General features: G+C 67.0%; 41 protein-coding genes, 1 tRNA gene and 20 pseudogenes (1 of these 62 cut by a window edge). 29 read left to right on the top strand and 33 right to left on the bottom strand.

The features are described 5' to 3' along the window. From SKC42_RS23580 to SKC42_RS23570, 3 genes and pseudogenes are all read right to left on the bottom strand, one after another. On the bottom strand, positions 1–725 hold the 5' end (the start) of the coding sequence (locus tag SKC42_RS23580; protein ID WP_330966653.1) for a solute symporter family protein. 907 nt of this gene lie to the left of the window's left edge; only the first 725 of its 1,632 coding nucleotides appear in the window; its start codon is at positions 723–725; its stop codon lies beyond the left edge, outside the window. Further along, complete coding sequence (locus SKC42_RS23575) at positions 722–1,090, bottom strand: DUF485 domain-containing protein (protein WP_442932234.1); 369 nt, start codon at positions 1,088–1,090, stop codon at positions 722–724. The genes SKC42_RS23580 and SKC42_RS23575 overlap by 4 nt, the downstream gene beginning before the upstream one ends. A 170-nt stretch (positions 1,091–1,260) precedes the next feature. After that, a pseudogene (locus tag SKC42_RS23570) lies at positions 1,261–1,637 on the bottom strand (CoA transferase); the annotation flags it as partial. A 397-nt stretch (positions 1,638–2,034) separates the two neighbouring features. Between SKC42_RS23570 and SKC42_RS23565 the strand changes: the two are divergent. Beyond that, positions 2,035–2,346 (top strand): annotated as a pseudogene (locus tag SKC42_RS23565) (alpha/beta hydrolase); the annotation flags it as partial. A gap of 110 nt (positions 2,347–2,456) precedes the next feature. Here the strand turns inward: SKC42_RS23565 and SKC42_RS23560 are convergent. Beyond that, positions 2,457–3,953: an acyl-CoA carboxylase subunit beta gene (locus SKC42_RS23560; RefSeq protein ID WP_330966652.1), complete on the bottom strand. Its 1,497-nt coding sequence runs from the start codon at positions 3,951–3,953 to the stop codon at positions 2,457–2,459. Positions 3,954–4,097: 144 nt separating this feature from the next. Between SKC42_RS23560 and SKC42_RS23555 the strand changes: the two are divergent. The 6 genes and pseudogenes from SKC42_RS23555 to SKC42_RS23530 all read left to right on the top strand — a co-directional run. After that, a pseudogene (locus SKC42_RS23555) lies at positions 4,098–4,226 on the top strand (LLM class F420-dependent oxidoreductase); the annotation flags it as partial. Positions 4,227–4,237: 11 nt separating this feature from the next. Further along, on the top strand, positions 4,238–5,455 hold the full coding sequence (locus SKC42_RS23550) for a cytochrome P450 (RefSeq protein WP_330966676.1): 1,218 nt from the start codon (positions 4,238–4,240) through the stop codon (positions 5,453–5,455). 92 nt (positions 5,456–5,547) lie between these two features. Next, on the top strand, positions 5,548–6,138 hold the full coding sequence (locus SKC42_RS23545) for an SDR family NAD(P)-dependent oxidoreductase (RefSeq protein ID WP_330966651.1): 591 nt from the start codon (positions 5,548–5,550) through the stop codon (positions 6,136–6,138). Positions 6,139–6,220: 82 nt separating this feature from the next. Then, positions 6,221–6,508: a dsRBD fold-containing protein gene (locus SKC42_RS23540; RefSeq protein WP_330966650.1), complete on the top strand. Its 288-nt coding sequence runs from the start codon at positions 6,221–6,223 to the stop codon at positions 6,506–6,508. 59 nt (positions 6,509–6,567) lie between these two features. Further along, complete coding sequence (locus tag SKC42_RS23535; RefSeq protein WP_330966649.1) at positions 6,568–7,008, top strand: VOC family protein; 441 nt, start codon at positions 6,568–6,570, stop codon at positions 7,006–7,008. Beyond that, a complete protein-coding gene (locus tag SKC42_RS23530) occupies positions 7,005–7,796 on the top strand; it encodes an SDR family NAD(P)-dependent oxidoreductase (RefSeq protein ID WP_330966648.1) in 792 nt (263 codons plus the stop codon). The genes SKC42_RS23535 and SKC42_RS23530 overlap by 4 nt, the downstream gene beginning before the upstream one ends. 53 nt (positions 7,797–7,849) lie before the next feature. Here the strand turns inward: SKC42_RS23530 and SKC42_RS23525 are convergent. Then, positions 7,850–8,609 (bottom strand): annotated as a pseudogene (locus tag SKC42_RS23525) (alcohol dehydrogenase catalytic domain-containing protein); the annotation flags it as partial. Then, positions 8,606–9,832, bottom strand: a complete 1,227-nt coding sequence (locus tag SKC42_RS23520; protein ID WP_330966647.1) for a cytochrome P450 — start codon at positions 9,830–9,832, stop codon at positions 8,606–8,608. The pseudogene SKC42_RS23525 and the gene SKC42_RS23520, both read right to left, overlap by 4 nt. Before the next feature lie 104 nt (positions 9,833–9,936). Here SKC42_RS23520 and SKC42_RS23515 point away from each other — a divergent pair, with 104 nt between their 5' ends. Further along, entirely contained in the window at positions 9,937–10,116 is a 180-nt protein-coding gene (locus tag SKC42_RS23515; protein WP_330966680.1) for a hypothetical protein, read from the top strand. Then, a pseudogene (locus SKC42_RS23510) lies at positions 10,098–10,412 on the top strand (alpha/beta hydrolase fold domain-containing protein); the annotation flags it as partial. The gene SKC42_RS23515 and the pseudogene SKC42_RS23510, both read left to right, overlap by 19 nt. 9 nt (positions 10,413–10,421) lie before the next feature. On the opposite strand, the gene SKC42_RS23505 reads toward SKC42_RS23510, so the two are convergent. Both SKC42_RS23505 and SKC42_RS23500 read right to left on the bottom strand, forming a co-directional pair. Then, positions 10,422–11,006 carry a hypothetical protein gene (locus tag SKC42_RS23505; protein WP_442932235.1) on the bottom strand — a complete coding sequence of 195 codons (585 nt, stop codon included), beginning with the start codon at positions 11,004–11,006 and terminating at the stop codon, positions 10,422–10,424. Positions 11,007–11,044: 38 nt separating this feature from the next. Continuing rightward, a complete protein-coding gene (locus SKC42_RS23500) occupies positions 11,045–11,902 on the bottom strand; it encodes a hypothetical protein (RefSeq protein ID WP_330966646.1) in 858 nt (285 codons plus the stop codon). Positions 11,903–12,095: 193 nt separating this feature from the next. Between SKC42_RS23500 and SKC42_RS27860 the strand changes: the two genes are divergently transcribed. The 3 genes and pseudogenes from SKC42_RS27860 to SKC42_RS23490 all read left to right on the top strand — a co-directional run bounded on the left by SKC42_RS27860 (position 12,096) and on the right by SKC42_RS23490 (position 14,067). After that, on the top strand, positions 12,096–12,380 hold the full coding sequence (locus SKC42_RS27860) for an acyl-CoA dehydrogenase family protein (RefSeq protein ID WP_442932233.1): 285 nt from the start codon (positions 12,096–12,098) through the stop codon (positions 12,378–12,380). Beyond that, positions 12,311–12,843: pseudogene (locus tag SKC42_RS23495) on the top strand (acyl-CoA dehydrogenase family protein). Before SKC42_RS27860 ends, SKC42_RS23495 begins: the two are co-directional and overlap by 70 nt. Then, a pseudogene (locus SKC42_RS23490) lies at positions 12,840–14,067 on the top strand (acyl-CoA dehydrogenase family protein). The pseudogenes SKC42_RS23495 and SKC42_RS23490 overlap by 4 nt, the downstream one beginning before the upstream one ends. Here the strand turns inward: SKC42_RS23490 and SKC42_RS23485 are convergent. From SKC42_RS23485 to SKC42_RS23455, 7 genes and pseudogenes are all read right to left on the bottom strand, one after another. Next, on the bottom strand, positions 14,055–16,046 hold the full coding sequence (locus tag SKC42_RS23485) for a SpoIIE family protein phosphatase (RefSeq protein WP_330966645.1): 1,992 nt from the start codon (positions 16,044–16,046) through the stop codon (positions 14,055–14,057). The pseudogene SKC42_RS23490 and the gene SKC42_RS23485 sit on opposite strands and share 13 nt — an antisense overlap. A gap of 209 nt (positions 16,047–16,255) precedes the next feature. Then, positions 16,256–16,549, bottom strand: a pseudogene (locus tag SKC42_RS23480) (amidohydrolase family protein); the annotation flags it as partial. Further along, positions 16,550–17,246: pseudogene (locus SKC42_RS23475) on the bottom strand (TetR/AcrR family transcriptional regulator); the annotation flags it as partial. It abuts the pseudogene before it with no gap. A 64-nt stretch (positions 17,247–17,310) separates the two neighbouring features. Continuing rightward, positions 17,311–18,036: a DUF4396 domain-containing protein gene (locus SKC42_RS23470; RefSeq protein ID WP_330966644.1), complete on the bottom strand. Its 726-nt coding sequence runs from the start codon at positions 18,034–18,036 to the stop codon at positions 17,311–17,313. 133 nt (positions 18,037–18,169) lie between these two features. After that, the gene (locus tag SKC42_RS23465; RefSeq protein WP_330966643.1) at positions 18,170–19,285 is read right to left on the bottom strand and encodes an FAD-dependent oxidoreductase; all 1,116 of its coding nucleotides are present in this window, start codon (positions 19,283–19,285) and stop codon (positions 18,170–18,172) included. 178 nt (positions 19,286–19,463) lie between these two features. After that, positions 19,464–19,895, bottom strand: coding sequence for a hypothetical protein (locus SKC42_RS23460; protein ID WP_330966642.1), 432 nt, complete (start codon positions 19,893–19,895; stop codon positions 19,464–19,466). 258 nt (positions 19,896–20,153) lie between these two features. Continuing rightward, positions 20,154–20,342, bottom strand: a pseudogene (locus SKC42_RS23455) (acyl-CoA dehydrogenase family protein); the annotation flags it as partial. A 41-nt stretch (positions 20,343–20,383) separates the two neighbouring features. Between SKC42_RS23455 and SKC42_RS23450 the strand changes: the two are divergent. After that, a pseudogene (locus tag SKC42_RS23450) lies at positions 20,384–21,314 on the top strand (LLM class flavin-dependent oxidoreductase). Here the strand turns inward: SKC42_RS23450 and SKC42_RS23445 are convergent. Further along, a pseudogene (locus SKC42_RS23445) lies at positions 21,235–21,473 on the bottom strand (SDR family oxidoreductase); the annotation flags it as partial. The pseudogenes SKC42_RS23450 and SKC42_RS23445 sit on opposite strands and share 80 nt — an antisense overlap. A gap of 98 nt (positions 21,474–21,571) precedes the next feature. Next, positions 21,572–22,393 carry a FadR/GntR family transcriptional regulator gene (locus tag SKC42_RS23440; RefSeq protein ID WP_330966640.1) on the bottom strand — a complete coding sequence of 274 codons (822 nt, stop codon included), beginning with the start codon at positions 22,391–22,393 and terminating at the stop codon, positions 21,572–21,574. Positions 22,394–22,452: 59 nt separating this feature from the next. Here SKC42_RS23440 and SKC42_RS23435 point away from each other — a divergent pair. Both SKC42_RS23435 and SKC42_RS23430 read left to right on the top strand, forming a co-directional pair. Beyond that, positions 22,453–22,634: pseudogene (locus SKC42_RS23435) on the top strand (CoA transferase); the annotation flags it as partial. Between the two features lie 55 nt (positions 22,635–22,689). Continuing rightward, positions 22,690–22,884, top strand: coding sequence for a ferredoxin (locus SKC42_RS23430; protein ID WP_330966639.1), 195 nt, complete (start codon positions 22,690–22,692; stop codon positions 22,882–22,884). A 54-nt stretch (positions 22,885–22,938) separates the two neighbouring features. Here SKC42_RS23430 and SKC42_RS23425 read toward each other — a convergent pair whose 3' ends face one another. Further along, positions 22,939–24,147, bottom strand: a complete 1,209-nt coding sequence (locus SKC42_RS23425) for an IS110 family transposase (protein ID WP_330966638.1) — start codon at positions 24,145–24,147, stop codon at positions 22,939–22,941. Positions 24,148–24,393: 246 nt separating this feature from the next. On the opposite strand from SKC42_RS23425, the gene SKC42_RS23420 reads away from it, so the two are divergent. From SKC42_RS23420 to SKC42_RS23405, 4 genes and pseudogenes are all read left to right on the top strand, one after another. Beyond that, on the top strand, positions 24,394–24,846 hold the full coding sequence (locus SKC42_RS23420; RefSeq protein ID WP_330966637.1) for a nuclear transport factor 2 family protein: 453 nt from the start codon (positions 24,394–24,396) through the stop codon (positions 24,844–24,846). 171 nt (positions 24,847–25,017) lie between these two features. Further along, a pseudogene (locus tag SKC42_RS23415) lies at positions 25,018–25,418 on the top strand (Rieske 2Fe-2S domain-containing protein); the annotation flags it as partial. 4 nt (positions 25,419–25,422) lie between these two features. Then, positions 25,423–25,644: pseudogene (locus tag SKC42_RS23410) on the top strand (AMP-binding protein); the annotation flags it as partial. Positions 25,645–25,836: 192 nt separating this feature from the next. After that, positions 25,837–26,262, top strand: coding sequence for a nuclear transport factor 2 family protein (locus SKC42_RS23405; protein ID WP_330966636.1), 426 nt, complete (start codon positions 25,837–25,839; stop codon positions 26,260–26,262). A gap of 129 nt (positions 26,263–26,391) precedes the next feature. On the opposite strand, the pseudogene SKC42_RS23400 reads toward SKC42_RS23405, so the two are convergent. Next, positions 26,392–27,378: pseudogene (locus SKC42_RS23400) on the bottom strand (aldehyde dehydrogenase family protein); the annotation flags it as partial. On the opposite strand from SKC42_RS23400, the pseudogene SKC42_RS23395 reads away from it, so the two are divergent. The 5 genes and pseudogenes from SKC42_RS23395 to SKC42_RS23375 all read left to right on the top strand — a co-directional run. Then, positions 27,368–28,567 (top strand): annotated as a pseudogene (locus tag SKC42_RS23395) (secreted hydrolase); the annotation flags it as partial. The pseudogenes SKC42_RS23400 and SKC42_RS23395 overlap by 11 nt on opposite strands. A 226-nt stretch (positions 28,568–28,793) precedes the next feature. Further along, positions 28,794–29,516, top strand: coding sequence for a glycoside hydrolase domain-containing protein (locus SKC42_RS23390; protein WP_442932232.1), 723 nt, complete (start codon positions 28,794–28,796; stop codon positions 29,514–29,516). 652 nt (positions 29,517–30,168) lie between these two features. After that, the gene (locus SKC42_RS23385) at positions 30,169–39,396 is read left to right on the top strand and encodes a fatty acid synthase subunit beta domain-containing protein (protein ID WP_330966635.1); all 9,228 of its coding nucleotides are present in this window, start codon (positions 30,169–30,171) and stop codon (positions 39,394–39,396) included. 28 nt (positions 39,397–39,424) lie between these two features. Next, entirely contained in the window at positions 39,425–39,817 is a 393-nt protein-coding gene (acpS, locus tag SKC42_RS23380; protein WP_085254851.1) for a holo-ACP synthase AcpS, read from the top strand. A 211-nt stretch (positions 39,818–40,028) separates the two neighbouring features. Beyond that, positions 40,029–41,363 carry a dipeptidase gene (locus SKC42_RS23375; RefSeq protein ID WP_330966634.1) on the top strand — a complete coding sequence of 445 codons (1,335 nt, stop codon included), beginning with the start codon at positions 40,029–40,031 and terminating at the stop codon, positions 41,361–41,363. Between the two features lie 5 nt (positions 41,364–41,368). Here SKC42_RS23375 and SKC42_RS23370 read toward each other — a convergent pair whose 3' ends face one another. The 3 genes from SKC42_RS23370 to bcp all read right to left on the bottom strand — a co-directional run bounded on the left by SKC42_RS23370 (position 41,369) and on the right by bcp (position 43,022). Further along, positions 41,369–41,866, bottom strand: coding sequence for a DUF3060 domain-containing protein (locus SKC42_RS23370; protein WP_330966633.1), 498 nt, complete (start codon positions 41,864–41,866; stop codon positions 41,369–41,371). A 267-nt stretch (positions 41,867–42,133) separates the two neighbouring features. Further along, the gene (locus SKC42_RS23365) at positions 42,134–42,430 is read right to left on the bottom strand and encodes a hypothetical protein (protein ID WP_330966632.1); all 297 of its coding nucleotides are present in this window, start codon (positions 42,428–42,430) and stop codon (positions 42,134–42,136) included. 115 nt (positions 42,431–42,545) lie between these two features. Further along, positions 42,546–43,022 (bottom strand): thioredoxin-dependent thiol peroxidase, encoded by a 477-nt coding sequence (gene bcp, locus SKC42_RS23360; RefSeq protein WP_330966631.1) that lies wholly within the window; start codon positions 43,020–43,022, stop codon positions 42,546–42,548. Between the two features lie 103 nt (positions 43,023–43,125). Here bcp and SKC42_RS23355 point away from each other — a divergent pair, with 103 nt between their 5' ends. Together SKC42_RS23355 and SKC42_RS23350 are read left to right on the top strand one after the other, a co-directional pair. After that, the gene (locus SKC42_RS23355; protein ID WP_085254855.1) at positions 43,126–43,353 is read left to right on the top strand and encodes a DUF3618 domain-containing protein; all 228 of its coding nucleotides are present in this window, start codon (positions 43,126–43,128) and stop codon (positions 43,351–43,353) included. A 304-nt stretch (positions 43,354–43,657) separates the two neighbouring features. Further along, positions 43,658–43,864: pseudogene (locus SKC42_RS23350) on the top strand (DDE-type integrase/transposase/recombinase); the annotation flags it as partial. A 144-nt stretch (positions 43,865–44,008) separates the two neighbouring features. Here the strand turns inward: SKC42_RS23350 and SKC42_RS23345 are convergent. The 5 genes and pseudogenes from SKC42_RS23345 to SKC42_RS23325 form a co-directional block, all read right to left on the bottom strand. Then, positions 44,009–44,770, bottom strand: a complete 762-nt coding sequence (locus tag SKC42_RS23345) for a nucleotidyltransferase domain-containing protein (protein ID WP_330966630.1) — start codon at positions 44,768–44,770, stop codon at positions 44,009–44,011. 115 nt (positions 44,771–44,885) lie between these two features. Beyond that, positions 44,886–45,536, bottom strand: a pseudogene (locus tag SKC42_RS23340) (aminoglycoside phosphotransferase family protein); the annotation flags it as partial. Further along, positions 45,532–45,980: pseudogene (locus SKC42_RS27855) on the bottom strand (AAA family ATPase); the annotation flags it as partial. The pseudogenes SKC42_RS23340 and SKC42_RS27855, both read right to left, overlap by 5 nt. Before the next feature lie 354 nt (positions 45,981–46,334). Further along, positions 46,335–46,410, bottom strand: a tRNA-Lys gene (locus tag SKC42_RS23330). A gap of 124 nt (positions 46,411–46,534) precedes the next feature. Next, positions 46,535–46,774 carry a hypothetical protein gene (locus tag SKC42_RS23325; RefSeq protein ID WP_330966628.1) on the bottom strand — a complete coding sequence of 80 codons (240 nt, stop codon included), beginning with the start codon at positions 46,772–46,774 and terminating at the stop codon, positions 46,535–46,537. 95 nt (positions 46,775–46,869) lie between these two features. On the opposite strand from SKC42_RS23325, the gene SKC42_RS23320 reads away from it, so the two are divergent. Next, positions 46,870–48,066, top strand: a complete 1,197-nt coding sequence (locus SKC42_RS23320; protein ID WP_330966627.1) for a L,D-transpeptidase — start codon at positions 46,870–46,872, stop codon at positions 48,064–48,066. Positions 48,067–48,074: 8 nt separating this feature from the next. On the opposite strand, the gene SKC42_RS23315 is transcribed toward SKC42_RS23320, so the two are convergent. The 6 genes from SKC42_RS23315 to SKC42_RS23290 form a co-directional block, all read right to left on the bottom strand. Beyond that, positions 48,075–48,338, bottom strand: coding sequence for a hypothetical protein (locus SKC42_RS23315; RefSeq protein WP_330966626.1), 264 nt, complete (start codon positions 48,336–48,338; stop codon positions 48,075–48,077). Then, positions 48,329–49,249, bottom strand: coding sequence for a hypothetical protein (locus SKC42_RS23310; protein ID WP_330966625.1), 921 nt, complete (start codon positions 49,247–49,249; stop codon positions 48,329–48,331). Before SKC42_RS23310 ends, SKC42_RS23315 begins: the two co-directional genes overlap by 10 nt. Beyond that, the gene (locus tag SKC42_RS23305) at positions 49,250–49,546 is read right to left on the bottom strand and encodes a hypothetical protein (RefSeq protein ID WP_442932231.1); all 297 of its coding nucleotides are present in this window, start codon (positions 49,544–49,546) and stop codon (positions 49,250–49,252) included. A 165-nt stretch (positions 49,547–49,711) separates the two neighbouring features. After that, entirely contained in the window at positions 49,712–50,827 is a 1,116-nt protein-coding gene (gene ald / locus SKC42_RS23300; protein ID WP_330966623.1) for an alanine dehydrogenase, read from the bottom strand. Between the two features lie 152 nt (positions 50,828–50,979). Next, a complete protein-coding gene (locus SKC42_RS23295; protein WP_330966622.1) occupies positions 50,980–52,335 on the bottom strand; it encodes an aspartate aminotransferase family protein in 1,356 nt (451 codons plus the stop codon). Continuing rightward, positions 52,332–52,862, bottom strand: coding sequence for an Lrp/AsnC family transcriptional regulator (locus SKC42_RS23290; RefSeq protein WP_330966621.1), 531 nt, complete (start codon positions 52,860–52,862; stop codon positions 52,332–52,334). Before SKC42_RS23290 ends, SKC42_RS23295 begins: the two co-directional genes overlap by 4 nt. A 346-nt stretch (positions 52,863–53,208) precedes the next feature. On the opposite strand from SKC42_RS23290, the gene SKC42_RS23285 reads away from it, so the two are divergent. Both SKC42_RS23285 and SKC42_RS23280 read left to right on the top strand, forming a co-directional pair. After that, complete coding sequence (locus SKC42_RS23285; protein WP_330966620.1) at positions 53,209–54,858, top strand: APC family permease; 1,650 nt, start codon at positions 53,209–53,211, stop codon at positions 54,856–54,858. A gap of 5 nt (positions 54,859–54,863) precedes the next feature. Next, positions 54,864–56,309 carry a gamma-aminobutyraldehyde dehydrogenase gene (locus SKC42_RS23280; RefSeq protein WP_330966673.1) on the top strand — a complete coding sequence of 482 codons (1,446 nt, stop codon included), beginning with the start codon at positions 54,864–54,866 and terminating at the stop codon, positions 56,307–56,309. The last annotated feature ends 539 nt before the right edge of the window (positions 56,310–56,848 follow it).

The following is a 56,848-nucleotide window of genomic DNA, read 5'->3' as shown; positions in this document are numbered from 1 at the left end:
CGGTTGGCGACCCCTTTGGTCGTCGCGTGCGAGACCGCCGACTGCGCCGATCCCAGGATGTCGGAGAAGTTCATGCCGAACTTCGCGAGCACCATCGCCGTCATCGCCGCGGCGCCGAGGATCAACAACACCGCCTTGATGATCTGCACCCAGGTCGTGCCCTTCATGCCGCCGACGAGAACGTAGACGATCATCAGCACCCCGACGACCGCGATCACGATCGATTCGCCAAGGCGTCCCTTGACATTGAGCAGCAAGGCCACGAGGCCCCCGGCGCCGGCCATCTGGGCGAGCAGGTAGAACAGCGAGACGGTCATCGTCGAGACGGCGGCGACCAGCCGAACCGGGTGCTGCCTGAGCCGAAAGCTGAGCACGTCCGCCATCGTGAATTTGCCGGTGTTGCGGATCAATTCCGCCACCAGCAGCAGGGCCACCAGCCACGCGACGAGGAAACCGATGGAATACAGGAAGCCGTCGTAGCCGTAGACCGCGATCGCGCCGGCGATGCCGAGGAAGCTCGCGGCGGACAGGTAATCGCCCGCGATGGCGATGCCGTTCTGTGGTCCCGAGAAGGCACGGCCGGCGGTGAAGAATTCGGTCGCGGTGGCGTTGCGCCGGCTGGCCCGGATCACCACGTAGAGGGTGATCAGCACAAACACAGCGAAAATCGCAATGTTTGCAACAGGATTGCCGATCGTGTCGTGCGCGGCGGCGAGGCGCGTCACGATTCCCGACCTTCCAAATGCGTACGGATGGCAGCCGCCCGCGGGTCGAGTTCCCGGTCGGCGAACCGCACGTAGAGACCTGTGATGAGGAACGTGGTCAGGAATTGCCCCAAACCGATCAACAACCCGACATTGACGTTGCCGAAGACCTTGACGGCCATGAAGTCGTGCGCGAAGGCGCCTAGCAACACGTAAGCGGCGTACCAAGCCAGGAACAATGCCGTCATCGGGAAGACGAAACGCCGCAACCTGCGGCGCAATTCGGCGAACTCGGGGCTGGCGTGGATGCCCGCGAAATCCTCGCCGCCGAATACCGGGGCGTGTCCTGGTGGAAACTCGGTTGTGGCCAACGCAACTCCTGACATCGACGGTAAGCCGGGCTTTCCGCGATAGCCTACGAGTCGGGACGGCGAGACTCGGAGTCTTGTTTTCCGCTGCGGCCGTTATTTAACCCGGGCGTTGCCGCGCATGCACTCGGCGGCTACCCGGCCGACTCCGCGAATGCACTTAACGTGGTTAAGTCGCGCGGGCGGAGTCACGCGATCGCGCCCGACTCCTTCAGCTCGGGGATTCGGTCCCAGTCCATGCCGAGTTCCATTGGGACGAGTTCGGTGTGCTCCGAGGCCTGTGGCGCCCTGAACGTCCCCAGCGGCGCCCACTGTCCCATCATCGTCTTCAGATGCCGGCGCCAGTAGTCGAACGGCCTGGCCGCGAAGGCCTTCGCGATCAGTCCGGCGGCCGCGTCGGCGAAGTGTGGGTCGTCGGCGGCCTCGGGAATGTCGAGGTTGATGGTGCCGCCGTCGGAGGTCAGGTAGTTGCCCATGAACGGATCCACCGATGCGCCGGATCCCGGCATCGCATTGCGCAGGACCTCGCCCGCTCCATGCCCTGCGTCATTCTCGCGCCCGTCGCCTACCAGTGTCCTGAGTCATTGGTTCGGGTGCAGCCTTCGCTCCTGTTTCCGAGCGTGAGCCCTATGGAGGAAAAGTGTTGGTGGTTTGTACTTTTCCCCCACGTTCGACGTGTTCACAGCGGGATGCACGGCCGAACATGCTGGTACACCATTAACGACTCACGGCACCAGGCCGTGCTCAGTAGCGACACATCGACCTCGAGTAGCGTTGCCGAGCCGGCGCAAAATCGCTTCCGGAAGCCCTGTGAGTCCGATTCTGCGTCTGCCTGCGGGGGAAGATACTAAGGTGGTTACAGTATAAATTTCGGCCGGTCGGGCCGGCCCGCGGGCAAGGAGTGAGATGACTGGATCGGCCGACGCGCATCCGGTCGCACTGCCTCGGCCTGGGCGTTGGTCATGTCGAGGGTGATGCGCGGGCTGGGTGTCACCAGGGATGTGGCCCGCGAGGCGGGCCTGCGGGTGCCGCGCACGGTCGCCGGTCTCGGGCAGTCGACCGGCTGGGTTCCGCTCTCGCGGCGGGGCGTGCGGCAATTCGGTGAGGTCATGCTGGACGAGCTTGCCCTGAGTGGCTTTTCGATCCTCGGCGGCAACCCCGGGGCGCTGCGTCCGCTCGGCGGGTGCACGGCCGCGGCGGAAGAACTGGCGACCCTGGGCATCGACGGCGCGCACGCCGAGCCGCCGCCCCCGCTGCGGGTGACGTCACGGCGCGCCGCCGCCTATCGCGCGGCTGGTTAGGCCAGCGAGCGTGCGCAGATGTACGGCCATGACGGCGTGTCGCCGGACAAACACGCACGCTCGCGGATTAGGAGGCGAGGCGCTCAGGGCATGATGACGGTCCGGGCCACCGGCTCCGCGGCGGCCTGGCGGCTGGACAGGCCGCGCTGCAACGCGAAAAGCAGCGCGTCGCGGGTCTCGCGGGGATCGATGAGCTCGTCGCAGCCCATCTGCTCGGCCGATCGATACGACGCCTGCAGTTCGGCGTTGCGCAGCTTGGCCGAGAGATCCTCGTCGGCATGCGACGCGCGGCTCAACGCCCCAGCGCCCATGGCGCCCATGGTCGCGCCCGGATAGGCGAACGTCGCCACTTGCTGGTCGAAGCCGATGAGCGACATCACCATCGAGCCGAAACCGTAGGCCTTGCGCATCGTCAGGTGCAGCTTGAGCGTGGTGGCCGCGGTCTGCGCGGCGAACATCCGTGCGCCGCTGCGCAAGACGCCTGCGCGCTCAGATCGGCTGCCCGGCAGCATGCCGGGGTTGTCGGCGAGGAAGACGATCGGCAGGTGGAAGGAGTCGGCCACCATGATGAAGTGCGCCGCCTTGTCGGCGGCGTCCGCGTCGATGGACCCGGCCAGCACCTGCGGCTGGTTGGCGACGACCGCCACGGGATGGCCGCCGAGGTGTGCCAGCGCGCAGATGATCGCCCGGCCGAAGCGCGGCTGTACCTCGAACCAGTCGGGATCGTCGAACACCACGTCGAGCACCGACCGCATGTCATAGACGCGGCGATTGTCGCGCGAGACGATGTCGAGCAGCTCGGGCGTGGGACGCGGCCCGGTCGCCGCGGACGGCGGCAGTACCGGTGGGTAGGACCACGCGCTCGGCGGGAAATACGACAGGTAGCCGCGGATCATGGCGAGCGCCGCCGGATCGTCGTCGGCGACGTTGTGGATCACGCCGCTGGCCAAGGCCACATCCGGGCCGCCGAGCTCCTCCTTTGAAATATCTTCTCCCGTCGACTCTTTGACCACGGGCGGCCCGGCGGTGAAGATCGCGCCCTGGCGGCTCATGACGGTGAAGTCGCACACCGGCGCGACCAGTGCGCCATGCCCGGCCGAAGGGCCGAGCACCGCGGTCACCGTCGGCACCCGGCCGGAGCACCGGGCCTGGGCGAGTAGATCGGTCGGCGTCCGCCCGGAATGTACTCCAGTGGGGCGAAATCCGGCCCCTTCGAGCAGCATCACGAGCGGAATCCTGTCGCGCAGCGCCAGCTCTGCGATGCGGTAGCGCTTGGAGTTGCTGCCCGGCGCAATGGTCCCCGCCAGCGTGGTGAAGTCCTCGGCGCCCACCATCACGGCCACGCCGTTGATGCGACCCGCGCCCGTCACGATCGCATCGGCGGCCACGTCGCCGCCGACCAGCGTGCCGATCTCCCGGAACGAGCCCGGGTCGAGGAGTCGTTCCACCCGCGCGCGGGCGTCGAGCTTGCCCCGGGCGCGGTGCTTCTCCAGCCGCTCGGGCCCACCCATGGCCCTCGCGCGCTGACGGCGATCGTTGAGGTCGTCGAGTGTCTCCCGCCAATCAGGGGCTTTTGTCATGCTGATGTCGTACCTCATGCGGTGCGAACGCGCGGCCAGAAAGAGCAGGGTCACATACTGGGTTGCTTACTGTAAAGGTGCCCGCATGGGTAGCGCCCCCGCCTCGTGCCGGACGGGGGCATTCCCAATCGTTCGCCGTGGCCGGGCCCGGTCGACGCGGTCGCGGCCGGCCTGCGGGCGCGCTGCGAGGGCTCGGTCGACAGGGTGCTGCCGATCTTCATGACCGCGGCGCGGGCGTGCGTTGACGCCGCGTTGACGGACTTTCGCCGGTGAGCGCGGCGACGATCGACGAGGCCGCCAGGCTGCTGGCGGATCCCCTGGCCTACACCGACGAGCCAACGCCGCACGCGGCGTTGACGCAGCTGCGCGCCGCCGCCCCGGTGTCGTGGGTGGACGTGGCGAACTACCGCCCGCTCTGGGCGATCACCAGGCACGCCGATGTCATGGCCATCGAACGCGACAACGAGCTGCTCACCAATTGGCCGCGCCCGGTACTGACGACCGCCGACGGCGACGAGATGCAGGCCGCCGCGAGTGTGCGAACCCTGATTCACCTCGACGACCCCCAGCATCGGGTGCGTGCCATCGGCCCTGACTGGTTTCGGCCGAAGGCGATGCGGGCGTTGAAGGTTCGCATCGACGACCTGGCGAAGATCTATGTGGACAAGATGATGGCCGCGGGCCCGGAATGTGACTTCGTGCAGGAGGTCGCGGTCAATTATCCGCTGTACGTGATCATGTCGCTGCTGGGGCCGCCGGAGAACGACTTTCCGCGCATGCTCAAGCTGACCCAGGAGTTGTTCGGCAGTGACGACGCCGAATTCAGGCGCGGCAGTACAAATTCCGATCAGCTGCCTGCGCTGCTCGACATGTTTGCTTATTTCAACGGGGTGACCGCGGCCCGCCGCGAACATCCGACCGACCGCCTGGCGTCGGCGATCGCCAATGCCCGCATCGACGGCCGGCCGCTGTTGGATGTCGACACCGCGTCGTACTACCTCATCGTCGCCACCGCGGGACACGACACCACCTGTGCGACGATCTCCGGCGGGCTGCAGGCGCTGATCGAGAATCCCGACCAGCTCCGGCGGCTCCGCGATGACCCCGGGTTGATGCCGTTGGCTACCGAGGAGATGATCCGCTGGGTCACCCCGGTGAAGGAGTTCATGCGGACGGCCGCCTGTGACGCCGCCGTCGGGGGATCCCCCATCGCGGCAGGGGATTCCGTGCTGCTGTCCTACGCGTCGGCCAACCGGGACGAGGACGTGTTCGACGAGCCCTTCCGGTTCGACGTCGGGCGCGACCCGAACCGGCACCTGGCCTTCGGCCACGGCGTGCACTTCTGCATGGGTGCGGCGCTGGCGCGCATGGAGGTCAACAGCTTCTTCTCCGAGTTACTGCCCCGGCTCGACTCGATCGAACTGGCCGGGCATCCGCAACTCGTCGCCACCACCTTCGTCGGTGGGCTCAAACACCTGCCTGTCCGGTATTCACTCAAGTGAGCGATCCGCTTATTTCGTGGGCATTTTGGCCGAGCAAGAGAAGACCGAGAATTCGGCGTTGATCGCTACACTCCCCGGTGGAGCACTACGCAATGACGCATAGGACGATCGTTATCGCGGGTGCCAGTGACGGGATCGGCGCCGCGGCTGCCCGCCGGTTGAGCCGGAGCGGGGAGAACGTGGTGGTGGGCCGGTCCGAGGGCAAGACGAAAGCGGTCGCCGCGGAATTGGGTGCCGACTATTTCGTCGTCGACTTCGCCGATCTGACGCAGGTGCGGGCGGTGGCGGACAAAATCCGGTCGGAGTATCCGCGCATCGACGTTTTGGCCAACAACGCCGGCGGCATGTGTCGAGAAGTCGAGATCACCGCCGATGGCTACTGGGCCCGTGGTCTGTCGGCCGCGACGTTTCCCCCCGGCTACGTCAACTCGAACTTCGGTGACGCCTCCGGCTCGCGGATGCTGCTCTTCATGAAGAACTACGTACCGATAACTGCCCGCTTCACCTCGACCGCGGACGAGGGTGCCGACCAGCTTGTCTGGCTGGCCTCCACCACCCCCGGCGTCGATTGGGCGGCGGGGGAGTACTACTCCAAGGGCAGGGTCGGCAGGGCCAACCGCGCCGCCTACAACGCCGAGCTGGCCCGCGAACTGTGGGATCGAACCTCGGCGAGGCTGGGTTGACAACACTGGCCCAGGTGTCCATTGGCGGGTCTCCGGGGACCAAAGGCCCTAGGAAGCGCCCGGCGCATGCCTAGGCTCGAACGTGACACTGCCCCGCAGCATGATTCGAGAGACGTATCGCATGCACCGCAACATCCGCCCGGCCGATACCCTGCATCCGATGGTCTCCCTGGCGATCGACGAACGCGGCGGACGCACGTGTGTCAAGGCCGAGTTACGTTTGGGCGGAGCGCATTTGGCCGGGGTAGGCGTCGCCTACCGTCATCCCTCGGACTGCCTGACGCGCGAGACCGGCCAGGAGTTGGCGACCGCGCGGGCATTGTCGGACCTGGCCGAACAGGTCAGCGCGCTGCGTCGCGTCAGGGCCTGACAACACCCGGCCCGGCCACCGGGTCAAAGCGCCGAGCCCGGGTATTAGCATTGCAGCTCGTGCTAGGTGTTCATCATTCGGCGATCTGCACGAGCGACGTCGAACGCTCGCTGCGATTCTGGCGCGACGGCCTCGGCCTGAGCCAGTTGTTCGACCATCGCTCCAGCGGTGGCTGGCCGGAGCAATTCGGCGCGCAAACCGAATGGCTGAGGTCGATCTTCCTCGGCGACCCGGGCACGCCGGAGAGCGGAATCGTGGAGCTCGTGGAGTTGCCCGGCGCCGCCGAGGCGCGACCCGGGACCGATGGCCCGCGGCATGGATTCTTCCTGCTCGCACTGCAGCGGGACGTCGACGAGACGCTCTCGGCGCGCGAAACTTTGGGGTTCAACGACGGCGTCCGGCGCATCAGGGTCGCCGCTCCGGGCGGAAAGGCGGTCGCGATGGCGATCATCACCGCGCCTGACGGCGTGCCGGTCGAGCTGATCGGCTCCCCGCAATGACGGCATCGACCGCCTTGGTCACCGGCGGCGCGTCGGGAATCGGGCGTGAAGTCGTCGGTTTGCTTCGCGAGGCGGGGCACCACGTCGTGGTGTGGGATCTCGCCGATGCCGACATCCTCTGCGACATCAGCGATCCCGACGCGGTGGCGGCGGCCATGGAACAAACGGTGCGCGAGCACGGGGTGCCCGCCCGGGTGGTGGCCTCCGCCGCCATCGGCTCGTCGGGCCCGTCGGGTCTGTTGCTGAAGCAATCGCCCGCCGACTGGGAGCGGGTGCTGTCGATCAACCTCACCGGCACCTGGCTTACGCTGCGCGCCGCCGCGCAGGCCATGGTCGACGCCGAGGTGCAGGGCTCGATCGTCGCGGTGTCCAGCATCAGCGGCACCGTGGCCGACCGCGATATGGGCGCGTACTGCGTATCCAAGGCCGGCGTCGACATGCTGGTCAAGGTCGCGGCCGCGGAGTGGGGAACCTACGGCATCCGGGTCAACGCGGTCGGTCCCGGCGTGACGCGGACCCCGATGCTGCCCAATCCGGACGCGTGGCCAGGGTGGGTCGACGGCCTGTCCAGGCGAACGGCGCTCGGTCGACTGGGGGAGGCCGTCGACGTGGCCGGCGCCATCGTGGGTGTCCTCGAACTACCGTGGGTGACTGGACAGTTAGTGCACGCCGACGGCGGGCTCTCGCTGCACAGCCCGATCGACGCGTACGGTCAGCTGGAACGGCTTATGCGGCTCAAGCGGCTGCGGGAGCTCAAGAGCCAGCGGGAGGCGGCGAAAGAGGATTAGCCGCCGAAATCGATTATTCCCCTGACGATTTCACCGTTCAGTAAGTTCGTGTAGGCCTCGTTGACCGTCGCGGAGCTGTGGGTCGCGCCAAACTGCGGCGCCGACTTCTGTTTGAATTCAACCGGATCGACCGCGACGATGTGTGCGGCCCCGTTGATCCGTGCCCCCTGGATCGCGCCGGTCCCGATGCCGCCCACGCCGAGGACGACGACGGTGTCGCCGCCGCGCACGCCGGCACGATTGACCGCCGAACCATAACCGGTCGGGATCGCGCACGACAGCAACGCGCTTGGCGCGAGCGGCAGGTGGGGTCGATCTTCACGAGCGAATTTGTGGACACCACAGTGTGTTCCGCGAACGCGCCGATCTTGGCGATATGCCCCAGATCCCGGCCGTCGGCCGTGTGGTGCCGGGAGGTGCCGTCGGTGGGCATGCCCGGGACCATGGTGCCGATACCGACGTCGCACAGGTATTCCATGCCGGTCGCGCACCAGCGGCACTGTCCGCAGACGGCGACGAACGACATCACCACGTGGTCACCCACGGCGAAACCGGTACGCCGGGACCGATTTCACGCACGACGCCCGACCCCTCGTGGCCGCCGATGGTGGGAGACATGGTCGGCAGCCCCAGCCTTCGCATCACGTCGTTCGGCGCCGCCATGTCTCCCTTGAGGATGTGGTCGTCGGAATGGCACAGTCCGGCGGCCGCCATCTCGACCATAACCTCGCCCGCGCGGGGCGCGTCGAGTTCGTACTCCTCGACCGACCACGAGCCGCCGACGTCATGCAGGATCGCGGCGCGACTTCTCATCGGGCGGGGGAGAAGGTGACCGGGAGCTTGTTGGGCGAGCGGAAGGTGAGCCCGACGATCCGGGACTCCTCGCCCGTGCCATCGTCGGGCAGGTAGGCGAGGTCCTGGAGCCGGTCGAACAGGCTGTTGAGCATGACGCGGGTTTCCAGCCGGGCCAGGTGCATGCCGAGACACATGTGGATGCCGCTCGCGAACGCGGTATGGGCGTGCCGCGGCCGAGTGATGTCGAACGCGTTGGGATCGGGCCAGCGGCTTTCGTCGCGGTTCGCCGAGCCCATGCACAGGTCGATCTGCGCGTCCGCCGGGATCGTCTTGCCCCCTATCTCGACTTCCTCGGTGGTGGTCCGCATGACCATGGTCAGCGGGGTTTCCACCCGCAGCCCCTCCTCGATGGCGGCGGGTATCAGTGACCGGTCCCGGGAGACCATCGCCAGCTGCTCGGGGTGGGTGAGCAACAGGTAGAGCAGGTTGCCCGACGAGCGATACGTGGTCTCCAATCCAGCCGGGAGCAGGAGGCGCAGGAACGCGATGATGGCCTCGTCGCTGAGCTTCTCGCCGTCGATCTCGGCGGCGACCAGGTCGCCGATGATGTCATCGGTGCGTTTGCGGCGCCGCTGCTCAACCTGGTCGAGAAAGTAGCCGTGCAGCTCGGCCGCGGCGTTGAGCCCCGCCATGATGTCGGTCGGGATCGAGATCAGATCGAGGGACAACCGCCGGAACAGGTCCAGGTCCTCGGGCGGCAGTCCGAGCAGCACCGAGATGATCCGCGTCGGGAACTCGAAGGTCAGCGCCTTCACCAGATCGGCCTGACCGTCCTTTTTGATCTCGTCGATCAACTGGTCGCAGACCGGACCGACGACCGAGGGCTCCCAGCGTTCCAGCGCAGTGGCGCGGAAGGCCTTGGCGACCAGGCCGCGGTGGTCGTGGTGCTCCCGGCCGCCCATCGCCAGAATCGTGTGCCCCATGACCAGTCCGATGGTCTTGTCGTAGGCGGCGGACGTGAAGACCCGGTCGTCCCGGAAGGCCTGGAACACCCCGTCGTACCCGAACAGCACCCATTCGTCGTTCGGCCGCAGCTCCTCCGGCATCTGCGCGTTGTCCGTGAGCGACCCGTGCCAGACGGGGTCGGTCCGCCGCATATACTCGAAGAACGGGTAAGGGCTGGTTTCACCGGTGAGATCGAGGGCGACGGGCTGGCCGTCCTGGTCGGTGCTGAGCGTCATCTGCGCTCCTTCTGAGCAGCCGCAGGGCAAGTGGGTACCGTCTGGATTGTCGCTATCATAGTATAGATAGCAACGAAGCTTAGCGGCTTGTGGTGGTTACCGTAATGGGCACAGGATTGGAGCCAAGCGTCGAATGCGGTGATTCTCAGGTACCCCACCACAAGCTGCGCTCCACCCCCGACGTCGAGCAGCAGTGGTACCAGGCCCCCGGTGGGAACGACTGGCTGCTCGACCACTGGCTGGAGCCGGACACGAACAACCGGTTCCGGGGCGGCCCGCCGTGAGCCGCGCATGGGGTCATTATCTCGGCGACGCGAGCGCGACCGGCCAGCACGTTCCGGCCCACCGCGCGAACCTGGAGGGCCTGGCGCCCACGTTCATCAGCTGCTCGGAGATCGACCCGTGCCGCGACGAGGCGATCGACTACGCCATTCGGCTGCTGCACGCCTACGTCCACACCGAGTTGCACGTGATCGCAGCGACATTCAACGGCTTCGATGCCCTGGTCCCCGAATGGGTTGTTGCGCAGGAGAACCGCGCCTTGCATGCGCCGACGCTTCGGCGGGTTTTCGCGATGTAGGGTGCGCCGTTAGACGGGGTTGAACTTCGTGATCAACCACTTGCCGTCGACGCGCGCCATGTGCACCAGCACGCTACTCAGCGCCACCGCGGGCTGGGGGCTGTCCTTGGTGGTGGTCGACTGGTCGACGAAGATCAGCACGACGGCGGAGTCGGGTTGCAGCTCCGTCACCGCGGCCCCCGTCACCTTTGCCGTGGTCTTCAGCGACCTTTGTTTGGCGGCGGGCGCGACGATTTGCTGCGTGAAGTCGTTGTAGTAGTTCAGAAACTCGCCGGCGAGGTGCGACTTGGCGTTGGCGAAGTCCTGGTCGAGTGTGTCCGACGAGTAGGACAGCAGCGCGGTCGTGCCGTCGGATGCGGAACTGGCCACCGCCCGCTTGACGTCGGGGTCGGTCTGCTGGTCGGGGCGGTACTGCTTGAAATAGAGCCACGTGGCCACCCCGCCCGACGTCAGGAACAGCACGGCGACCAGCACGTAGAGAGCCGTCCGCACCCCCGGCGGCACGCGCCGGCGCCTGCGCGGCGCGGGAGGTTCGTCCACCGCCTCGTCGTCCGGTGTCACCGGCTCGGCGGATCCGCCTGTGGCGGGGGCGATTTCGTCGGGATCGGCAGCGGTGTCGCGTACATCGTTGGTCACGGTACGTACTCAACTTTCGACATCTTGTAGCGTCCGCCGTCGTCGGCAACGGTCACCCTGAGCCGCCAGATCTTGGGCGGTTCGTCTTTTCCGGGTGGGGAATTGGTGACCCGGGAGGTAGCCGACACGAGAACCACCGCGGAATTGTCCTCCACGCGCTCCACCGCGGCGGCGTTCACCGTGCCTTCGGTGATCGCCTTGGATTGCTCGACCACGTTGATGAAGTCGTTGGCCCGCTGCTGGAAGTCGACCTTGAATTGGCCCGTGGAGCTGTCGATCACGCGCTGGACGTCGGCCTTGGCCCGGGTGAAGTCGAGCGAGATCATGTTGACGACGCCCTGTTTTGCGCCGGCGACAAACGCCGCATCGCGCTGGTTGCGCTGATTGGCATCGCGATGTTGCAGCACCATGTGGGCGCTCGCCGCGGCGAAGGCGGCGGTGAGGATGAGCGCGGCGGTGACGGCGGCCGCCGGTAGCGATGGCACCCAGCGCCGCCACCCCGTTCGCTTGGCCGCCCGTTTGGGCGGGGTGTCGTCGAGGTATTCCTCGTCGGCAGTCTCTTCGTACTCCTCGCCGTAGGCGTCGTCCTCATCGGCGTATTCCTCGTTGGCGGTCTCGTCGTAGTCGTCGGTGGCCTCCGCGTCGGCGGCCGCCAGGGCCGCGTCGGCGTAGTCCTCGGCGCCCTCCGCCAGGGCCAGCGCCTCGCGCCGGAGGCGGGCGGCCCGGGCGCGGGCGCGGGCAGCGGCCGCCAGCGCCTCCGCCTCCGCGGCCTCCGCCTCGGCCTCGGCGATCAACGCCAGGGCGTCGGCCTTCGAGGTGACCGTCTCCTCCGGGTGGTCGTCTGCCTCAGCCATCGCGATCACCGCTCGTCAGGATCATTATCGACTGCACTCCGGTATCTCTTACCGTATCGCTCGTTGCTAACATCGAAGCCGTCAGCGAACTGCGACGACCAGGACCGATCAGGCGGATGATCACCCACCCCACCCTTCTCCCTTGCGTCTTCCGCGGCGGCGATCGACGGCCGAAAACGATCCCGCCGGCATCATGACCGCTGTCGACTCTCCCGAAAAGATACTCTTCACCTCCACCACCCAAGCCTTTCTCCACAAAGAAGCGCCGGTGCGCCGTGTCCGGGAACTGCATGCCGCCGGCCAGTCGTTCGACCGGGCCTGGTGGCGGCGCGCCGCGGAGTTGGGCTGGACGGGCCTGCTGGTACCGGAGGAATTGGGCGGCGGCAGCGTCTCGGAGAGTACGCCCGGGTGGATTTCGACGGTGTCCTCGTCGAGCCATCCGCACAGGTCGGTCACCCCGGGAAGTCCGCCGCGCTGATCGACAGGCAGAGCCAGATCGCCCAGGTGCTGCAGTGCGCCGAGGTGGTCGGCATCCTGCAGACGGTGTTCGACTTCACCGTCGGGTGGGCCACCGACCGGCACAGCTTCGGTCGCCCGCTGGCGTCCTACCAGGCGCTCAAGCACCGGTTCGCCGACATGAAGCTTTGGCTGGAGGCGTGCCGCGCGGCCACGGCCGCCGCCGTGGCCGACGTCGCCGCCCGGTCACCGGGCGCCGGCGTCAGTGCCAGCGTCGCCAAGTCCTATGTTGGGAGCTGGCCGGCCGGATCGTCCAGGACTGCGTGCAGATGCACGGGGGGATCGGCGTCACCTGGGAGCACGACCTGCACCTGTACCTGCGCCGGGTTACGTTGTATCGCTCGACTTTCGGCACGCCGGAGGAACATAACCTGCGCGTCTACGAGGCCGAGAAGGCCGCCCGGTCGACGGGGGTGAACGGATGACGCGCGGCGAATCCGTCGCCGAGTTCGCCGCCAGGGCCCGAGCGTGGTTGGCGGACAACCGGCCTGTCATCGACCCGGAGTCGCCGCCGCCCGCTCCGCGCGACGACGAGCGATCCTGGCAACGAGCGCGCGAGTTGCAAAAGCGGCTCTATGAAGGGGGATTCGCCGGCATCTGCTTTCCGGCCGAGTACGGGGGGCTGGGTCTGGACTACGAGTATCAGCAGGCTTTCGACGCCGAGACCCGCAATTACGATGTGCCGCTGATTCTCAACACCCCGACGTTCACGATCTGCTGCGCCACGCTGCTCGACACCGGGACCGATGAGCAGAAGAGACGGCACATCGGCGCCGCCTTGCGCGGTGACGAGGTGTTGGTGCAACTCCTGAGCGAACCCGGCGGCGGATCGGACCTCGCCGGAGTCATCACGCGGGCCGAACGCCGCGGCGACCTGTGGGTGATCAACGGCGCCAAGACGTGGAGCACCAGCGCATTCGCGGCCGACTACGGGCTGTGCCTGGCCCGCACCGACTGGGGCGTGCCCAAGCACCAGGGCCTCACTATGTTCCTGGTGCCCATCGACCACCCCGGAATCACGTTGCGGCGAATCACCATGCTCAGCGGCTCGACCGAGTTATGCGAGGAGTTCCTCGACGAGGTCGACATCGGTGACGGTGCGGTGGTCGGCGACGTCAACGGCGGCTGGGCGGTGGCATCACGGCAGCTCTATCACGAGCGGCGCGTGGAGGGCAGGGGTCGGAGTTCGCCAGCGGCAGCGGCAGCGAGGGCGGCAACGCGATTCCCGTCGACTTCGTTGCCCTCGCCGAGAAGACCGGCCAGGGCAGCAGCGAACGCGTCCGCGAGATGGCCGGCCGCGCCCTGGTCAACCGCGCCGTGGCCGAGCGACTGATCGGCCACGTCTACCGAAGCGTCCGGGATGGCGCGTTGCCGCCGGAACGCTGATCCGGTTGTTTCATTCCGAGACCGTGACCCTCGACGTCGACACCGCGCTGGCGATCGCCGGAAGTGCCGGCGTGGTGGGCGAACCCGGCGAAGGCCTGCAAACCGGGCTGCGCTACCTGTCCCGGCAGACCGTCGCCATCGGCGGCGGCACCACCGAGATGGCCCGCAATGTCATCGGTGAACGGTTGCCGGGTTTCCCGCGGGAACACGCCCCCGATCGCGGGGTGCTCTTCAGCCAGGTGCGGCACGGTCAAACCAGCTGACCGCTGTCCGATTCCCCTTCCTCCTGGGCGAGCACGCCTTCGGCTTTGCCGCTGGAGACGGGGAGCTGGACCAGGGACAGAACGTGATGTGCGGGGCTGCCCGGCGGGGCGACCAGCACGCACTCGGAACCTTGCCGGCGTGCCCGGTGACGGGCGGCGGTCAGCGCGCTGACGCCGGCCGATCCGAGGTGGGTGACGCCACTCAGGTCGATGGTCAAAGGTGCAATGCCGGCACGGCTTTCGACGGCGATCTGCCGGTCCAGGGTCGGTGCGGAGACGGAGTCGACATCGCCGCTGACGACGATGCGGCCCTCCGAGATCACCGAGGCGAACTCGTTGCTCGCCGACCGCGCCGACGTGGGCCGGCCGACCAGCGCATCGGTGACGAAGTTGGCCGGCCTCGAGAGGCGGTGCGTCACGCTGGCCGTCGTTCCGCCGGCGCAATTGGTGATCTGCGCCTGAGACACCAAGGCTTCCGCCATGGCAAGCCCACGCCCGCGTCCCTTATCGCCCTCTCGGTAATCCTTCCACCGCCCGTGGTCTATCACCGTGGCGCGCAGGTTGCCGTCCCCGGTGAGGGATGCCTCAACGAGGATCCGGCCCGAATCCTCACCGGCGTAACCGTGTTCGACCGCGTTTTCGACGAACTCGGAGATGGCGTGCACGATGTCGCAGATGTCGTCATCGTCGGCGCCGACATCGCACAGCCATTCGCGAAGGCCCGCGCGGACGATGCGTGCCGCCCGGATCGTGGCGTCCAGCGCCATGGCGAACGGGTCGGGCGGGGTGCGGCGTTGCGCCGCAAGGAGGGTCACATCGTCGCTGTAGCCCGTCGAGCGCAGCAGCAATTCCAGCGTCTCCGAGCAGAGGCGGTCGACGGCTCGCACGGGGGAGTCGATGACAAACCCCTGACCCGAGGCGACATTGGCGGCCAGATCGGCGAATTCGGCGGTGCTGGCGACCAGAGGGCGGCCGGGGCGCTCGATCAGCCCGTCGGTGTAGAGCAGGACCGAGTCGCCCACCCCGAGAACTTCGGTGCGCAAAGGAAAACCGGTGTCGTTGCCCAGCGGACCCGCGCCCGACGGTTCGGCGTAGCGTGCGTTCCCGTCGGCGCCCACCAGCAGGGGCGGGGGGTGTCCGGCTGTACAGTATTGGAATTCGCCCGTGGTCGCGTCGAGCGAACCGACGCACAACGTGGCCGAGTTCGCGCCGGGGACGTGGTGGTGGAAATGGTCGACCGCCTCGAGGGCTTCTCCGATCGACCGGCCCGAGAGGATCTGCATCCTCAGCGCGGTGCGCAGTTGTGACATGGCGGCGGCGGCTTGGACCCCGTGCCCGACGACGTCGCCCACGATGAGAACCAATCGGTCGTCGATGGCGATCGCATCGAACCAGTCGCCTCCGGCCGCGGTGTCCTCCGCGGCGACGAGGTACTCCGCGGCGACGTCGGCGCCCGGAACGACGGGCACGGACGGCGCCAGGAGGGCCTGTTGCATGACGATGGCCGAATCCCGGACGTTGCGGTACCGCTCGGACAGTTCCGACATGCGGGATTCGGCGGCCTGCCGGTCCCGTACCCGCTCGGTGACGTCGATGAACGCGAGCTGCACACCCTCGATCGAGCCGTCGTCGCCGCGTCGTGGCGTCACGATGAAGTCGAAGAAATGCTCCTGTGCGGTGCCCGAGCCCTCGAAGTCGGCCTGCACGCGCCACTCTGTCCCGGACTGTGGTTCGCCGGTTTGGTACACGCGGTCGAACATCTGCAGAATCAGCTGGCTCTCCAGCTCGGGGTAGACCTCCCGGACGCAGAGCCCGATGGGGTCGATCGGGGGGCTCAGAGTGCGGTTCGCGGCGTTGACCGCGATGAATCGGTGGTCGGGCCCCTCGAGGCCGACCAACAAGGCCGGGACGCTGTCGAAGACGCGCCGCACGTCGTCGGCGGCGCCAACGGCCTTGTCCCAATCCTTTTCGGCCACCATCCGGCGGTACCTCCTACCGATCCATTTCGGCGGGCCGACTCAATGTCAGGTCGATCGCAGATCTGCGCACGTCGAGGCTCAGATTATCAATGCGCGCCCGATGCTCGACGCATCAGCCGCCGCGTCGGCAATTTTTCCTCCGCTGCCACGCCGCCACCGGCGTCCGGGCACGCATGTCGAAGCCGCGGGCGCGATGACCCCGCGTCAGGTGCGGCCGGCTTCTTGGCCGGCGCGGACACCTTCATCAGCTTCATCAGGTTGCGGCGCATGATCTTGGCGACGTCCGCCTCGTCGAAGTCGGTGAGCTCGTCGACGAACGAGATGGGGTCCTTCAGGCCCTCGGGATGCGGCCAGTCGGAGCCGAACAGCACCCGGTCGGTGCCGACCATCTTGACGATCTCGGTGAACCGGTCCTCCCAGAATGGGGTGATGTAAACGCAACGCTTGAACGCCTCGACCGGGTCCTCGCTGAACGACTGCGGCATCTACTTGTAGACGCCCTTGCCCGGGCGAATGCCGATCTGCGCGAACAGCTCCGACGGCCAAGGGGCGGCGGACATCTCGTTGGTGTCCCGAATGCTGAGGGCGCGGCTGCAGAATTCGTAGAGCTGGCCGGAGTCCACCGCCGACCCGTTCAGTTCCTTTCCCAGCCAATGCAATCGCTGCGCGCCCATCATCGTCTGCATGACGATGGCGGCCGCCGCCCCGACGTCCAGGCCGGGATTGAACATCCCCTCGGTGATCCCCTGCCCGACGATGTCGCGGATCAGCTGGTGCAAAGGGGAGAGCCACGCGGGCGTACTCGCGGGGGCGGGTCTCGGGGAGGTGCTGGTTGTACAGCGTCAGCGCCCGGTTGAGGCTGTCCTGCGTGCTCGACTCCGGTTGCTGACTGACGCGGTCGATCACCAGCTTCAGCGCGGCGGTGCTATCCAGGCCGACGGTCTCCGAGTGCCAGGTCTTCGCCGATTGGGCGATGGTCCGCTCGAAGAGCGCCAGCAGCAATTCGTCCTTACTGCCGAAATGCTGGTAGAAGGCGCGCAGTGACGTCTTCGAGCGGGCCACCACCTCCTGCACGGTGAAGTCCGTGCGCCCGGTCTCGCCGAGGATCGCGACGGCGGTCTTGATGAAGCGATCGCCGCGCGTCACCTCGGGATGGTCGTCGGCTTCATCGGCTTCGACGCTCCGGCCGGCCGCGGACATCGGAGCTCCTCGGATGCGGAGCGGTCACCTTTGAGAACGACGTTACCGCCCGACCGGGGCCGAACTAACGCACTCCTTCCATCTGCACGGCACCGGTCGGTGATTCCAGGTCGGCTGGGCGGCGCGCCTCCTTCGAAACCAGCCACCACACCATCGGGTAGGCGGTGGCAAACCCTAGCCACATCCCGGCCCACATGACCAGCCAGAAGGCCATCGACGTGGGGGAGTAGCGCAACACGAACGCCACGAGCAGCATGGAGGCTCCCATGCCGATGTCGAAGGCGACGATGGCCAGAGCCGAGATGCGCGACGCCGCCCAAAGGCGCTGGCCCACAGACTGAGTGCCGTAGGCCACCGACATCGCGCGGTACTCGAACGCGATGAGCAGTGGCAGCGCGATCGCGGCGATGATCAGCATCATGGGCCAGACGCCCTGCCCGGCGATCTTCAATCCGGTCCACATCACCAAGGGCATGGCGATCATGTGGCCGACGAACGAGACGGCACCGCCAGGGATTGTCTGGACGGCGGCGACGGCGGCCGGTCCCATTCGGGGAGGCCGGCCGTGTTGTTCTTGCCACCGTGCGGAGGCCGGCCGGCCCCAGCGCTGATACGCCCACCACGCCAGCGGGCCGGCGTAGACGGCGGTGATCGGCCAGACCGCCTCCATTGCGCGCAGCGGCTGCCGATAGCCGCGCAGATATGTGTCCACCAGCATCACGCCGGCAACCACGACTCCGAGGATGGTCACCATCCAGGCCACGAGTATGACCCACTGGGGGGCGGGCATCGCCATCATCATCATTTTGGTCCTTCCTGGTCGGGAAGTTGAATCCCGTTGAATTTGTTGGTTTCTCGTTGTGCCGCCGGACGGCGGCCGAACCCGGCGCCACCGGCCGGGGAGCCGGGTCGGCCGCGTTCGTTCAGGCGACCCCCCGGCCGGCGAGGACGACGTCGGCCAGCTCGGTGACCTCCTGGGCGCAGCCCCAGGACAAGGTGACGCCGGCGCCGCCGTGGCCGTAGTTGTGCACGATGCGGGTGCCGGGTTCGATCTGCAGTCGTACGCCGCCTTCGCGGAACGGCCGCAGGCCGACTCGCACCGGGTCGACCACGTCGAGCTGCGCGCCCCGCAGGCTGGGCAGGAATTCGCGGCAGCGATCGAACATCTCCCGCAGCGGCGGATAGCCGTCCGGGTCCAGGTCCGTGCCGTATTCGCCCGGCTCGACGAGCCCGCCGAGCAGCAGCCGATTGGCGCCGCGGGGAACGATGAACACCATGTCCTGGTCCTCGGTGCGGGTGTCGTTCGCGACGGCGTGCACCGCGTTCACGCGTGACATCGTGATGCCGTCGTTCACCACGCGCAGCAGAGCCCCCCGGTGCGGCTCCATGGTCGGGTCGCACGCCAGCTCGCGTGCTCCCAGTCCCGAGCAGTTGACGATCAGCTGAGCGTTGTACTCCGACATCAGCTCGTTTTCCTGCTCGGCGAGCGGCCCGCGGATGCTACGCCTGGCCACGGTGACGCCGGCCGTAGCAGCCTGACGGGCCAGCCACTCCAGGTACCAGTCGGTGTCGATGGTGGGCGCCAGATAGGAATAGGCATCGACCATCCCGGCCGCGGGATTGATCTCGTGGGCGTCGATGAGTTCGGGGTCGTGGACGAAGCCAGGAACGCACTGTTCGACCGCAAGCATTTTTGCGTGTTCGGCCGGGTCCTCCTCGATGAGGTGGGAGAAGTAGAAAACGGCCGGGCGTAGGCTCACCCCGGTGCGGGGGTCGGCCGCGAGGCGGGCGAACCGGTTGTAGGAGTAGCGCGCCCAATCGGCGGAGCGGGCCAGCACCGCCTGATCGTGGTGGCGACCGCACACCGACGGTGGCCACTCCCACACCGCACCGGCGACCGTCGACACCGTGTCGGCGTCGAACCGGTCGGCGGCCACCACGACGCGCCAGCCGCGTCGGGCCAGCATCAGCGCCGTGGTCAATCCGCTGACACCGGCCCCGATCACCAGCGCGCCCGGCTGCTCGTTCCGGGCGGTCATGACCGGACCTCGCGCAATGCGTTACGACATATGGACAGGACAAAGCTCATCGATTTCTCGTTTCTGATCTCCGCGCGTTCCGCGCGACATGGGATATTTCCGCGCGTCCGCGCGGCAAGGGATAAGGGCGGCGACCGCAAGCCGGGGCGACGACGCGCGACGGCTTGGCGCTGACCTCTCAGATACGAGCGATGCAGTGCCGGGCGAGAATCACCCGGCCGGGACGGTGGAGGATGAGGCCGGAACGCCGGGGCGGTCCGCGGGATACTGACACGACCCACCAGACCGCCGAGCCGGCCATGGCCACGACGGCGACGAAAACCGTAAGTGCCAACAGATCGGGCGCCGCCGGACAGGCTTGCGCCACGTACTTGCACTCGTGGTCCATCGGAGCGCACGAGCCGGGGCCCAGGTGGCCATGTTCGGCGAGGGCGGTGACGTCGTGGCCGATGGCGCTCGTGGACCCCGTCAAGCCCGCGGCGGTGTGCATGGGTGCCGTGGCCGCGTGCGGAAGGTGGCAGCCGGCGGCCATGCCCAGCGTCCAGAACAACGCGGCGACCGCCGCGGCATAGCGCGGCCACTGGTTGACACGGACAGCATCACGGCGCATAACGAGGGACAGGCTAGCACCCCTGGGGGGTATATGCCACAAACCACGCCCTGGCTAGCGCATCACACCCATGGAACTTCGAAAAATGTTCCTAACAAATGCCTTTGCTGGGAGACGGGGTCGCGGCATCAAAAACCGATGGACTTGCAGGTACGGGTACGGGGTACCTGGGACGCTCAGCCGCCCCCGCGCCGCGATCAGCGCCGAGCGATTCACCTTGGTGGCCGCGGTGCGTGGGGTGGCCTCGACGAATTCCTCGTAGTCGCCCCCGGGCCTCGCCGGTTCGGTCCAGCCCAGGTCGACGACGGTCTTCCACAATGCCCGCTAGCGTTCGGGATCCGTCCCGTCGGAGGCCTGGCGGGCGGCGTCGGGCGGACATTCGGCGCTCGGGATGTCGCGCACCGTGTCGCGCAGCGACAACTGCTCCGAAGTCAGACCGACATTCATAAGACAACTAACATAATAAAAATCGTAACCTAACGACGCGGTTGCAATCGAAAGGGGGCGCATGGTCAGAGTGGTATCTGTTCCTGCCGCAGGTGCGGTTGTCGGTCAGCGACGTGACGGACCGGGCGCGCTGCGCCGGGGCCAGCGGCTGTTCGGGCATCAACTTCATCGACCACTTGAAGGCGCCGGGTCGGCCGGACGAAAACATCTGCGAGGCAATGGGCATCGCCACATGGGTGGCCGCCAAGACCGAGCGGTTGCGGATCGGCCACCTGGTGCTGTGTGACGCCTTTCGCCATCCCGCCGTCCCGGCCAAGCAGGCCGTCACCCTCTCCGACGCCTCGGAGGGCAGGTTCGGGCTGGGGCTGGGCGCGGGATCCTGGCCGGCCGAGTTCACCAGATTCGCTGTGGGGCAGTATGATCCGGTGTCCCGGGTCGAGCAGCTGGAGCGCCACCTCGGGCTGATCCGGCAATACTGGGGCGACGACGGGAGCGGGGTGGCCCCCCAGGCCCCGCCGATCGCATCCCATCCCCCTGGTCGTCGGCGGTACCGGGCGCCGGATGATGGGAGTCGTTCGCAGGTATGCCGATTGGTGGAACCTGCCGGTGAACCACCTCGACAAGCTGACGGATCTGGCGCCGGCCGCGGGGGCCGCACACGTGTCGGTGCAGCTGATAGTCGGCTACCCCCGGTCCGGGGCCGATCCCGACGCGATCCGTGCGTTGAGCGCCCGGCGATTCGGGCACCTGGGCTCCGGGCTGATCTGCGGCGACGCCGTCGAATTGATCCGACGCTTCGCTGACCTGGCCGCGCAGGGAGTGGAGCGGTTCTACGTTTGGTTCGCCGACTTCGCCGCGCCGGACTCCCTGCGGGAATTCGGCGAGTCGGTGATCAAGGGCTTCCCTGGTGCCTCCGCGCCTCGGTGGGAATCACCGGTGGCCGCGCGAACGGACCCCGCTGCACGGCGCTGAGCCGGATCTCCGGCAGGTCGACGGACGGACGGTATCCAGTCGGGCGACTGCCCCGGCGACGTCGGACACCTGAATCGCGAGCATCTCGAAGGGAACGTCCCGCAGCACCTCGGTTTCCGCCGAGCGCGGCGTCACGATGTGCACGGCGATGCCGTCGCGCTCGCGGCGGAGGTCACCCACGTCGTATCCCAGCACGCTGAGCCTGCGGGCGCAGCCCTTGCCGATACCGCCGCTGACGAGGGCGGTCCCGCCGGGAGTCAAGGGCGCCGGACGTCCCTCGGACGCGACAGCGCCTGCGGGGACAGCGCATAGATCCGCTGATCGGCCCGACCGGACAACACGTAGGTCTGGGTGTCGGCGAGGTGGCGGCCCGCGATGCGGCGAGCCCGGTCGACGTCGCCTTCCGCGATGGTTTCGGCCAGCTTGGTATGCGTGCTGAGCACCGCACGTCGCTTCGCCAGGGAGGGGTAGGTGCCCCGCGCCGAGCTCTCGTCCGCCCACTGTTGCTCGTGGCTGGTCCACAGCGTCTCCAGGCTGCCGACGACCGCGATGATGGTGTGGTTGCCGCAGCCGCGGACGATGAGATCGTGGAATTCCCGACCGATTTCGGTGAACGCCCGGCCGTCTTGGAGGTGCTCGGCCATCGAATCGTTGACTGCCTTGAGCTCCGGCACCAGCGTGTCCGCGCGGTCGGGCCGCTGCGCCGCGAGCGCCGCACAGGCCGGCTCCAGCTCCTGCAACGCCATGCCGAGGTCGGCGACCGCGACCGACTCGCTCTGCAGCAGCAGTCCGAGCATGTATGCGGCGCTAGTCTTGGCCGGCGCGTGCACGACCGCCCCGCCGCGGTTGCCCCGCCGCACCGACACCAGCCCCTCGGTTTCCAGGATCCGCAGCGCTTCCCGCAGGGAGACGAGGCTGACGTTGAACTGCTCAACGAGGACTTCCTGGCGCGGCAGGAGATCGCCGTCGGCGAGCTCGCCGCCGATGATCTGGCGGCGCAGCTCGTCGGCTACGATCTCAGCAATCCGCGGCGCCGACAATCGGCGACGGGCGTCTTGCCCAATTCCCAAGGCGTTCATCCGATCCTCGCGCGATCTGCTGGCTTAGCTATTTTAGCAGTAATGGTATAAATAGCCGCGTGAGGCGCGAGCCCGACAGCCAGCCGACACCGCTGCAGGAGCTGCGTGTCGTCGAGATCAGCGACCGGATAGCCGGCGCCTACCGCGGCAAGCTGCTCGTCGACGCCGGTGCGCGGGAGCGCAAGCTGGAGCCGCCGCAAGGGATTCGCTGCGACGGTATTCGGCGACGGGTTCGCCGGTGCCGGTGGTGTCGCCCAGCCGGCCCAAGGGGCTGTAAAGGAGTAAAGGGGAAGCTCATGCGCGTGACGGTCGACGGAAACCTGTGTGAGGCCAACGGCTTCTGCGAGTCCCTGGCCCCGGAGGTCTTCGAATTGGGTGACGCCGACGTGGTACAGATCGCCGATGGCTTGGTGCCGCCGCGCCTGGAGATCGACGTGCGTGCCGCGGTGGACCAATGCCCCAAAGCGGCGCTGCGGTTGACCGACGGGTAAGCCGGTCGCGCACACTGTGGGAGGCCGACGAGGAAAGGACTCTCAATGAAGAAGTCAAGCCGCCGATTCGGTGATCGGGGGTGAGTCGGGTTGCCAGGTTCGGTTGTCGCGGATGAGCGCATAGAGGACGTTGGTGCGGCGTCGGGCCAGGCAGAGTGTGGCCGGGATCGGCCGTTTTCCTTCGTCTCGTTTGCGCTGGTAGTAAGCCTTGGAGTGCGGGTCGCAGCGGACGGCGGTGAGCGCGGACATGTACATCACACGGCGCAGGCGTCGGCTGTAGCGCTTGGGCCTGTGCAGTCGTCCGGTGCGTTTTCCCGAGTCTTTGGACACCGGAGCCAGGCCGGCCCAGGCGGCGAGTTGGTCGGCCGATCCGATCAGTGCGGGATCACCGACGGCGGCCAGGAATTCCGCGCCGAGTCTAAATCCCATGCCGGGCATACTGGTGATCACCCCGGCGAGCGGATGGCGGCGAAATCGGTCCTCGATGTCGGCGTCGGTGGATTTGATGCGGTCATCGAGGGCAACCACCTCCTCGGCCAGGTCGGCGACCAGCCCGGCGGCGACTTCTTCTCCCGGCAAGCGCACCGTTTGCGATTTTGCGGCCGCCACCGCTGCCGCCGCGATCGTGGCGGCATTGCGTACCCCGGCGTCGGCCAGGACACGGGTCAGCCGCGAAACACCGCTATGCCGAATGGCTTTCGGTCGCTGATAACGCGTCAGCAGCACGACCCAGCCGCGGTCCTGCGTCAGCTGCGCGGCCCGTTCCAGGGCGGGACAGACCGCCACGAGTTGTTGGCGCAACCGGTTGATCGTGCGGGTGCGGTCAGCGACCAGATCAGCGCGGTGGGCGGTGAGCATGCGCAGCTCGGCGATCAGCTCATCGTCGGGACGCAGTACCGGCAAGTCCTGGCCACGCATCCGGGATTGGTCGGCGATCACCCGGGCGTCTTTAGCGTCAGTCTTGGCCTCACCCCCGCGGTAAATCACCGAAGCCTGCCACACCGCACGTCCCGCCAGATACCGCACCGCCTTGCCGGCATCAGCGAGCACCGTCAACAGCAACGCGGCATACACCGTAGTCAGGTCCACCGTCCAGGACACCTGCTCGGCCAGTTGATCGATCTCGGCGACGACTTCACGGATCGATTGCTCGTCGTTGACCAGCTTGCGCGACAACACCACTGTGCCGGTGTCATCAACCACCGCCACCCAGTGGTGCTCCTTGCCGACATCCACTCCAGCCCACAACTGGTCTGCGGTCATCAAACCTCTTTTCGCTTGTTTGCCAACATGATCCCCACGGACAACCCCGCCAGCATTTCCTTAAACAAGCGATCACATCGCAGATCTCAATCAGCCGGCCAGAGAAGTCCAGGCGAGCCGGGCGGCCAGTCCTTTCAAGCCGCACCTCCAGGGCCGGCAACACCCATGCCGCCTCACCCGACCCACCCGGGTCGCAGCACAACGTAACAACACGAAGTAACTGCACCTACGAACTTAAGGACACCCATGGAAGCGCGAGACATGACGAAGTATGCCGCGATGCGGCCCTACTTCGAGCTGGTGGCCGAGGCCGTCGGGGGCTTGGTCGACGGAACAGATTTCTTCGATATGCACGCCGAGGATGTGGTGGTCGAGTACATCATCACCGTTCCGACCTATCCGCGCCGGATCGTCGGGCGGGAAGCTCTGGCCGAGCTGTACGCCGACTACGGCGAGTCGATCGTGCAGGACGGCAGCAGCGACGTGCACCGTTACTTTGACCCGGAGAAATCCGTGGTGGTGGTGGAGTACACCATGCACGGCACCGTCGTGAAAACCGGCGCGCCCTACGTCAACCGATTCGTCTCGGTGATCACGATCAGGGACCGCAAGATCGCGCACTGGCGCGACTACCTCGACCCGCTGGCGGTGATGGCCGCGTTCGGCACCATGCCGGCGCCCGGCACGCAGCCGTCCTGACCGCGAACGGGCGGCTATCGCAAGGACTTCCGCCCAGCCTCGCGCGCCAGGCCGGGCCCACGTTGACGTTCAATGATTAAAATAGTGAAAATAGAGCGCCGAACAGCGATGAGCGAGGGGCCGTCCAGTCGCGCCCAGGCCGCGCGGAGATACGGAGTGTTCGTGACGCAGATGATTTCGGACTCGGCCTCGGAACCGGGTGGCGACCCGTCGGAGCGCGAATTCGGGCAGGCGGGCATTGCGCTGTCGTCCTACCGCTTCCCGACGGGCTGGTTCATCGTGGCTTTCGGCTCCGATCTCGCGCCGGGTCAGGTCAAGCGCGCGCACTAATTCGGCGAGGAGCTGGTGCTTTTCCGCACCGCATCCGGCCGGGTACATCTGATGGACGCGTACTGCCAGCATCTCGGTGCCAACCTCGCGGTGGGGGCGTCGTCGAGGGCGAGAACATCGTCGACCCCTGGCACGGCTGGCAGTGGCGCGGCGACGAGACCAACGCGTTGATCCCGTACGGCAAGATCGGCTGCAAGAACAACGTCCGCATCCGCACCTACCCGAGCATGGCGTGGTACGGGCCTGATGTGCAGTCAGCGTCAGCGCTTCGGGCCCGGTGCTTTCGGCGTCGACGCGTTCACCGTGGCGGCCGTGCTTGATCGCCGCGCCGAGCAGCATCCCGACCGCGTCATGGCGACGATCGCCAGCGAGGACGTCACTTCCGACCAGATGCGGCGGCGTTCCTGCGCGGCCGCGAACATGTTGACCGACCTGGGGATCGGACACGGTGACCGCTTGGCGCTGTTCCCCGCGAACGTGATCGGGGGGATCCGCAAAGACGTTTACGCGTGCGGGGCATGACCCCGAACGCGTGGCACCGGGCGGGGCGGGGGTATATCGTTCGCCGTTAAGTTACGTTAATGTTACGTAAAAGCCGGAAAGTTACGCTAGCGTTACGCCAATTCGTCGTCGCTGTAGCCACGGAAAGGCCGGAGCACCATGACCATGACCTATCAAGAACAGCAATTGCTCCAGGCGGCGACGGCACGGGTCGCCATCCTGGATCTCAACGCCCGGCACAATCGGGCGTTTTCCGACGGGGACCGGGCGCGCTGGCTTGCCACGTTCCGGCACTCCGGCGCCACCTACGCGCGTGACGGGGAGTCCTTCCATGATGTGCGGTCGGCGTTCGACGGCGGCGACGGACAGCGGTTGGTGACGCTGGACCATGAGATCCGCGTCGACAGCGTCAACGCCGTGCAGCGTTGCGTCGCCGTCCTTTTCGCGAGCATGTACGGCGACACCACCCTCCGCGCCACCGGAACGTTCCGCGACTCGCTGATCTACGAGCGCGGTGACTGGTACTTCGCCTCGCGCGAGCTGACCTGGGATTCGGTGCCCAGCCGGCATCCGCTCGTCATGTGAGCCCCGCCGGTACGTGGAGGAGGATCTTGCCGGGCAGATCGCCTACGAGCTGACATTTCGCACCTACGAAGACGCGCTGAAGATGGTCGGCGCGACCGGAGAACCCCGCACCGGCCCGACAGCGCTTGCTCAGCCGGCATTCAGGGGCGGCAACTGCCCCCTGCACACCAAGGTCTGCAGCTCGACACACTCGTCCAGCCCCTCCGGCCCGAACTCTCGCCCGATGCCGGACTGCTTGAAACCGCCGAACGGCGTTCCGATGTCGAGCGTGTACATGTTGATGCCGTAGGTGCCGGTGCGCACACCGGCCGCGATCTCCAGCCCGTGCGCGATGTCGGCGGTCCACGCCGAGCCGGCCAGACCGTAGTCGCTCTCGTTCGCGATGCGAATAGCGTCCTCTTCGTCGCGGTAGCGCAGCACGGTCAGCACCGGGCGGTCTTCTCGATGTCCGCGTCGTCGAGGATGATCGCCGCCGACTTGCCGCCCAGTTCCAGGCTGCAGCGCTTCAGTTGTTCCCCACACAGCGCGGCGATACGGCGGCCGACGGCGCTGGAGCCGGTGAACGCGATCTTGTCCACCCCGGGATGGCGCACGAGCGCCTCGCCGACGTCGGTCCCTCCGGGCAGCACCGAGACCACCCCCTCGGGGAGACCGATCTGCTCGATCATCTCCGCCAACCACAAAGCGTCCAAAGGCGTTTCGGGCGCCGGCTTGACGATGACCGTGCAGCCCGCGATCAGCTTCGGCATGATCAGGAACTGTGGCACGTTCCAGGGCGCGATCGCGCCGACGACGCCGACCGGGGCCCTGCGCAGGTGCACCTCGCCGAGCACACCCTGGCGGCGTTCGGTCCACGGAAAGTCGCGCGCTGCGGCCAGCGCGAGGTGCATCAGGCCCGCCGCGGCAGCCCCCTGGCCCAGGCGGCTGAAACTGCGCGGGGACCCCATCTCGTCGGTGATGAGATCGGCCATCTCGTCGGCGTGGCCGGCGTAGGTCGCGGCCAGCTGCTCGGCCTTGACCATCCGCTCAGCATGGGTCGCCCGCGGCCACGGTCCGCGGTCGAAGGCGTGGCGCGGCGGCGACGGCCGCGTCGACGTCTTCAGGGCCGTTCGCCTTCCTGACCATCTTCAACAAGAACCGGCCCGGGGGAACGGTGGTCGCCGACTTCTACACGATGGCGCTGTTCGACCTCGACACCGGTGACTACGGCACCTACACCGACTACGACATGCCACCGGCCAACATGGAGCTGGGGGCCCGGCGCAAGCTCTCGATGGCCGTGGGCCAGCTCGACCTCAGCTACCGCAGCAGCGTCGGCACCGCATCCTGGACCGCCTGCCGCGACAGCGATGGGAACCTGCAGCCCTTCACCTACCGCGTCGGCCTGGTAGGTCGGGACAGCGACGGACGCGCCATGCGGCTGGACCTCGTCGTAACTCCGACGCGCGCAACGACACCCGTGGGTGCCTCCACCTACAACGGCAAGATTGCGTGCTTCGGCCAGAGCGACACGTATTCGTACTTCCAAACCGGGATGTCGATGACCGGCATCCTGCGCTGGGGCGACACGGTCGAGCAGGTCACCGGGACCGCCGGGCATATCGACCGGCAATGGTTTCCGAAGTACGCCGGGGGCGGGGGATCGGGCGGAGACCCGCGGTCCCGGTCGCACGAGTGGCGCACCATCAATTTCGACAACGGTGTGGACATGAGTATCTGGCGGCAGTTTGATCGCACCAACGGCAATGCGCCGCAACCATTCTCCGGCGCGACCACCAGCTATCCGGATCCGGTGATGGCGCCCGGATGCGCCGAGGACGTCGAAGTCTCGACCACCAGCTACGTCCGCTGGCCGGACGCGGTCCGCACCCTGGTGCGTCCGCCGGCTCGGGCGCGCTACATGCCGGACCGCCACCGAATCACATCCCGCGCATTGCAACTCGACATCATCGGAGAACCGCTGGTCGCCGCTCCGGCGCACGGTCTGCCGATCGAGTACATGGAGGGGCCCTACCGTTATCGCGGCACGCTGGGTGGCCAGTCGGTAACCGCCTTTGCATTCAACGAGCGGTCCCTGGCGCTCTACCGCGATTGGGAATTGGTGGAAGTCCTCGCCGCCAGCGTCGCGAACCTGGAAGCGGCCGACCGCGATCTGCAGGTGATGGTGCGGCTCCTGGTGCAATTGCTGTCCGCCGGTCGCCGCGGCGAGGCGGCCGAGCTGTTGACCACGATGAGCCCGGGCGGAAACGACTTGCTGGCAACCCTTTTCGAGGACCTCATCGCCCTGCTGGCCGCTGACGGCTGATCAACGGCTCGACGTGCCAGCGGAAGCGCTCCCGAGCGCCCGCTCCCACGTGAGGTGGTGATCGCGCCGCGCAGGCCACCCGTCGCGGCCTGGAAGCGGTCAGCGTCATCGTGCTGCCTGGGCGAGGGGCTCGGACCGACCGCTAAACGAACTCCGGCTCAATGTGATGCAGCTGTGACTCATGATGTCCCCGTGTCAGGAGTGGCGACGCCGTACGCTGTGGCTTGTGCCATCGGTTTCGCGACGCAACCTGCTGAAATTCGCGGCCGCGGCGCCCGCCTTGGTGGGGCTGGGTGTCGCGGGCGCGTCGGTGAGCGCGGCGCCGGCGTCGGCGTCGCTGGGCACCCTGCTCGACTACGCCGCCGGCGTCATCCCGGCAAGCCAGATCAGGGCCGCCGGGGCGGTCGGTTCGATCCGCTACGTGTCCGATCGGCGGCCGGGCGGGAACTGGATGCTGGGCAAGCCCATCCAGGTGTCCGAGGCGCAGGACCTGAACAGCAACGGGTTGAAGATCGTCTCCTGCTACCAGTTCGGCAAGGGCAGCACGGCCGACTGGTTGGGCGGGGCCAGCGCGGGCGTGCAGCATGCGCAGCGCGGAATGCAATTGCACGCCGCCGCGGGCGGCCCGGCGGCGGCCCCCATTTACGCCTCGATCGACGACGATCCCTCTTACGAACAGTACAAACAGCAGATCGTCCCGTATCTGCGGTCGTGGGAGTCGGTGATCGGGCACCAGCGCACAGGTGTGTACGCGAATTCCAAGACCATCGATTGGGCGCTGCATGATGGTCTGGGCTCCTATTTCTGGCAGCACAACTGGGGATCGCCGAAGGGATTCACCCATCCCGCCGCGCACCTGCACCAGGTCGAGATCGACAAGCGCAGCGTCGGCGGCATCGGGGTCGACATCAACGAAATCCTCAAGCCCCAATTCGGCCAGTGGGTCTAGTCGCGCCCGCTCATCCGGCACCCGGATGGCCGCAATGGTCGTGATCGGCGGCAGGGCGCGACCCTCGCGGCAATCTCGGCGGTGGGCGTCCCCGGGGCCGCCTCCGTCCTCGCCCGTCGCTGCCGGGCGCCACGGCGCGGCATTCCAGCAAACACTCGTTCGCTGATTCGCCGGCATCGAGAAGGTTTGCCGGTCGGCGCGCGGCCGCGTTCGCGAATCTTACGACCCGAAATTTTTTACATAACGATTACATAACAATACGGCCTTGAACAGCGCAGTTATAGCTACTCGACCGTAACCACCTGCATGCAGCACGTTTGTTCGGGACGTCCGCGCCGGGGCTCGAACCCGGTGTTACTCAGGACACGGTTACCCGTGCGTAGAACTCACCAGTAACCAATCAGCAGGCAAAAAGTGCACTGATCCTTATGACACTCTTAGTACATCCGATGCAGTCCGCGGTGCCGCCGAAGGCGAGGAATTTCGAGGCAGGCGCAGCCAGCGGCCCCTGGACAACGAACGGCAACACATCGGTCAGCCGTTTTCCGGCTGTGATTCGACGCGGAATCGACGGCGGAGAGGCGCCCGCCTGCCAGAGCCGACCAGCCGGACGACAGAAGACGTAAAGACGCACGTAGGGGAGATGTAGCAGGTGACGATCCACGAGCACGACCGGGTGTCCGCCGACCGCGACAACAATGGCCCGCAGCACTCCCATGCATTGGTCGACCGGCTGACGGCGGGTGAGCCTTACGCCGTCGCCTTCGGCGGCCAGGGCAGCGCCTGGCTGGAGACCCTCGAGGAGCTGGTGTCCTCGGCCGGGATCGAGTCGGAGCTGGCGACGCTGGTCGGCGAGGCCGAGCTGCTGCTCGAGCCGGTGGCCCGGGAACTGGTCGTCGTCCGTCCCATCGGCTTCGAGCCGTTGGCCTGGGTGCGTGCACTGGCGGCCGAGGACCCCGTTCCCGCGGGCCGGCACCTGACGTCCGCCGCGGTGTCCATCCCGGGTGTGCTGCTCACCCAGATGGCGGCCGTCCGCGCCCTGGCGCGCCAGGGCATGGACTTCGCCGTGACGCCGCCGGTGGCTGTCGCCGGGCATTCGCAGGGCGTGCTCGCCGTCGAGGCACTGAAAGCCGCGGGCGCCCGCGACGTCGAACTGCTCGCGCTGGCGCAGCTGATCGGCGCGGCCGGGACGCTCGTCGCTCGTCGTCGGGGCATCTCCGTGCTCGGCGACCGTTCACCGATGGTTTCGGTCACCAACGCCGACCCCGAGCGCATCGGCCGGTTGCTCGAGGAGTTCGCGCAAGACGTCCGTACCGTGCTGCCGCCGGTGCTGTCCATCCGCAACGGTCGCCGCTCGGTGGTCATCACGGGCACTCCCGAGCAACTCTCCCGCTTCGAGCTGTACTGCCGGCAGATCTCCGAGAAAGAGGGGGCCGACCGCAAGAACAAGCTGCGCGGCGGCGACGTCTTCGCGCCCGTTTTCGACCCGGTCCAGGTGGAGGTCGGCTTCCACACGCCACGCCTGGCCGACGGCGTCGACATCGTGTGCGGCTGGGCCGAAAAGGTCGGCCTGGACGTCGCCCTGGTCCGCGACCTGACGGAGTCCATCCTGGTCGGGCGCGTCGACTGGGTGGACGAGGTGACGCGCCTCAACGAAGCCGGGGCCCGGTGGATCCTGGACCTAGGTCCAGGCGACATCCTGACGCGGTTGACCGCGCCGGTGATCCGCGGGCTGGGCATCGGCATCGTCCCCGCCGCGACGCGGGGTGGCCAGCGCAACCTGTTCACCGTCGGCGCCGTCCCCGAGGTGGCCCGGGCGTGGTCGAGCTATGCCCCGACCGCGATTCGCCTGCCCGACGGCAGGGTCAAGCTCTCGACCAAGTTCACCCGGCTTACCGGGCGCTCGCCCATCCTGCTCGCGGGCATGACCCCGACCACGGTGGACGCCAAGATCGTCGCCGCGGCCGCCAACGCCGGCCACTGGGCCGAGCTGGCGGGCGGCGGGCAGGTCACCGAGGAGATCTTCGCCGGCCGCGTCGAGGAACTGGCCGGCCTGCTCGAGCCCGGCCGCACGTACCAGTTCAACGCCCTGTTCCTCGACCCGTACCTGTGGAAGCTGCAGGTGGGGGGCAAGCGACTGGTCCAGAAGGCCCGCCAGTCCGGCGCGGCGATCGACGGACTCGTCATCAGCGCCGGCATCCCGGAGCTCGAGGAAGCCGTCGAGCTGATCAAGGAACTCAACGAGGTCGGCATCAGCCACGTCGTGTTCAAGCCCGGCACGATCGAGCAGATCCGGTCGGTCATCCGCATCGCCACCGAGGTCCCGACCAAGCCGGTGATCGTGCACATCGAAGGCGGGCGCGCCGGTGGTCACCACTCGTGGGAAGACTTGGACGACCTGCTGCTGGCGACCTACTCCGAGCTGCGGTCACGCTCCAACATCACGGTGTGCGTGGGCGGCGGCATCGGCACCCCCGAACGGGCGGCCGAGTACCTCTCCGGGAGCTGGGCGAAGGCGTACGGCTTCCCGCTGATGCCGATCGACGGCATCCTCGTCGGCACCGCCGCGATGGCCACCAAGGAGGCCACCACGTCGCCGTCGGTCAAGCGGATGCTCGTCGAGACCCAAGGCACCGACCAGTGGATCGGCGCCGGAAAAGCCCAGGGCGGCATGGCTTCCAGCCGCAGCCAACTGGGCGCGGACATCCACGAGATCGACAACAGCGCGTCGCGGTGCGGCCGGCTGCTCGACGAGGTCGCGGGCGACGCGGATGCCGTTGCCGAGCGTCGCGACGAGATCATCGCGGCGATGGCCAAGACCGCCAAGCCGTACTTCGGCGACGTCGCGGAGATGACCTACCTGCAGTGGCTGCGCCGCTACGTCGAGCTGGCCATCGGCGACGGCGACTCGACCGCCGACACCGCCGGTCCCGGCAGCCCGTGGCTGGCGGACACCTGGCGTGACCGGTTCCAGCAGATGCTGCAGCGCGCCGAGGCGCGCTTGCACGCCAAGGATTCCGGTCCGATCGCGACGCTGTTCGACGACTCGGCGCTGCTGGAGAACCCCGAAGCCGCGATCGAGCTGCTGATGGCGCACTACCCCGACGCCGACACCGTGCAACTGCATCCGGCCGACGTCCCGTTCTTCGTCACGCTGTGCAAGACGCTGGGCAAGCCCGTCAACTTCGTCCCGGTCATCGACAAGGACGTGCGGCGCTGGTGGCGCAGCGACTCGCTCTGGCAGGCGCACGACGCCCGCTACGACGCCGACCAGGTGTGCATCATCCCCGGCACGGCCGCGGTCGCCGGCATCACCCGCATGGACGAGCCCGTCGGCGAATTGCTGGACCGGTTCGAGCAGGCCGCCGTCGACGAGGTGCTGGCCGCCGGCGGGGGCCCCAAGCCCGTGCCGTCGCGCCGGCTGGGCCGCCCCGACGTCACCGGGCCGCTGGCCGTCGTGCTCGACGCCCCCGACGTGCAGTGGGCCGGGCGCACCGCAACCAACCCGGTGCACCGGCTCGCCGAACCGGGGGACTGGCTGGTGCATGACGGACCCGAGAGCCGGCGCGCCAACCACCCGTCCACCGGGGCGCGGCTCGAGGTCGACGGCGAGCGGGTGGTGCTCAGTGTGCCCGTGTCCGGGACCTGGATCGAGATCCCGTTCTCGCTGCCGCCCAACACCTTTGACGGTGGCGCCCCGGTCGTTTCCGTCGAGGACGCCGCCGCCGCGATGCGGGCGGTCCTCGCGATCGCCGCCGGCGTCGACGGGCCGCAATCCCTGCCCCCCGTCACCGACGGCACCGCCACCGTGACCGTGGACTGGGACCCCGAGCGGGTCGCCGACCACACCGGCGTCACCGCCGCCTTCTCCACGTCGCTGGCTCCCGGCCTGACCACAGTGCCCGACGCCCTGGTCGGCCCTTGCTGGCCGGCGGTGTTCGCCGCCATCGGTTCGGCCGCCACCGACGCTGGGGTGCCGGTCGTGGAAGGGCTGCTCAGCCTCGTGCACCTCGACCACGCGGCCCACCTGGTCGGCACGCTGCCTACGGTGCCGGCCCAATTGACCGTCACCGCAACGGCTTCGGCCGCCATCGACACGGATATGGGCCGCGTCGTGCCCGTCGCCGTGCAGGTGAGCGACTCCGACGGGGCCGTGATCGCCACGCTCAGTGAGCGTTTCGCGATCCTGGGCCGCACCGGCACGGTCGAGTTGACCGACCCGGCCCGCGCCGGCGGTGCGGTGTCGAAGAACGCCACCGACACACCGCGCCGTCGCCGCCGCGACGTGCGGATGACCGCGCCGGTCGACATGCGCCCGTTCGCCGTCGTGTCGGGCGACCACAACCCCATCCACACCGACCGCGCCGCCGCGCTGCTGGCCGGCCTGGAATCGCCCATCGTGCACGGGATGTGGCTGTCGGCGGCCGCGCAGCACTCGGTGACGGCCACCGACGGGCAGGCCCGCCCGCCGGCCCGCCTGATCGGCTGGACCGCGCGGTTCCTGGGCATGGTGCGTCCGGGGGACGAGGTCGACTTCCGCGTCGACCGCGTCGGAATCGACCAGGGCGCGGAGGTTCTCGAGGTGGCCGCCCGCGTCGGGTCGGACCTGGTGATGTCGGCGACCGCGCGACTGGGTTCGCCGAAAACGGTGTACGCCTTCCCCGGTCAGGGCATCCAGCACAAGGGCATGGGCATGGAGGTCCGGGCCCGGTCCAAGGCGGCTCGCAAGGTATGGGACACCGCGGACAAGTTCACCCGCGAGACCCTGGGCTTCTCGGTGCTGCACGTGGTCCGCGACAACCCCACAAGCATCATCGCCAGCGGGGTGCACTACCACCACCCCGAGGGCGTGCTGTACCTCACGCAGTTCACCCAGGTGGCGATGGCGACCGTGGCGGCCGCGCAGGTCGCCGAAATGCGCGAGCAGGGCGCCTTCGTCGAGGGTGCCACCGCGTGCGGGCACTCGGTCGGCGAGTACACGGCGCTGGCCTGCGTGACCGGCATCTACGAGCTGGAAGCGTTGTTGGAAATGGTGTTCCACCGCGGCTCGAAGATGCACGACATCGTGCCGCGCGACGAGCTGGGCCGGTCCAACTACCGGCTGGCTGCCATCCGGCCCTCGCAGATCGACCTGCCCGACGACGAGGTTCCCGCGTTCGTCGCCGGCATCGCGGCGAGCACCGGCGAGTTCCTCGAGATCGTCAACTTCAACCTGCGCGGCTCCCAGTACGCGATCGCCGGCACGGTGCGCGGCCTGGAAGCCCTCGAGGCCGAGGTCGAGCGTCGCCGCGAAATCAGCGGGGGCAAGCGGTCTTTCATCCTCGTGCCGGGCATCGACGTGCCGTTCCACTCCCGGGTGCTGCGGGTGGGCGTCGCCGACTTCCGCCGGTCGCTGGAGCGTGTCATGCCCCGCGACAAGGATCCCGAGATCATCATCGGGCGCTACATCCCCAACCTGGTGCCGCGCCCGTTCTCGCTCGACCGCGACTTCGTCCAGGAGATCCGGGACCTGGTGCCCGCCGAACCGCTGGACGAAATCCTCGCAGACTACGACACCTGGCGCGCAGAAAAGCCCCGCGAGCTCGCGCGCAAGGTGCTGATCGAGCTGCTGGCATGGCAATTCGCCAGTCCCGTGCGCTGGATCGAGACGCAGGACCTGCTGTTCACCGAGGAGGCCGCGGGCGGCCTGGGCGTGGAGCGGTTCGTCGAGATCGGCGTGAAGTCGGCCCCGACCGTGGCCGGGCTGGCCACCAACACGCTCAAGCTAGCCGAATATGCCCACAGCACAGTCGAAGTGCTCAACGCCGAGCGCGACGCGGCGGTGCTGTTCGCCACCGACACCGATCCCGAGCCGGAGCCGGAGGACGTGGCGGAGCCGGTGGCGGAGGCGGCTCCGGCCGAGGGTGCCGCGCAGGCCGCGCCGGCGCCCGCTCCCGCGGCGCCGAGCGGGGCCGCGCGCCCCGACGACATCGCGTTCGACGCCGCCGACGCCACGTGCGCGCTGATCGCGCTGTCGGCAAAGATGCGCATCGATCAGATCGAGAAGCTCGACTCCATCGAGTCCATCACCGACGGCGCGTCGTCGCGGCGCAACCAACTGCTGGTCGACCTCGGCTCGGAGCTCAACCTGGGCGCCATCGACGGCGCCGCCGAGGCCGACCTGACCGGGCTGCGGGCGCAGGTGACCAAGCTGGCCCGCACCTACAAGCCTTACGGCCCAGTGCTTACCGACGCGATCAACGACCAGCTACGCACGGTGCTGGGGCCGTCGGGCAAGCGACCGGGCGCCATCGCCGAGCGGGTCAAGAAGACCTGGGAGCTCGGCGACGGCTGGGCCAAGCACGTCACCGTGGAGGTCGCGCTGGGAACGCGCGAGGGCACCAGCGTGCGCGGGGGTGGCCTGGGCCACCTGCACGAGGGCGCGTTGGCCGACGGCGCCTCGGTCGATCGGGTGATCGACGCCGCCGTCACGGCCGTCGCCGCGCGCCACGGCATCTCGGTCGCGCTGCCGTCGTCGGGCGGCGGGGGCGGCGCGACCGTCGACGCGGCCGCGCTGAGCGAATTCACCGACCAGATCACCGGTCCCGACGGCGTGCTGGCGTCGGCGGCCCGCCTGATCCTGGGCCAGCTGGGCCACGATACTCCGGTGGGCGCCATGCCGACGGCGACCGACGCCGAGCTCATCGACCTGGTCACCGCCGAACTCGGATCGGACTGGCCACGCTTGGTGGCACCGGTGTTCGACGGCAAGAAGGCCGTCCTGTTCGACGACCGGTGGGCCAGCGCCCGCGAGGATCTGGTCAAGCTGTGGCTGGCCGACGAGGGCGACATCGATGCCCGCTGGGTGAGCCTGTCGGAGCGGTTCGAGGGCGCGGGGCACGTGGTCGCCACACAGGCCACCTGGTGGCAGGGCAAGGCGCTGGCCGCGGGCCGGCAGATCCATGCGTCGCTGTTCGGGCGCATCGCGGCCGGCGCGGAGAACCCCGACCCGGGCCGCTACAGCGGTGAGGTGGCCGTGGTGACGGGCGCCTCGAAGGGCTCGATTGCGGCGTCGGTCGTCGGGCGCCTGCTCGACGGCGGCGCCACGGTCATCGCGACCACGTCCAAGCTCGACCAGGACCGGCTGGCGTTCTACCGCGGCCTGTACCGCGACCACGCCCGCTACGGCGCCTCCCTGTGGGTGGTCCCGGCCAACATGGCGTCGTACTCCGACATCGACGCCCTCGTCGAGTGGGTCGGCAGCGAGCAGACCGAAAGCCTTGGGCCGCAATCCATTCACATCAAGGATGCGCAGACGCCGACGCTGCTGTTCCCCTTCGCGGCGCCCCGCGTCGCCGGGGATCTCTCGGAGGCCGGATCGCGTTCCGAGATGGAGATGAAGGTGCTGCTGTGGGCGGTGCAGCGGTTGGTGGGCGGTCTGTCCAAGATCGGCGCCGAGCGTGACATCGCCTCGCGGCTGCACGTGGTGCTGCCCGGCTCGCCCAACCGCGGGATGTTCGGCGGCGACGGCGCGTACGGTGAGGCCAAGTCGGCGCTCGACGCCCTGGTGAGCCGCTGGCACGCCGAGTCCTCGTGGGCCTCCCGGGTCAGCCTGGCGCACGCGCTGATCGGGTGGACCCGCGGCACCGGGTTGATGGGCCACAACGACGCCATTGTGGATGCGGTCGAGGAGGCCGGCGTCACCACCTACTCGACCGACGAGATGGCCGGCATGCTGCTGGACCTGTGCGACCCGGAGTCCAAGGTTGCCGCGGCCGGCGCGCCGATCAAGGCGGATCTGACCGGCGGGCTCGCCGAGGCCAACCTCGACATGGCCGAACTCGCCGCCAAGGCGCGGGAGCAGGCGACGTCGGATCAGGACGAAGACGCCGAAGCGCCCGAGGCCACCGGCACCATCGCCGCGTTGCCGTCCCCGCCGCGCGGGTTCACGCCGGCACCGCCCCCGCTGTGGGACGACCTCGACATCGACCCGGCCGACCTGGTCGTAATCGTGGGCGGCGCCGAGATCGGGCCGTACGGCTCCTCGCGCACCCGGTTCGAGATGGAGGTCGACAACGAGCTGTCGGCGGCCGGCGTCCTGGAGCTCGCCTGGACGACCGGGCTGATCCGTTGGGAGGACGACCCGCAACCCGGGTGGTACGACACCCAGTCGGGCGATCTGGTCGACGAGTCCGAGCTCGTCGAGCGCTACCACGACACCGTGGTGGAGCGTTGCGGCATCCGGGAATTCGTCGACGACGGTGCGATCGACCCCGACCACGCGTCGCCGTTGCTGGTGTCGGTGTTCCTCGACAAGGACTTCAGCTTCGTGGTGTCCTCGGAGGCCGACGCGCGGGCCTTCGTCGAGTTCGACCCCGAGCACACGGTCGCCCGGCCGGTGCCCGATTCCAGCGACTGGCAGGTGATCCGCAAGGCCGGCACCGAGATCCGGGTGCCGCGCAAGACGAAACTGTCGCGCGTGGTGGGCGGCCAGGTGCCGACCGGGTTCGACCCGACCGTGTGGGGCATCAGCCCGGACATGGCGAGTTCCATTGACCGCCTGGCGGTGTGGAACATCGTGGCGACCGTCGACGCTTTCCTGAGCGCCGGCTTCAGCCCGGCCGAGGTGATGCGATACGTGCACCCGAGCCTGGTGGCCAACACCATGGGCACGGGCATGGGCGGTGGCAGCTCGATGCAGAAGATGTACCACGGCAACTTGTTGGGTCGCAGCAAGGCGAACGACATCTTCCAGGAGGTGCTGCCCAATATCGTTGCGGCCCACGTGGTGCAGTCCTACATCGGCAGTTACGGCGCCATGATCCACCCGGTGGCGGCGTGCGCGACCGCGGCGGTGTCGGTCGAGGAGGGCATGGACAAGATCCGGCTCGGCAAGGCCGAGATGGTGGTGGCCGGCGGGATCGACGACCTGACGCTGGAAGGCATCATCGGCTTCGGTGACATGGCGGCCACCGCCGACACCGGCATGATGCGCGGCCGCGGGATCGACGACTCGAAGTTCTCCCGGCCCAACGACCGGCGCCGGCTGGGCTTCGTCGAGGCCCAGGGCGGCGGCACCATCCTGCTGGCCCGCGGTGACCTGGCCCTGAAGATGGGGCTGCCGGTGCTCGCGGTGGTGGCCTTCGCGCAATCGTTCGGCGACGGTGTGCACACCTCGATCCCGGCCCCCGGGCTGGGAGCGCTGGGTGCGGGCCGGGGCGGCAAGGCCTCGCCGCTGGCGGGCGCGCTGGCCAAGCTGGGCGTGGGAGCCGACGACGTGGCGGTGATCTCCAAGCACGACACGTCGACGCTGGCCAACGACCCCAACGAGACGGAACTGCACGAGCGGCTCGCCGACTCGCTGGGACGTTCGCCGGGTGCGCCGCTGTTCGTGGTGTCGCAGAAGAGCCTGACCGGGCACGCCAAGGGCGGGGCGGCGGTCTTCCAGATGATGGGCCTGTGCCAGATGCTGCGTGACGGGGTGATCCCACCGAACCGCAGCCTGGACTGCGTCGATGAGGAGCTGGCCACATCCGCCCACTTCGTCTGGGTGCGCGAGAAGCTGCAGCTGGGAGAGAAGTTCCCGCTCAAGGCGGGGATGCTGACCAGCCTCGGCTTCGGTCACGTCTCGGGCCTGGTGGCCCTGGTGCACCCGCAGGCGTTCCTCGCCACGCTGAGCCCCGACGAGCGGGCCGACTACCAGCGGCGGGCCGACGCCCGCCTGCTGGCCGGCCAGCGCCGACTGGTCTCGGCCATCGCCGGCGGTCCGCCGATGTACCAGCGGCCACCCGACCGTCGCTTCGACCACGACGCGTCGGAGAAGCGGCAGGAGGCGGCGATGTTGCTCAATCCGGGCGCCCGGCTCGGCGATGGCGACGCCTACGAGGTCACTCCGGAGTGACCCGACGCATCCGCTAGCCTGGCCAGCCATGGGCATCGTGGGAGTCGGGATCGACCTTGTCTCCATCGCTGAATTCGCGGAGCAGGTCGACCAGCCGGGGACGGTGTTCTCCGAGACGTTCACCCCGGGTGAGCGGCGCGACGCGTCGGACAAGAGCTCGTCGGCGGCGCGGCACCTGGCGGCCCGGTGGGCCGCGAAGGAGGCCGTGATCAAGGCGTGGTCGGGATCGCGGTTCGCCCAGCGGCCGGTGTTGCCGGAGGCCATCCACCGCGACATCGAGGTCGTCACCGACATGTGGGGACGACCCCGGGTCCGGCTGACCGGCGCCGTCGCCGAGCACCTGGCCGACGTGACGATCCACGTGTCGCTGACCCACGAGGGCGACACCGCCGCGGCCGTCGCCATCCTGGAAGCCCCCTAATCCTTTGACCGCGAGCGTGCGTGTCTGTCCGCGACACGCCGGGTCGAAGTGGCATTCTGCGCACGCTCGCGGTGGACGGAGGGGCTCGCGAGAGTCCTCGAGGGGGTTGCCCTCGCCCGCGAGCAGACGCAAAAGTCCCGCGACACGCCGGTGAGTGGCCTCTTTTGCGTCTGCTCGCGCAAGAAGGGAGCGCGACACTAGCCTCGGGAACATGAGCGATCTTGTCGAACGCGTCCACGAAGTGCTGCCGTCGGTGCGGCGCGACCTCGAAGACCTGATGCGCATCCAGTCGGTGTGGGCCGATCCCGGTCGGCGCGCGGAGGTGCACCGCAGCGCGCAGGCGGTGGCGGAGTTGTTGTCGCAGGCGGGTTTTGGCGACGTGCAGATCGTCAGCGAGGGCGGGGCGCCCGCGGTGATCGCCCGGCACCCCGCACCGCCCGGCGCGCCGACCGTGCTGCTGTACGCCCACCACGACGTCCAGCCCGAAGGCGACCCGGACCAGTGGGCGTCGCCGCCCTTCGAGCCCACCGAACGCGACGGCCGGCTCTATGGCCGCGGAAGTGCCGATGACAAGGCTGGCATCGCAACGCATTTGGCGGCCTTCCGCGCGCACGGGGGTCAGCCGCCGGTGGGTGTGACGGTCTTCGTCGAGGGTGAGGAGGAATCCGGCTCGCCGTCGCTGGGCGGGCTGCTCGCCGCGCATCACGACGCGCTGGCCGCCGACGTGATCGTCATCGCGGACTCCGACAACTGGAGCACCGAGGTCCCGGCGCTGACGGTGTCGCTGCGCGGCCTGGTCGACTGCGTGGTCGAGGTCGCCACCCTCGACCACGGGTTGCACTCGGGGCTGTGGGGCGGCGTCGTTCCCGACGCGCTCAGCGCGCTGGTGCGGATGCTCGCCAGCCTGCACGACGAAGACGGCAACGTGGCGGTGGCCGGCCTGCACGAGACCGACGTCGCGTCGCTGAACTACCCCGACTACCCCGCGGAGCGGGTGCGCGCCGACTCGGGCGTGCTGGAGGGGGTGTCCGAGATCGGCACGGGTTCGGTGCCCGAGCGGCTGTGGGCGAAGCCGGCGATCACGGTGATCGGGATCGACACCACGCCGGTTGCCGCCGCCTCGAACACGCTGATCCCGCGGGCCCGGGCGAAGATCAGCATGCGGGTGGCGCCCGGCGGGGACGCCGCGGCGCATCTGGACTCGCTGACCACCCACCTGCGGGAGCACGCCCCGTGGGGCGCGCACGTCACCGTCACACGCGGCGACAAGGGCGAGCCGTACGCTATCGACGCCAGCGGCGCCGTCTACGACGCCGCGCGCGCGGCCTTCCGCCAGGCATGGGGAAACGAGCCGATCGACATGGGCATGGGCGGCTCGATCCCGTTCATCGCCGAGTTCGCCGCCGCCTTCCCGGCGGCCAAGATCCTGGTCACGGGCGTAGAGGACCCCGGGACCCAGGCGCACAGCATCAACGAGAGCCTTCACCTCGGCGTGCTCGAACGTGCGGCGATCGCGGAGGCGCTGCTGCTGGCGAACCTCGGCTGACGCGGTCAGTGACCGCCCGGGCGCTGGTCGACGATGTCGTTGTTCCCCGTCCGGTTGATCGTCGGTGAGCCGGAGCGATAGACCACCGCGTTGTCGTCGCCGAGGATGCTGATGGTGTCGACGCTGTCGGCGGTGACGTGGTTGGCGCTGCCGGAGATTTCCAGCCGGCGGCAGTGGCCGGTGATGGTGTAGGTGTTGTTGTCGCCGTCCAGCTTCAGGCTGCCGTTGTTGCAGTCGATCCTGTCCGTGGCGCCGCTGTTGAGCATGATGAGGTTGCCGTGCACCGTGGTGCCGCCGGCGTTGTGACCGACGACGAACACGAGGGCCAGGGCGGCGGCGACCGCGCACACCAACACCACCCGTCCCCGCCGCCTGGCGGCATCGCGCAGGAGGTGCCGGAACGTTCCCTCGGCCGGAGCCGGGCCAGATGGGCCCGGCGCCCGGCCGCTCCCGCCGTCCAGGTTGCGGATGTACTGCTCGGGGTCGTCGGGAGTGGTGTTCACCGCCGGCTCCTTCTCGGTTCGCAGCGCGCGTCATTGTGGCGCACGCCCCTTGCGGCTTTCTTGTGACGCCCATAGGGAACGGGTTGCGAAAGCACGGCGACCACCTCTTGCAGCGGGTCCGCGCTTGTCGACACCGCCCCGAGCCGAGTCTGCTGGGCGTCCGTGCTCGCGGCGACCCCGCGGTAGGCCGGAAGGATCCGGGTTCGGCCAGGTGTCGGGGGAGCCCGAATCGGCGAACTCAGCCGCGGCCAACCCGGCTGCGCACCCTCACGGCCAGGGGAAGCCGGGCGACGGCGGGGGTATCTGGGACGGATCGGCCTCCGCAAAGTGATACACCGGTCCCGACGGGCTGCTCTCGACCGTGACGGCGAACCAGTGGCAGACGTTCAGATCGAAGCCCGGGGGAATCGGAACCGTGTACCCCCACTTCTGACCGGGGCAGTAGTGCCAATAGGAAGGAGGGGTGGCCCCGGCGGGCGCGGCCAAGCCCATGCCGGCCGCGGCCACGCCGCCGGAAAGCAGCGCCCCCGCAATGACCCGGGCGAACGAGCGGGGTGTACTCATCTGACGGTCCTTTCGTGCGATCGAGCCCGCACGGTGCGGCGAGCCACTCGCGAAATCGTTTCGCTCGCGTGTGGCTACCGATCACAAGTTGTGTGCGGATCCGGACCGCCGGCAGCTACCCCTGGGCGATGAGCTTCTGAATGTTCGTCGCCGTGTTGGCCGCCTTCACGTTGTATTGCGCGACGGCGACCTTGCCCTTCTCATCGACCAGGAAGGTGGAGCGAATGACGCCCTGCACCGTCTTGCCGTACATCTTCTTCTCGCCATAGGCGCCCCACGCGGTCAGCACCGTCCGATCGGGGTCCGACAGCAGAGGAAAGGTCAGCTCCTCGGTGTCGCGGAACTTCGCGAGCTTCTCGGGCTTGTCGGGGGAGATGCCGACGACGTCGATGCCGGCGTCGTTGAGGTCGTGCAGGTTGTCGCGGAAGGCGCAGGCTTGTTTGGTGCATCCCGGGGTCGAGGCGGCCGGGTAGAAGTACACGATGACCCGGCGGCCCGTGTAGTCGGCCAGCGACACGGTGTTGCCGTCGGCGTCGGGCAGGCTGAAGGCGGGGGCTTTGTCGCCCGGCGCGAGCCGCGTGGTTTCGGTCAACGTTCTGCCTTTCGGTTCACCGGTTCGTTGGGTGTAGCGCCAGCTGATCTAGGGTAGTGCGGCAGGTGCATCAGTCGGACAGTGGGCGACGGAGGACAGAGACGTGGCGGACCGGGATCCCGAGGTCATCAAGCAGGAGATCGACCAAGCCCGCGACCAGCTGGCGGCCACCGTCGATTCGCTTGCCGAGCGCGCAAACCCCCGCCGCCTGGCCGACGACCTCAAGGCCCGCGCCGTCGAGTTCGTGAAGAAGCCGGTGGTCATCGCTTCGCTGGTAGGCATCTCGTCCGTCGTCGTGATCGTGGTGGTGCGCCGGGTCAGGGACCGCTGACCTTCGCGCCGCTCTGGACGTGCACCGGAAGGTCGTCGGCCCAGGGCTGGGTGGTCCACCATGTCGGCGACGTCGATGTAAGCCAAGAGCCGTGCGCGGCAATGTATCAGCATCCGCAGAGGTGTGGCCATTGACACCAGTGTCTAGCCTCTGACGTGCGAACTTCGGTTCTATAGGTCCATTGAAGTCCGCCACAGTCTGCGTGACTTTGGTAGGCGAGTTTCTCGTGAGTTGTGACAACGTCGTGACAACGAGTCACGCCCCCCGAGTACGCATACACTTCGCTACGCCGGATCGGTGTTGCTACGTGATCTTGGACATCTTCTCCCGCTACGTGGTCGGGTGGATGGTCGCCAGTCGCGAAAGTGCCGTGGTTGCTGAGGTATTGATCTCCGTCAGACTTGCACCAAGCAGGACATCGGGCGCGACCGGTTGACCATCCACGCCGACCGCGGGCTCCTCGATGACCTCCAAACCGGTGCGAGGCGCAATTCAAGACGTTGAAGTATCGGCCGACTTCCCCGGCCGGATCTACCCAATCGCCGGCTGTCCGCGTCCCCAACCGACACGACACCACCAAGGAGTTTTCGACCATGCGCCGATACATCATTACCGGCACACCGGGCGCGGGCTGGGATCGATCACCCCAACAATTTTAAGTGGCCTCCAGCCCTAACAACGCCTCGGTGTCGGCGACTGCGCGTGCCAACGTCTCGGGGTCGGGTGTTAGCCCGGCCACAATGGCGTCGATACCGCGTAGCCCAGCGGTCTGCAGCAGCCGCTTTTCGTTGATGACCCATTCGCCTCGCTCGGCCAGCATGGCGTGCGCGGTGTTCGTTGCCGCAGTAGCCAATGCCGCAGCCACCTCCGTCAATAGTCCACGCTGCACGTAGGCGTTCTTGGCGTAATTCAGTGTCAGGGCCGCTCGGTGGCGCCAAAACGGCGGGGCGGTCGTGCGTAGCGCTTCCGGATAATCCGGGCACGGCAGTCTGCCACGCAGCACCTGGCTGATCGCGAGCTCGGCGACCACCAAATAGCTAGGGATACCGGCCAGGTGAAACATCAGCGGTTCCCAATGGAACCGACCCTGCCGCGCTTGAGCAAGTTCATGGTCAACGACGTCGAGGTCGCGGTAATGCACGTCGACCTTGCGGCCATCGATCGTTAGCCACGCACCACCATTAAACACCCCGCCGCCCCAGTCGCCGATCTCGAAGACCTCCCCAGTCCAACCGATCACGCGCAGGTCGTCCGGGGTGAAGTTGCCTCGGTAGTACACCGCCAGATCCCAGTCACTATCGGCGGTATGGATGCCCAAAGCGCGCGAGCCGCCGAGCGTCACCGCGCCCACGCAGGCCAAGCCCGCAAGCCGGTCTGCCACAGCATCTAGGAACGTATCGTCGTCAGCGCGGGTCATGAGAGTCGATCGTGCCAAACCGCGGCACGCGGTAATCCGCTGCTCATGGCCCGTTTTCTCTGGGCACCACCCGAAACGGGCAGCGATCGCACGCCGCCTTACTGTGCACTTGCGGTCAGCTTTGGGTGCACAGGGCTTTGTTACCGTGCTGGCGATCGGCGAGGATTTCACCGATGACATAACGGGCATTGTTCGCGAGCCGCGGGTTGGTGTCCTTGTAGTACGGCAGCGCGATGAGCGCGCCCGACAGGGCCCAGCCGCGTCCGCGTGCCCAGGCGTCGTCATCGACCCTCAGCGTGGTGCGGAATTGCTCTCGCGCAAGTGGGGGCAGCAGATTCCACGCGGGGATCAAGTCGATGCTGGGATCCCCGATACCCATGAGACCAAAGTCGATGACGCCGCTCAGCCGACCCCGCACGGTCAGCAGGTTAAACGGAGACAAATCCCCGTGGAACCACATCGGCGGCCCCGTGTACGCCGGGACACCTACGGCCTCCTCCCACGCTGCGGTCGCCGCACGCACGTCGATGAGCCCGTCCAGGTCTCCCAGCGCAGCGCGCGCCTCCTCGTCCTGCACCGCCAGGGGCGAACCCCGATGCGCGGGTGGCCCCCCGGTGGGGTCAATGGCGCGCAGGGCACTGATGAAGGCGGCGAGATCCTGGGCCAGCCCGATGGGGTCGGTGAGTCGGCCGACCTGCGGGTTTTCTCCTTCGATCCAGCGGCAGACGGACCAGGGCCATTCGAAGCCCTCCGCCGGGGTACTCATAACGAATCACGTAAAACGGAAGCATCAACTCGGAGGCGATAGCTTCCGCGACGCGGATCTCACCGTTTCCCTGAGGACCCGACAACAGGATCCGATTATGCGGTTCGATTCCGTAGCTGCGCAGCAGCTCTGCACGCTTCTGCTCCTCGATCCGCTCGGTCACCACCCGTCGCGGAGCGGACGCTAGCTCCAAATCATCCAGACGACGGTTCGGCAGGACTTCCTGCACTAGGTCAGCACTAGGTCGCGAATCGCCGCGGCACGGTCGTCGCGGATGAGGCTCTGCCCCGTAGTGGTGATGAGCTCCGAGAATCGGTCCGCGAGCAGGTGGTGCTGGTTGGCACGTTCCTCGGCGATGACTGCCTCGACGAGGACCCGGAAGCGATCCCGATCACCGCGACGCTCGGCATCCACGAGGTCGAGGAGCAAGTCGGCGCGCGCCATCTCCAACCTCCCTCTAACTCACACATCTGTGCCGCGATCCTATCGTTGGTCAGCGCCAAGGGCATCGAGCAGTGACGACATCACGCCCACGCGGACGCAGCTGCGGTCCGACGGCAAATCAGCATCTCCTGCAAACCCGCAAAGCATTGCGTGTCGAACGGTTCTGGGGGCCGAGCCATCTTGGGCGCATTGGCGATTGACTGCTGGATATGAGGTCGAGGGGGGACAAGCCGTTACGTGACGCCGGGAGGAGTTTGGGCGATGTTGTGACATCCTGGTGACACCGAACCTCGGGGCGGGATGCGCCTACCCGAAGCCTTATAGGCGTCAGTGCAGGTCAAATAAGTATCCGTGTGGTGCGCCGTCAGGGTTTCGAACCCCGGACCCGCTGATTAAGAGTCAGCTGCTCTACCAACTGAGCTAACGGCGCTTTTGTCGGCCTAAACCGCGTAGGCGACAATAACAGGCATCCTGTCGCTTGGCGAAATCCCCGACCCGTCCCAGGATAGCGGCTCGGCGACGGCCCGGCCGGCGGAGCCGCGTGGCCTTCACGATCAGAACAGCGTCCCGCGGTAGGGCGTTCGGTCGGTGACGAACGCCGCGTCCAGGTCACTCATGCCCGATACGGACATCGCCGCCTTCCTCGCGGTGGGTTTTGCGCTGAGCGTCGCGGTCGGCGACGAGCCGCCCAGTGTGTCGACCAGCCGGCCTGACCAGGCCTTTCCCGCCCCGCGTGCCGGTCGGCCCGTCGGCTCCGGTTGCGGGCCGGGTCCCGGACGGGTGTGTCCCCGCATGTCGCCTCGGGGCCGGCCCAATAGCCTTTACAATTCTTCCGATTCTTGGTGGTCAGCGGTGATCAACTAGCGGAAGTCAGAGGGGAGGTCACTGGATGGCGCGTTCGCGTAGTCGTCGATCGTGGCTCGCCGTTGTGCTGGCCGTGGTCGCCGTGGTTGGCGTCGCCTGTGGCGGGGAGCAGCATGCCGCGCCGGCCAAGGTGATCTTCGACAAGGGCACGCCGTTCGCCGACCTGCTGGTCCCCAAGCTCACCGCCTCGGTGAGCGACGGCGCCGTCGGTGTCACCGTCGACGCGCCGGTGACGGTCGGCGTGGCCGACGGCGTCCTCGCGTCGGTCACCATGGTCAATGACAACGGCAGGTCGATCAACGGCCAGCTGAGCCCCGACGGGTTGCGCTGGCAGACCGCCGAGCAGCTCGGCTACAACCGGCGCTACACGCTGAATGCCAAGGCCCTGGGCCTGGGCGGAGCGGCGAGCAAGCAGATGACGTTCCAGACCAGTTCGCCGGCGCACCTGACCATGCCCTACGTAAGTCCTGGCGACGGCGAGGTCGTCGGCATCGGGGAACCGGTGGCCATCCGCTTCGACGAGAATATCGCCAACCGCGCCGCGGCCCAGAAGGCCATCGTCATCACCACCAACCCTCCGGTGGAGGGGGCGTTCTACTGGCTGACCAACCGCGAAGTCCGTTGGCGCCCCGAGCATTTCTGGAAGCCCGGCACGGCGATCGATGTGGCCGTCAACACCTACGGGGCCGATCTGGGCAACGGCATGTTCGGTGAGGACAACGTCAAGACGCACTTCACCATCGGCGACGAGGTGATCTCGACGGCCGACGACACCACCAAGATGGTGACCGTGCGGGTCAACGGCGAGGTCGTCAAGACCATGCCCACCTCGATGGGCAAGGACAGCACCCCGACGGCCAGCGGCGTCTACATCATCGGCGCCCGGTTCAAGCACATCATTATGGATTCGTCGACCTACGGCGTTCCCGTGAACTCGCCCAACGGATATCGCACCGAGGTCGACTGGGCCACCCAGATGTCCTACAGCGGCGTATTCGTGCACTCCGCGCCGTGGTCGGTCGGGGCGCAGGGGCACACCAACACCAGCCACGGCTGCCTGAACGTCAGTCCCAGCAACGCCGAGTGGTTCTACGACCACAGCAAGAGCGGCGACATCGTCCAGGTGATCAACACGGTGGGCCCACCGTTGTCCGGCACCGAGGGGCTGGGCGACTGGAACATCCCGTGGCCGGTGTGGAAGGCCGGCAACGCCGACACCTGATCGCGCGCTCAAGCGCCGCGCCGCCGCCTCAGCTGTTGGTAACCAAACCCACCGGCGACCACCGCCGCGGCGAGGGCCAACGCAATCCCATTGACCCAGCGGTCCTCCGGTGTGATGACGAAGTCGACCACAAGCCAGAGCGCCCCCGCCACGGGCAGCGCGAACAGGACGGTGCGAAGTCGCTCGCCGCGCCGGACGTACGCGATCACGCCGGCGCCGAGCAGACCGCCCACGATGACTACGACGAGCGCGTAGGCGTGCACTACTCGCACCCCGCAAGGCCTTTGAAGCCGTCGATGGTGGTTGCCCCGCCCGTGAGAACCCCACCGATCGCCATGGCCCATTCCGCCGGGCCAAGTGGTGAGGCGGCAATACCGCCCATGACGGAGCCTGTCACCAACAACGGCCCTCCGACCCCCTCGCCCACGTATTTCGTGATGTCCCAGCCATCGCATTCGTGCTTGCCGGGGTCGGGTACCGGGTTCTCGCCCGCGTGGGTGTTGATGACGGCGGGCGGGTTCGGGTGAGGGGTGATCTTGATCGCCGGCGGCTGCGGTGGGACCGGCTGGCCTGGCGGCAACGGTGGTGCCGGCGTGGGGCCGTCCTGCTTGAAGTCGACCAACTGAATCCCGTTGCGGTCATTGGGAATTTGCGGTTTCGGGGTCGGCTCGGGCCCGAAGTCGATGTTGTCTACGTCGGCGGTGCTGGCGGTGAGTTGGCCGGCGACCTTCGTTTCCGTCAACTCCAGTTGCTCGGCCCGCGCACGAAGATCGCCGGCGAACGCCTCGGCCTGCGCTTGGCGGGTCGCGCGCTCGACGGGGTCACTGGTCATCCGGGTATCGGTGACCGAGAGGTCCTCTCCCACAACGAAGCCGGCGTTCTGGGCGTCCTCGACGCCATAGATGACCCGTCGCTGCGCGGCGCCGATGTCGCTGGCCCCGCTTCGGGCGATGCCCGCGGCCTGACGTAGTTGATCGGCTTTCGCGCTGACGGTTGCCAGGTCCGCACTGGTTCGCTGGCGCAAGGCGTCACCGCCCTCGCCGTGCCATGTCATGGTGTGGGACTGGTTCCTGATGCGCAGGAAGGTGTCTTCCCAGCGGTCCCCGGTGTCGGTCCAGTGGCTCGCCGCGTTGACCAGGTGATCCGTGCTCCACGCGTGAATCTGCGACAGGGTGGCGACCATCTAGACCATCCGGATCTGTGGCACGGGTATCGCCATCTCGCTCGCGGCGGCGGCTTCCTCCTCGGTGTAGCCGCCGGCCGCCGCCGTCATGGCCGTGGCGGTGGCCTGAGTCCGAGCGACGAACGAGGCCGAGGCGGCACCGACCGCCGCATGGATGGCGCCGACCGCCGCCGCGGTCGGCTGAAATGGGTGCCCCGGCGACGGCGGCACCGAGGTGAGTTGCGTGCTCAGCGCCGCCCACTGAGCGGCCGCAGCCTGCAGCTCAGCGGTGACAATCTGCAGGTTTTTCCCTCCCACGGCGCGAGTGTAAGCCGATCGCGCGGGGGTGGCCATTCACCCCGGCCGCCGTGAAGTCAGAGGAGCCGATAACCGTCCGACCTGCGGGTTGGGCGTCTGGGTGACGCCGGCCGTCCCGAATGCCTGGTGGCGCACTACATGCCCCAGGCATTCGGTTTCCAGCCGTTAAACCAGCTCTGCGGCCGGATCGGCCCACGGCAGATTGAGATCAGCTCCGAGTTGTTCTGACAGCAATTTTCCGTCGTGGGTCGACAAACCCTTGGCCAGCGCCGGGTCGGACGTGCATGCCGCTCGCCAGCCGAGGTCTGCCAGTTTCAGTACGTAAGGCATGGTCGCATTCGTCAGGGCGTAGGTCGACGTCCTGGGAACCGCACCCGGCATGTTGGCCACACAGTAAAAAACGCTGTCGTGCACCGTGAACGTCGGATCATCGTGTGTGGTCGGGCGGGAGTCCTCGAAGCATCCACCTTGGTCAATCGCGATGTCCACTAGCACTGAACCCGGCTTCATGCGCGCGACAAGGGCGTTCGGGATCAGCTTGGGGGCCTTGGCCCCGGGCACCAATACCGCTCCGATGACTAGATCGGCGTCTTTGACCACAGATTCGAGGTCATATGCAGACGAGACACGTGTCTGAATGCGCCCGCCGAACTCTGCGTCAAGCTCCCGCAGCCGGTTGATGTTGATGTCGAAGATCGTCACGTCAGCACCCATCCCGCTGGCGATGCGGGCGCCATGGTAGCCAGCCGTGCCGCCACCGATGACCACAACCTTTGCCGGCGCGACGCCCGGAACACCACCCATCAGCACACCGCGCCCCCCTTGCGTGCGCATCAGGTGGTAGGCGCCTGCCTGAGCCGACAGCCGGCCGGCGACTTCGCTCATCGGTGCAAGCAGTGGCAGTGCACCATCGGCAGTCTGCACCGTTTCATAGGCAATGGACGTCGTGCCAGACGAAAGGAGCGCATCGGTGCACGGTCGTGACGCTGCCAGGTGCAGGTAGGTGAACAACGTCTGGTCGCGGCGCATCCGGCTGTACTCGGCCTCAATGGGTTCTTTTACCTTGAGTAAGAGGTCGGCCTCTGCCCATACCTGGTCGGCGGTGTCAACGATTTCCGCGCCGGCGGCTTTGAAATCCCCATCAGATATCGCAGAGCCTTCGCCGGCTCCGGCCTGGATGACGACGGCGTGTTCACGTCGGGTGAGCTCTGCGACCCCGGCGGGGGTGATCGCTACCCGAAATTCATTGTTCTTGATCTCGGCCGGTACGCCGATGCGCATAATGACTCCTCTAAAGAAGATATGGAAGGGTCGTCCCAAGGACGAAGAAGACCTGCTCTATTCGCACGCCTGTCGTACAAAGTCAAATATTTATCGACCCCACCCTGCGAGAGGCGGAATTCCACGAGGTGTCGTCGGCAACCCGGGAACGGCTACAGCCGACACCAAGCCTCCGACAGCACGCTGCGCAGAATCTGCGTGATTTGGTCGAATTCCTTTTGGCCGCTGATCAACGGGGGCGCCAATTGCACGACGGGATCGCCGCGATCGTCGGCGCGGCAGTAGAGTCCAGCCTCGAGGAGCGCCGACGACAAGAAGCCGCGTAGCAGCCGCTCGCTCTCGTCGGCATTGAACGTCTCTTTGGTGGCCTTGTCTTTGACGAGCTCGATGCCATAGAAGAATCCCTCACCGCGCACATCTCCAACGATTGGCAGATCAAGCAACTCTTCCAGTGAGGCGCGGAAGGCAGGTGCCTCCCTTCGGACGTGATCATTGAGATCCTCACGCTCGAAGATATCGAGGTTGGCCATCGCCACCGCACACGACACCGGATGTCCGCCGAAGGTGTAGCCGTGCGGAAATGTCGTCTTACCGTCGTTGAAGGGCTCGAACAGCTTGCCGGTGGCGACCATCGCCCCAAGCGGGGAGTAGCCAGAGGTCAAGCCTTTGGCGCAGGTGATGATGTCGGGCTCGTAGCCAAATTCGTTGCACGCGAACATCCCTCCCAGGCGACCAAACGCACAGATCACCTCGTCGGAAACGAGCAGTACGTCGTACTCATCACAGATTTCACGCACCCGCTCGAAATAGCCTGGCGGCGGCGGGAAGCATCCACCCGCGTTTTGCACGGGCTCCAAGAAGACCGCCGCTACCGAGTCGGGTCCCTCGTATTCAATCGCCTCGGCAATCCTGTTCGCCGCCCACTGTCCGAACGCCTTCAGGTCGTTTTCATACGGCGCGGGCGCCCGATAGAAGTTTGTATTCGGAACTCGGACACCGCCGGGCGTGATCGGAGCAAACGGCGCCTGAAACGCGGGGACGCCGGTGATGGCCAGCGCCCCATGAGGTGTGCCGTGGTAGGCAACCGCTCGCGAAATCGCTTTGTACTTACCGGGTTTACCGGTCAGCTTGAAGTACTGCTTTGCCAGCTTCCAGGCCGACTCCACGGCCTCACTGCCGCCGGTGGTGAAGAACACGCGGTTGTCGTCGCCGGGTGCATAGTGCGCCAAGCGTTCGGCCAGCTCGACTGCGGGCGAAGTGGCATACGACCACAGTGGGAAGAAGCCGAGGGTCTCGGCTTGCCGCGCGGCGGCCTCGGCGAGTTCGCGACGACCGTGGCCGACCTGCACGACAAACAATCCCGACAAACCGTCGAGATAGCTCTTGCCCCGATCATCCCAGATGGTCACGCCCTCGCCGCGGGTAATGACCGGCGGTGCGATGCCGGCGCCGTGACGGGCGAAATGACCCCACAGGTGATTTGCGCCTTTGGTGGTAGTCTTTGTCATTGAGTTCCCCAATTGTATTGTTGCTTAACGAGTTTGAGGTATACAAACGTCTCGGTGGAGATGACTTCGGGCAAGGCCCTGATTTTGCGGTTGAGTAGGTCGAGGAGGTCATCGTCGTCTTTGCAGACTGCCTCAGCGATCAGGTCGAAAGACCCCGCAGTCAGCACCACATAATCGATCGAGTCGATAGCCGCGAGTTGATCGGCGAGCTTGCCCGTGTCGCCGGTGCAGCGGATACCGATCATCGCCTGGCGGGCAAATCCAAGCTGCATCGGGTCGGTGACGGCCACAACCTGCACTACCCGGGAGTCGATCAGCCGCTGCACGCGCTGACGCACCGCCGCCTCCGACAGCCCGATGGCCTTGGCAATGCTGGCGTAAGACGACCGACCATCTTCTTGCATGATCTCGATGATCGCTTTGGATACCTCGTCGAGCACCGCCGTGCCGTGGTTCAGCGCAACGGGAGCGCAACGAGGCGCCGGTTCGTCGCCGGTTGGAACCGCGGAGTTGACCACATCAACCATTATGCACTGAATCCGTGGATCTCGCACCACTAAACTACTGAATCAGGAGGAGGCCCCTTGGATCGCCATTGAATCAGTGGCGAGGTCGGTGGTGGTCGGTTATCTTCGTTTCATGACAGCAATCGTCTCGTCGGCCGAGGTCGATCAACGATCAGCGGCGGAGCGGTGACCCACGTGCCAGCCAGGGAACGGCCCTCCGGTGGCGCCGCGGCTCTACGTAATGTGCGGAGCGGGCAGCGGGAAACGGCGCCAGGTGGCGCGAGCGATCTCAACCTGGCCAGCCCCGCACCTCGATGTGGGCGATCGACCTTGCCGAGCGGGGATGCGCTGCGGTGAACGATCCGTTATGACGGCCGCCGAATCGGGGGCCGGCCGGCAAGTGCCTCAAACGTCAACTGCGCCAATTCGTATCAGCCCCGGTCCTAGCAGCGGAACGGTCGACAAAGGGTTAGCCGCCGGAACGGTGGGGACGTTTTCTGGCGCCATACTGGGTATCTCGTGCGTCGCACCGGGCTACACGCTGACGGCAAGCATAGGCCTAATTGTCGCCTCGGTTGGACTCAAAATGCCGGCGGTATTCATCGCGGGGTTTATCCCGATGCTCCTGACCGCCTTCGCGTACCGCGAGCTGAACTCCGATTTTCCTGACTGCGGGGCATCATTTACATGGTCCACAAAGGCATTTGGTCCCTATGTGGGATGGATGTGCGGGTGGGGGATGGTGATCGCAACGATCATCGTTCTATCGAACATAGCGGCGGTGGCGGTTCGGTTCTTCTACTTGTTCCTCGCAGGGCTGTTTCATGATCCCGGAATCGCCGATCTTGCGGCGAACAAATGGATCGACATTGCCACCACGCTAGCGTTTATCGTGGTGGCAACTTGGATTTCGAGTCGCGGCATTGAAACGAGCGTGCGGCTGCAGCGCGGGCTGGTGTGCTTCCAGATGGTGGTACTGGTGGGCTTCGCAATTGCGGCCATCGCGAGCGTTAGTTCTGGTCAAGGTCACGGGGTGACCGACCTCAGGTTCAGCTTCGACTGGTTCAACCCGTTCACAGGGATCACCATAAACGCGTTCGTCATTGGGGTCACTGGTTCGGTCTTCGCCTTCTGGGGTTGGGACACCTGCCTCACCCTGGGGGAAGAATGCAAAGATCCCGAAAAAGTGCCGGGGCGCGCCGGGATGTTGTGCGTCGTCACGGTTCTGCTTACCTACTTGCTGGTGGCTGTGGCAGTAATGATGTACGCCGGCGTGGGTACCAAGGGGCTAGGGCTGGGGAATACGGCCCACTCCGACAACGCATTCGGCGCCCTGGCGCGACCGGTACTCGGCGGCTGGGGCAGCGAATTGCTGTTCTTGGCGATCCTTGCGTCGGCGGTGGCGAGCGTGCAGACCACGATCCTGCCTGCCGCACGATGCATGCTTGCCATGGGCGCCAGCGAGGCTTTCCCCAAAAGCTTCGCACGGATAAGCCCGCGCTTTCAGGTGCCGATCGTGAGCACTCTCGCGGCCGGCCTAATTACGAGTGCTTTCTACGTCATCGTCAGATTGTTATCTGAGCGAGTTTTGCTAGATACCGTTGCCGCCCTTGGCATCCTGGTGTGCTGGTACTACGGAATCACCGCATTCGCATGCGTGTGGTACTTCCGCAAGGTGCTCTTCTACAGCATCCGCAACGCACTATTTAAGTTTCTCTTCCCGCTGCTGGGCGGAGTTATGCTAGCGCTCGTCTTCGTGATCTCGGAACAAGAGAGTATCGACCCCCGCCATGGCAGTGGCGCGTCCATCGGGGGCATCGGCCTGGTCTTTTATCTGGCTTTCGGCATTTTGTTGCTCGGGTTCACGTTGATGATTGTGATGCGGATATTGCGACCCAAATTCTTTCGGACGCAGACGCTCCCGCAGAGCATGACCACCGATCTTAGTGTCCCCACAAGTCACGGGTCCGCCGGCCCAGATACTCACCAAATAAGAACAACGAACTCCACGAGGTGATTGTGATACCCGAAAAGAAGTCCTACTACAACATCATCGGAGGGCGAGTCCAGGCGGCAGCCGAAGGCTGCGCGATGGATGTCGTCAACCCGTCGACGGGGGAGGTATATGCATCGGCGCCGAACTCGTCTGCCAGGGACGTAGATGAGGCATTCAAGGCGGCGGCGACGGCATTCGAGTCGTGGCGCTGGTCCACCCCCAGCGAACGGCAGCGTGCGCTCCTGCGACTCGCAGACGTCATCGAGGACAACGCCGACGAGCTCGTCGCGATCGAGAGCGAGAACACCGGCAAGCCGATCTCGGTGACCATGTCGGAGGAAGTTCCACCGATGGTCGACCAGATTCGGTTCTTTGCCGGCGCAGGGCGAGTTCTCGAAGGTCGCTCCCAGGGCGAATACATGCGCGGCCATACCTCATCGATCCGTCGTGAGCCGGTCGGCCCCGTCGCGCAGGTAGCTCCGTGGAACTACCCGATGATGATGGCGGTCTGGAAGTTCGCTCCAGCCTTGGCCGCTGGCTGCACTGTGGTCCTCAAGCCATCCGAGACGACGCCGGCATCGTCTTATTGGCTGGTGGAGAAGATGCAGGAGATCTTCCCACCCGGGGTGTGCAATTTAGTCTGCGGCGATCGTGATACGGGTGCCGCGCTCGTCGCGCACCCGGTGCCGCGGATGGTGTCGTTCACCGGATCCACCCGGGGCGGCATGGCCGTGGCAGCCAACGCGGCCAATGACCTCAAACGTGCTCACCTGGAACTCGGCGGCAACGCTCCGGTGATTATCTTCAATGACGCCGACATCGACGCCGCGGTCGAGGGGGTAACGGCTGCAGGATATTTCAACGCCGGTCAAGACTGCACCGCGGCGACCCGACTTATCATCCACGACCAAATCTATGACCAGTTCCTGTCTGCGATGACCGAATCGGTCGCCTCGATCAAGACCGGTTACGACCCGACGGATGGGGAGATCGCGTTCGGACCGATCAACAACGCCGACCAGATGCGCCACATCTCCGGGCTGGTGTCCCGCACTCCTGCATATGCTCGAATCCTTGCCGGCGGCGAGCGCAGGGACTGCCCCGGCTTCTTTTACGAGCCCACCCTGATCGCTGACCTGCAGCAGGGTGACGAGTTGGTCCAGACCGAGATTTTCGGGCCCGTTGTGACGGCCCAGCGATTTAGCGACGAGAAGCAAGCGCTTACGTTGGCCAACGGTTCCGAATACGGTTTGGCGTCTTCGGTGTGGACGAAGAACGTTGACACCGCCGCGCGCGTGGCGGCCCAGCTAGATTTTGGCTGCGTTTGGATCAACACCCATATTCCGGTGGTAGCCGAGATGCCGCATGGCGGGTTCAAGCATTCTGGCTACGGCAAGGACCTCTCGATGTATGGCCTGGAGGACTACACCCGAATCAAACATGTCATGCACTGGCACGGGTTCGAGGCCTAAGCCCGCCAGCCCTCTCGTTCGCTGCACCGACCACTGCGAACCACCAGCGGACTGCCTTCCTCGCCGAGACGGCGATCTGATCTACGACATAGTCGTATCAGTGTCTCGGCATTTGGCGGCTTTTCCCACTGTGTAGCAGTGAACGCAGCCGGTAGTTGATGAGGGATGCGTAGTCTGAAAAGCGTTGCCCCGTAGTGTGTCCAAGCGACCCTCCACGGCTTCGTTGAGGCATGACCACACCGGCCAATGAGACCGCGTGACCGAAACCGTCACCCGCCGGGGCAGCAGACCCGACGCCGATGAGGTCTTCTACCTCTATCTTTCACGCGACGAACTGCCCGGCGCTCTCCCGGCCCGGACGGCGCATGGAGTGTCAACCATGAGGAGATAGGGCGGCAGGAGTGCTATGCGGACAACACGCTGCAGGCTGCGGCGCCGTCGACGGTTATCGCAAAATGTGTGTCGGTGGTGGTGGTGATCGTCATTTAGGGTATTGCGGGAGGCTTTGGCGTGCTTGCGTATTGGTGGTGGCGGTGTTG

This window comes from Mycobacterium sp. 050134 (assembly GCF_036409085.1).
Taxonomy (GTDB): Bacteria; Actinomycetota; Actinomycetes; order Mycobacteriales; family Mycobacteriaceae; genus Mycobacterium.
This window is presented reverse-complemented; position numbering and strand designations above follow the sequence as displayed.

What these genes read in the sequence shown, in the direction of transcription:
- SKC42_RS23575 (WP_442932234.1), bottom strand. Translation starts at nt 1,090, where the DNA reads ATGTCAGGAGTTGCGTTGGCCACAACCGAGTTTCCACCAGGACACGCC.
- SKC42_RS23560 (WP_330966652.1), bottom strand. Translation starts at nt 3,953, where the DNA reads ATGACAAAAGCCCCTGATTGGCGGGAGACACTCGACGACCTCAACGAT.
- SKC42_RS23545 (WP_330966651.1), top strand. Translation starts at nt 5,548, where the DNA reads ATGACGCATAGGACGATCGTTATCGCGGGTGCCAGTGACGGGATCGGC.
- SKC42_RS23530 (WP_330966648.1), top strand. Translation starts at nt 7,005, where the DNA reads ATGACGGCATCGACCGCCTTGGTCACCGGCGGCGCGTCGGGAATCGGG.
- SKC42_RS23520 (WP_330966647.1), bottom strand. Translation starts at nt 9,832, where the DNA reads ATGACGCTCAGCACCGACCAGGACGGCCAGCCCGTCGCCCTCGATCTC.
- SKC42_RS23515 (WP_330966680.1), top strand. Translation starts at nt 9,937, where the DNA reads ATGGGCACAGGATTGGAGCCAAGCGTCGAATGCGGTGATTCTCAGGTA.
- SKC42_RS23500 (WP_330966646.1), bottom strand. Translation starts at nt 11,902, where the DNA reads ATGGCTGAGGCAGACGACCACCCGGAGGAGACGGTCACCTCGAAGGCC.
- SKC42_RS27860 (WP_442932233.1), top strand. Translation starts at nt 12,096, where the DNA reads ATGACCGCTGTCGACTCTCCCGAAAAGATACTCTTCACCTCCACCACC.
- SKC42_RS23485 (WP_330966645.1), bottom strand. Translation starts at nt 16,046, where the DNA reads ATGGTGGCCGAAAAGGATTGGGACAAGGCCGTTGGCGCCGCCGACGAC.
- SKC42_RS23470 (WP_330966644.1), bottom strand. Translation starts at nt 18,036, where the DNA reads ATGCCCGCCCCCCAGTGGGTCATACTCGTGGCCTGGATGGTGACCATC.
- SKC42_RS23465 (WP_330966643.1), bottom strand. Translation starts at nt 19,285, where the DNA reads ATGACCGCCCGGAACGAGCAGCCGGGCGCGCTGGTGATCGGGGCCGGT.
- SKC42_RS23460 (WP_330966642.1), bottom strand. Translation starts at nt 19,895, where the DNA reads ATGCGCCGTGATGCTGTCCGTGTCAACCAGTGGCCGCGCTATGCCGCG.
- SKC42_RS23440 (WP_330966640.1), bottom strand. Translation starts at nt 22,393, where the DNA reads ATGAACGCCTTGGGAATTGGGCAAGACGCCCGTCGCCGATTGTCGGCG.
- SKC42_RS23430 (WP_330966639.1), top strand. Translation starts at nt 22,690, where the DNA reads ATGCGCGTGACGGTCGACGGAAACCTGTGTGAGGCCAACGGCTTCTGC.
- SKC42_RS23425 (WP_330966638.1), bottom strand. Translation starts at nt 24,147, where the DNA reads ATGACCGCAGACCAGTTGTGGGCTGGAGTGGATGTCGGCAAGGAGCAC.
- SKC42_RS23420 (WP_330966637.1), top strand. Translation starts at nt 24,394, where the DNA reads ATGGAAGCGCGAGACATGACGAAGTATGCCGCGATGCGGCCCTACTTC.
- SKC42_RS23405 (WP_330966636.1), top strand. Translation starts at nt 25,837, where the DNA reads ATGACCATGACCTATCAAGAACAGCAATTGCTCCAGGCGGCGACGGCA.
- acpS (WP_085254851.1), top strand. Translation starts at nt 39,425, where the DNA reads ATGGGCATCGTGGGAGTCGGGATCGACCTTGTCTCCATCGCTGAATTC.
- SKC42_RS23375 (WP_330966634.1), top strand. Translation starts at nt 40,029, where the DNA reads ATGAGCGATCTTGTCGAACGCGTCCACGAAGTGCTGCCGTCGGTGCGG.
- SKC42_RS23365 (WP_330966632.1), bottom strand. Translation starts at nt 42,430, where the DNA reads ATGAGTACACCCCGCTCGTTCGCCCGGGTCATTGCGGGGGCGCTGCTT.
- SKC42_RS23345 (WP_330966630.1), bottom strand. Translation starts at nt 44,770, where the DNA reads ATGACCCGCGCTGACGACGATACGTTCCTAGATGCTGTGGCAGACCGG.
- SKC42_RS23325 (WP_330966628.1), bottom strand. Translation starts at nt 46,774, where the DNA reads ATGCGGGGACACACCCGTCCGGGACCCGGCCCGCAACCGGAGCCGACG.
- SKC42_RS23320 (WP_330966627.1), top strand. Translation starts at nt 46,870, where the DNA reads ATGGCGCGTTCGCGTAGTCGTCGATCGTGGCTCGCCGTTGTGCTGGCC.
- SKC42_RS23310 (WP_330966625.1), bottom strand. Translation starts at nt 49,249, where the DNA reads ATGGTCGCCACCCTGTCGCAGATTCACGCGTGGAGCACGGATCACCTG.
- ald (WP_330966623.1), bottom strand. Translation starts at nt 50,827, where the DNA reads ATGCGCATCGGCGTACCGGCCGAGATCAAGAACAATGAATTTCGGGTA.
- SKC42_RS23295 (WP_330966622.1), bottom strand. Translation starts at nt 52,335, where the DNA reads ATGACAAAGACTACCACCAAAGGCGCAAATCACCTGTGGGGTCATTTC.
- SKC42_RS23290 (WP_330966621.1), bottom strand. Translation starts at nt 52,862, where the DNA reads ATGGTTGATGTGGTCAACTCCGCGGTTCCAACCGGCGACGAACCGGCG.
- SKC42_RS23285 (WP_330966620.1), top strand. Translation starts at nt 53,209, where the DNA reads ATGACGGCCGCCGAATCGGGGGCCGGCCGGCAAGTGCCTCAAACGTCA.